Annotated in this window: 47 protein-coding genes and 1 pseudogene (2 of these 48 only partly in view); 20 read left to right on the forward strand and 28 right to left on the reverse strand. The window is 69.6% G+C overall.

Going from position 1 to position 57,186, the window contains the following annotated elements; all coding sequences use genetic code 11:
- The 3 genes in view from CJ301_RS02550 to CJ301_RS02560 are tightly spaced (each overlapping or abutting the next) and all read left to right on the forward strand, a layout consistent with a single transcriptional unit that may run on beyond the window.
- Positions 1–965, forward strand: partial view of a 3-deoxy-D-manno-octulosonic acid transferase gene (locus tag CJ301_RS02550; protein ID WP_099273868.1) — the 3' portion only. 322 nt of this gene lie to the left of the window's left edge; 965 of the gene's 1,287 nt are visible here — the last part of the coding sequence; its start codon lies off the left edge, out of view; its stop codon occupies positions 963–965.
- Positions 962–1,951 (forward strand): polysaccharide pyruvyl transferase family protein, encoded by a 990-nt coding sequence (locus CJ301_RS02555; protein WP_099273870.1) that lies wholly within the window; start codon positions 962–964, stop codon positions 1,949–1,951. Before CJ301_RS02550 ends, CJ301_RS02555 begins: the two co-directional genes overlap by 4 nt.
- Positions 1,948–2,562: a glycosyltransferase family 29 protein gene (locus CJ301_RS02560; RefSeq protein WP_099273872.1), complete on the forward strand. Its 615-nt coding sequence runs from the start codon at positions 1,948–1,950 to the stop codon at positions 2,560–2,562. The genes CJ301_RS02555 and CJ301_RS02560 overlap by 4 nt, the downstream gene beginning before the upstream one ends.
- A 2-nt stretch (positions 2,563–2,564) precedes the next feature.
- On the opposite strand, the gene CJ301_RS02565 is transcribed toward CJ301_RS02560, so the two are convergent.
- The 3 genes from CJ301_RS02565 to CJ301_RS02575 form a co-directional block, all read right to left on the reverse strand.
- Positions 2,565–3,728 carry a M20 aminoacylase family protein gene (locus tag CJ301_RS02565; protein WP_099273874.1) on the reverse strand — a complete coding sequence of 388 codons (1,164 nt, stop codon included), beginning with the start codon at positions 3,726–3,728 and terminating at the stop codon, positions 2,565–2,567.
- Positions 3,729–3,822: 94 nt separating this feature from the next.
- Positions 3,823–4,626, reverse strand: coding sequence for a glycosyl transferase (locus CJ301_RS02570; RefSeq protein WP_099273876.1), 804 nt, complete (start codon positions 4,624–4,626; stop codon positions 3,823–3,825).
- Positions 4,627–4,735: 109 nt separating this feature from the next.
- Complete coding sequence (locus CJ301_RS02575) at positions 4,736–6,007, reverse strand: DUF3422 family protein (RefSeq protein WP_099273878.1); 1,272 nt, start codon at positions 6,005–6,007, stop codon at positions 4,736–4,738.
- Positions 6,008–6,193: 186 nt separating this feature from the next.
- Here CJ301_RS02575 and CJ301_RS02580 point away from each other — a divergent pair, with 186 nt between their 5' ends.
- Positions 6,194–7,198: an LLM class flavin-dependent oxidoreductase gene (locus tag CJ301_RS02580; protein WP_099273880.1), complete on the forward strand. Its 1,005-nt coding sequence runs from the start codon at positions 6,194–6,196 to the stop codon at positions 7,196–7,198.
- Positions 7,199–7,251: 53 nt separating this feature from the next.
- On the opposite strand, the gene CJ301_RS02585 is transcribed toward CJ301_RS02580, so the two are convergent.
- A complete protein-coding gene (locus CJ301_RS02585) occupies positions 7,252–8,421 on the reverse strand; it encodes a type III PLP-dependent enzyme (RefSeq protein ID WP_162620394.1) in 1,170 nt (389 codons plus the stop codon).
- 287 nt (positions 8,422–8,708) lie between these two features.
- Here CJ301_RS02585 and CJ301_RS02590 point away from each other — a divergent pair, with 287 nt between their 5' ends.
- Complete coding sequence (locus CJ301_RS02590) at positions 8,709–9,257, forward strand: pseudouridine synthase (protein ID WP_099273884.1); 549 nt, start codon at positions 8,709–8,711, stop codon at positions 9,255–9,257.
- 283 nt (positions 9,258–9,540) lie between these two features.
- On the opposite strand, the gene CJ301_RS02595 is transcribed toward CJ301_RS02590, so the two are convergent.
- From CJ301_RS02595 to CJ301_RS02605, 3 genes are all read right to left on the reverse strand, one after another.
- Complete coding sequence (locus tag CJ301_RS02595) at positions 9,541–11,040, reverse strand: NAD(P)(+) transhydrogenase (Re/Si-specific) subunit beta (protein WP_099273886.1); 1,500 nt, start codon at positions 11,038–11,040, stop codon at positions 9,541–9,543.
- Positions 11,041–11,052: 12 nt separating this feature from the next.
- Positions 11,053–12,624, reverse strand: a complete 1,572-nt coding sequence (locus CJ301_RS02600) for a Re/Si-specific NAD(P)(+) transhydrogenase subunit alpha (protein ID WP_099273888.1) — start codon at positions 12,622–12,624, stop codon at positions 11,053–11,055.
- Between the two features lie 102 nt (positions 12,625–12,726).
- Complete coding sequence (locus CJ301_RS02605) at positions 12,727–13,173, reverse strand: methyltransferase family protein (protein WP_099273890.1); 447 nt, start codon at positions 13,171–13,173, stop codon at positions 12,727–12,729.
- A gap of 102 nt (positions 13,174–13,275) precedes the next feature.
- Here CJ301_RS02605 and kynU point away from each other — a divergent pair, with 102 nt between their 5' ends.
- Together kynU and CJ301_RS19055 are read left to right on the forward strand one after the other, a co-directional pair.
- The gene (gene kynU, locus CJ301_RS02610; RefSeq protein ID WP_099273892.1) at positions 13,276–14,469 is read left to right on the forward strand and encodes a kynureninase; all 1,194 of its coding nucleotides are present in this window, start codon (positions 13,276–13,278) and stop codon (positions 14,467–14,469) included.
- 149 nt (positions 14,470–14,618) lie between these two features.
- Positions 14,619–15,065, forward strand: a pseudogene (locus CJ301_RS19055) (Hint domain-containing protein); the annotation flags it as partial.
- Between the two features lie 71 nt (positions 15,066–15,136).
- On the opposite strand, the gene CJ301_RS02620 reads toward CJ301_RS19055, so the two are convergent.
- A complete protein-coding gene (locus CJ301_RS02620) occupies positions 15,137–16,462 on the reverse strand; it encodes a cytochrome-c peroxidase (protein WP_099273896.1) in 1,326 nt (441 codons plus the stop codon).
- Positions 16,463–16,646: 184 nt separating this feature from the next.
- On the opposite strand from CJ301_RS02620, the gene CJ301_RS02625 reads away from it, so the two are divergent.
- The 3 genes from CJ301_RS02625 (at position 16,647) to CJ301_RS02635 (ending at position 22,601) form a co-directional block, all read left to right on the forward strand.
- Positions 16,647–17,312 carry a hypothetical protein gene (locus CJ301_RS02625; RefSeq protein ID WP_216823238.1) on the forward strand — a complete coding sequence of 222 codons (666 nt, stop codon included), beginning with the start codon at positions 16,647–16,649 and terminating at the stop codon, positions 17,310–17,312.
- 147 nt (positions 17,313–17,459) lie between these two features.
- Positions 17,460–19,274 (forward strand): Y-family DNA polymerase, encoded by a 1,815-nt coding sequence (locus CJ301_RS02630; protein WP_099273898.1) that lies wholly within the window; start codon positions 17,460–17,462, stop codon positions 19,272–19,274.
- A gap of 3 nt (positions 19,275–19,277) precedes the next feature.
- A complete protein-coding gene (locus CJ301_RS02635; RefSeq protein ID WP_099273900.1) occupies positions 19,278–22,601 on the forward strand; it encodes an error-prone DNA polymerase in 3,324 nt (1,107 codons plus the stop codon).
- Between the two features lie 108 nt (positions 22,602–22,709).
- Here CJ301_RS02635 and CJ301_RS02640 read toward each other — a convergent pair whose 3' ends face one another.
- The 4 genes from CJ301_RS02640 to CJ301_RS02655 all read right to left on the reverse strand — a co-directional run bounded on the left by CJ301_RS02640 (position 22,710) and on the right by CJ301_RS02655 (position 26,630).
- The gene (locus CJ301_RS02640) at positions 22,710–23,492 is read right to left on the reverse strand and encodes a gamma-glutamyl-gamma-aminobutyrate hydrolase family protein (protein WP_099273902.1); all 783 of its coding nucleotides are present in this window, start codon (positions 23,490–23,492) and stop codon (positions 22,710–22,712) included.
- Between the two features lie 150 nt (positions 23,493–23,642).
- Positions 23,643–24,074: a GlcG/HbpS family heme-binding protein gene (locus tag CJ301_RS02645; RefSeq protein ID WP_099273904.1), complete on the reverse strand. Its 432-nt coding sequence runs from the start codon at positions 24,072–24,074 to the stop codon at positions 23,643–23,645.
- Entirely contained in the window at positions 24,071–26,233 is a 2,163-nt protein-coding gene (locus tag CJ301_RS02650; RefSeq protein WP_099273906.1) for a malate synthase G, read from the reverse strand. Before CJ301_RS02650 ends, CJ301_RS02645 begins: the two co-directional genes overlap by 4 nt.
- A 139-nt stretch (positions 26,234–26,372) precedes the next feature.
- Positions 26,373–26,630: a hypothetical protein gene (locus CJ301_RS02655; protein ID WP_216823239.1), complete on the reverse strand. Its 258-nt coding sequence runs from the start codon at positions 26,628–26,630 to the stop codon at positions 26,373–26,375.
- 123 nt (positions 26,631–26,753) lie between these two features.
- Here CJ301_RS02655 and pepN point away from each other — a divergent pair, with 123 nt between their 5' ends.
- From pepN to CJ301_RS02670, 3 genes are all read left to right on the forward strand, one after another.
- Entirely contained in the window at positions 26,754–29,306 is a 2,553-nt protein-coding gene (gene pepN / locus CJ301_RS02660) for an aminopeptidase N (protein ID WP_099273908.1), read from the forward strand.
- Positions 29,307–29,397: 91 nt separating this feature from the next.
- Positions 29,398–29,958 carry a type 1 glutamine amidotransferase domain-containing protein gene (locus tag CJ301_RS02665; protein ID WP_099273910.1) on the forward strand — a complete coding sequence of 187 codons (561 nt, stop codon included), beginning with the start codon at positions 29,398–29,400 and terminating at the stop codon, positions 29,956–29,958.
- Between the two features lie 126 nt (positions 29,959–30,084).
- Positions 30,085–30,948, forward strand: coding sequence for a lysophospholipid acyltransferase family protein (locus tag CJ301_RS02670; RefSeq protein ID WP_099273912.1), 864 nt, complete (start codon positions 30,085–30,087; stop codon positions 30,946–30,948).
- Between the two features lie 288 nt (positions 30,949–31,236).
- Here the strand turns inward: CJ301_RS02670 and CJ301_RS02675 are convergent, their stop codons facing one another.
- On the reverse strand, positions 31,237–31,893 hold the full coding sequence (locus tag CJ301_RS02675; protein WP_099273914.1) for a transglycosylase SLT domain-containing protein: 657 nt from the start codon (positions 31,891–31,893) through the stop codon (positions 31,237–31,239).
- A gap of 225 nt (positions 31,894–32,118) precedes the next feature.
- Here CJ301_RS02675 and gatB point away from each other — a divergent pair, with 225 nt between their 5' ends.
- The 3 genes from gatB (at position 32,119) to CJ301_RS02690 (ending at position 34,835) form a co-directional block, all read left to right on the forward strand.
- Positions 32,119–33,642 (forward strand): Asp-tRNA(Asn)/Glu-tRNA(Gln) amidotransferase subunit GatB, encoded by a 1,524-nt coding sequence (gene gatB / locus CJ301_RS02680; RefSeq protein ID WP_099273916.1) that lies wholly within the window; start codon positions 32,119–32,121, stop codon positions 33,640–33,642.
- A 22-nt stretch (positions 33,643–33,664) separates the two neighbouring features.
- On the forward strand, positions 33,665–34,075 hold the full coding sequence (locus tag CJ301_RS02685) for a DUF4177 domain-containing protein (protein ID WP_099273918.1): 411 nt from the start codon (positions 33,665–33,667) through the stop codon (positions 34,073–34,075).
- 109 nt (positions 34,076–34,184) lie between these two features.
- Complete coding sequence (locus CJ301_RS02690; RefSeq protein WP_099273920.1) at positions 34,185–34,835, forward strand: J domain-containing protein; 651 nt, start codon at positions 34,185–34,187, stop codon at positions 34,833–34,835.
- A gap of 100 nt (positions 34,836–34,935) precedes the next feature.
- On the opposite strand, the gene CJ301_RS02695 is transcribed toward CJ301_RS02690, so the two are convergent.
- Both CJ301_RS02695 and CJ301_RS02700 read right to left on the reverse strand, forming a co-directional pair.
- Complete coding sequence (locus CJ301_RS02695; RefSeq protein ID WP_162620395.1) at positions 34,936–35,628, reverse strand: anti-sigma factor; 693 nt, start codon at positions 35,626–35,628, stop codon at positions 34,936–34,938.
- Positions 35,625–36,179: a sigma-70 family RNA polymerase sigma factor gene (locus tag CJ301_RS02700; RefSeq protein ID WP_099273924.1), complete on the reverse strand. Its 555-nt coding sequence runs from the start codon at positions 36,177–36,179 to the stop codon at positions 35,625–35,627. The genes CJ301_RS02695 and CJ301_RS02700 overlap by 4 nt, the downstream gene beginning before the upstream one ends.
- Before the next feature lie 174 nt (positions 36,180–36,353).
- Between CJ301_RS02700 and cobS the strand changes: the two genes are divergently transcribed.
- The 4 genes from cobS to CJ301_RS02720 all read left to right on the forward strand — a co-directional run bounded on the left by cobS (position 36,354) and on the right by CJ301_RS02720 (position 41,502).
- On the forward strand, positions 36,354–37,340 hold the full coding sequence (gene cobS, locus CJ301_RS02705; protein ID WP_099274203.1) for a cobaltochelatase subunit CobS: 987 nt from the start codon (positions 36,354–36,356) through the stop codon (positions 37,338–37,340).
- A 102-nt stretch (positions 37,341–37,442) separates the two neighbouring features.
- Positions 37,443–39,314, forward strand: coding sequence for a cobaltochelatase subunit CobT (gene cobT, locus CJ301_RS02710; RefSeq protein WP_099273926.1), 1,872 nt, complete (start codon positions 37,443–37,445; stop codon positions 39,312–39,314).
- Positions 39,314–41,128 carry an aminopeptidase P family protein gene (locus CJ301_RS02715; protein ID WP_099273928.1) on the forward strand — a complete coding sequence of 605 codons (1,815 nt, stop codon included), beginning with the start codon at positions 39,314–39,316 and terminating at the stop codon, positions 41,126–41,128. Before cobT ends, CJ301_RS02715 begins: the two co-directional genes overlap by 1 nt.
- A 32-nt stretch (positions 41,129–41,160) precedes the next feature.
- Positions 41,161–41,502 carry a DUF427 domain-containing protein gene (locus tag CJ301_RS02720; protein ID WP_099273930.1) on the forward strand — a complete coding sequence of 114 codons (342 nt, stop codon included), beginning with the start codon at positions 41,161–41,163 and terminating at the stop codon, positions 41,500–41,502.
- A 22-nt stretch (positions 41,503–41,524) separates the two neighbouring features.
- Here the strand turns inward: CJ301_RS02720 and CJ301_RS02725 are convergent, their stop codons facing one another.
- The 13 genes from CJ301_RS02725 to CJ301_RS02785 all read right to left on the reverse strand — a co-directional run.
- On the reverse strand, positions 41,525–43,180 hold the full coding sequence (locus CJ301_RS02725; protein ID WP_099274205.1) for a chloride channel protein: 1,656 nt from the start codon (positions 43,178–43,180) through the stop codon (positions 41,525–41,527).
- A 424-nt stretch (positions 43,181–43,604) separates the two neighbouring features.
- The gene (gene recN / locus CJ301_RS02730) at positions 43,605–45,278 is read right to left on the reverse strand and encodes a DNA repair protein RecN (protein WP_099273932.1); all 1,674 of its coding nucleotides are present in this window, start codon (positions 45,276–45,278) and stop codon (positions 43,605–43,607) included.
- 40 nt (positions 45,279–45,318) lie between these two features.
- Positions 45,319–46,161, reverse strand: coding sequence for an outer membrane protein assembly factor BamD (locus CJ301_RS02735; RefSeq protein WP_099274207.1), 843 nt, complete (start codon positions 46,159–46,161; stop codon positions 45,319–45,321).
- A gap of 146 nt (positions 46,162–46,307) precedes the next feature.
- Positions 46,308–47,243, reverse strand: coding sequence for a UDP-3-O-acyl-N-acetylglucosamine deacetylase (gene lpxC / locus CJ301_RS02740; protein WP_099273934.1), 936 nt, complete (start codon positions 47,241–47,243; stop codon positions 46,308–46,310).
- Positions 47,244–47,438: 195 nt separating this feature from the next.
- Positions 47,439–49,172, reverse strand: coding sequence for a cell division protein FtsZ (gene ftsZ / locus CJ301_RS02745; RefSeq protein WP_099273936.1), 1,734 nt, complete (start codon positions 49,170–49,172; stop codon positions 47,439–47,441).
- Positions 49,173–49,350: 178 nt separating this feature from the next.
- Positions 49,351–50,679, reverse strand: coding sequence for a cell division protein FtsA (gene ftsA, locus CJ301_RS02750; protein ID WP_099273938.1), 1,329 nt, complete (start codon positions 50,677–50,679; stop codon positions 49,351–49,353).
- Positions 50,680–50,700: 21 nt separating this feature from the next.
- Positions 50,701–51,588, reverse strand: coding sequence for a cell division protein FtsQ/DivIB (locus CJ301_RS02755; RefSeq protein ID WP_099273940.1), 888 nt, complete (start codon positions 51,586–51,588; stop codon positions 50,701–50,703).
- Positions 51,576–52,490, reverse strand: a complete 915-nt coding sequence (locus CJ301_RS02760; protein WP_099273942.1) for a D-alanine--D-alanine ligase — start codon at positions 52,488–52,490, stop codon at positions 51,576–51,578. Before CJ301_RS02760 ends, CJ301_RS02755 begins: the two co-directional genes overlap by 13 nt.
- Before the next feature lie 97 nt (positions 52,491–52,587).
- On the reverse strand, positions 52,588–53,523 hold the full coding sequence (gene murB, locus CJ301_RS02765; RefSeq protein WP_099273944.1) for a UDP-N-acetylmuramate dehydrogenase: 936 nt from the start codon (positions 53,521–53,523) through the stop codon (positions 52,588–52,590).
- Entirely contained in the window at positions 53,520–53,777 is a 258-nt protein-coding gene (locus CJ301_RS02770; protein ID WP_099273946.1) for a DUF2484 family protein, read from the reverse strand. Before CJ301_RS02770 ends, murB begins: the two co-directional genes overlap by 4 nt.
- Positions 53,774–55,177, reverse strand: coding sequence for a UDP-N-acetylmuramate--L-alanine ligase (gene murC / locus CJ301_RS02775; protein WP_099273948.1), 1,404 nt, complete (start codon positions 55,175–55,177; stop codon positions 53,774–53,776). Before murC ends, CJ301_RS02770 begins: the two co-directional genes overlap by 4 nt.
- A 17-nt stretch (positions 55,178–55,194) precedes the next feature.
- Positions 55,195–56,301, reverse strand: coding sequence for a UDP-N-acetylglucosamine--N-acetylmuramyl-(pentapeptide) pyrophosphoryl-undecaprenol N-acetylglucosamine transferase (locus tag CJ301_RS02780; protein WP_099273950.1), 1,107 nt, complete (start codon positions 56,299–56,301; stop codon positions 55,195–55,197).
- On the reverse strand, positions 56,301–57,186 hold the 3' portion of the coding sequence (locus CJ301_RS02785; RefSeq protein ID WP_099273952.1) for a peptidoglycan glycosyltransferase FtsW. The gene runs 281 nt beyond the window's last position; the window shows 886 of its 1,167 coding nt (coding positions 282–1,167); its start codon lies off the right edge, out of view; its stop codon occupies positions 56,301–56,303. Before CJ301_RS02785 ends, CJ301_RS02780 begins: the two co-directional genes overlap by 1 nt.

A 57,186-nucleotide genomic window follows, 5' to 3' on the forward strand; every position in this document is an offset into this window, starting at 1 on the left:
ACCAGCCGCTCGACACCGCCCGCGCGACGCGGGCCTTCCTCGATCACTGGCGGCCCGACCTCGCCTGCTTCGTCGAGGGCGATCTCTGGCCCCGGCTGCTGGCGGAGACCGGCGCGCGGGATGTGCCGCTGGCGCTGCTCAACGCCCGGCCCTCGAAATCGCGCGCCCGCGCGCCCCGGCTCAATGCCGCGCTTCTGTCGCGCTTCGATCTCGTCACCGCGCAGTCGGAGGCGGTGCGCGCGGAAATCCTGTCGCTCGGGCTCGATCCCGCGCGCGTTCTGGCGCCCGGCGATCTCAAATCCGCGGCCAGCCCCCTGCCCGCCGATCCGGCGCGCCTCGCCCTGCTCGAAGCGGATCTCGCGGGCGCGCCGCTCTGGGCCGCCGTCTCGACCCATGCCGAGGACGAGCGCGAGGTGATCGCGGCGCATCTCGCCGCGCGCGCGGCGCAGCCGGGGCTGCGGCTGATCCTCGCCCCGCGCCACCCCGACCGCGCCCCGATGGTGGAGCATGCGCTGCGCGAGGCCGGGTTCGGCGTGGCGCGCGGCGAAAGGCCCGGCGATGCCGAGGTCTGGCTCGTCGACCGCATGGGCGAGACGGGGGCGATCTTTCGCCTCGCGCCGCTCGTCTTTCTCGGCGGCTCATTCGGCCCGCAGGGCGGGCACAACCCATGGGAGGCCGCCACGCTTGGCGCGGCGCTGCTGCACGGCCCGCGCGTCAGCAACGCCGCCGGGGCCTATGCCACGCTCGACGAAACGGGCGCCGCGCGCGAGGTCGCGGATGGGGCGGCGCTGGGCCATGCCATAGCCGCGCTGATCGGCACGCCAGAGATCGACGCGATGCGCGCGGCGGCGCGAAAGATCATGGCGGATCGCGGGCAGGCACGCCCCGCCACGCTGGAGGCGCTGCGCGCGCTCATGACCGCGCGGCTTGCACCCGGCCATACATCCTCTAAGGCGGCCCCATGACATTGCGCGCCGTGATCCTGAACGACACCTCCACCCGCTACCACCATGGCTGCGCCCGGGTGATGCGGCTTCTGGCCGAGGGGCTGGAGCGGCACGGGCTGAGCGTCACCGCCCGCAGCCCCGCCCGGCACGACTGGGCCGCCGATGAGGGGTTTCTCGACGCGATGCGCGCGGCGCAGGTCATCGTCGTCAATGGCGAGGGGACGCTGCATCACGGCCGTCCGGCGGGGGCGCGGCTGCTGGAGGTGGCCGGTCATCCCGCGCGCGGCGCCACGCCGCTCGCGCTCGTCAACGCGCTTTGGCAGGACAACCCCGAAAGCTGGTCCGCGCCGCTCTCGCGCTTCGATCTCATCGCCGCGCGTGACAGTGAAAGCGCGCGCGCCATGGCCGGGGCGGCAGGCAGGGACGCGCGCTGGCTGCCCGATCTTTCGCTCTCGGCCCCGGCGCATGTCGCGCCCCTGCCCCGTCACGGCGTGATCGTCGGCGACAGCGTGAAGCCCGGCCCGCGCCGGGTGCTGGGCCGCGCCGCCACCCGGCTCGACGCGGCCACGCTCGTCCCGACCAAGACCCTGAATGGCGGGCCGTGGCGCTTTGCCCCCGCCCGCGCGGCGCTGGCGGCGGCGTGGTATGGCGGGCTGGGCCTGCCTGCGCTCGAAATGCCCGCGACCGAGGCCGCCTATCTCGACCGCATCGCCCGCGCGCGGCTGCACCTCACTGGGCGGTTTCACGCGGTCTGCCTGTCGATGCTGACCGAAACGCCCTTTCTGGCGCTCGGCTCCAACGCCTCCAAGATCGAGCGGCTGCTGGCGGATGCGGGTCTCGGCCCGTCGCGGCTGCTGCCACCCGAGGCGCTGGCAGAGCCGCCGGGCGAAGCGCCCTTTACCGAGGACGAAGTGCAGGCGATCCGGCGGTTTCGCGAAATGGCGCAGGACCGCGCCGAGGCGCTCTTCGCCGATATCGCGGCATTGGCGCGGAGGAACGCATGAACCGGATTCTCTTCGAGATCGCCAAGCGCCGCGGCGACGAGGCACGGCTGGCGCGGCTCGGCCTTCCCGAAAAGGCGCTTTCGGACCGCCTTCGGGGGCGAAGCGTCGCGCTTGTCGGCAATGCACGCTCGCTGTCGGAAAAGGCGCAGGGGGCAGAGATCGACGCCGCCGATATCGTGATCCGGCTCAACGCCGCGCCGATGCCCTCGTCGGCCTCGCATGGCACGCGCACCGACTGGCTCGCCATCTCGACGCCCGTGCCCGCCGAGACGATCGCGGAGCGGGCGCCGGAGCTGATCCTGTGGATGACGCCCAAGCGCCGCCGCCTGTCCTGGCGCATCGCGCGCGCGCCCGGCTTCGTGCTCTGGCCCGCCGCGCGCAACGCGGCGCTGGCCGAGCGGCTGGGCTCACGGCCCACCACCGGGGCGATGGCGATCGACCTGCTGGCGCGGTCGGACGCCGCGCGGATCCGGCTGCACGGCTTCGATTTCTTCCATTCGCTGTCGTTGTCGGGCGGGCGCGGTGCGGCGGATGTGCCGCATGACTTCGCCGCCGAGCGCGACTGGGTCGCCGGCCTCGTCGCCGCCGACCCGCGCCTCACCCTCGCCTGAGATCAGGCCGCCGGCATCCGCCGCTCGACGATGCCCGCCCACCACGAGCAGCCCGTCGGGATCGCCTCGTCGGAAAAGTCGTATTCGGGGTGATGCACCGAGGCCGTGTCGCCATTGCCCACGAGGATATAGGCGCCGGGCCGCTCTTCGAGCATGTAGGCGAAATCCTCGCCGCCCATGATCAGCGGCGCCTCGGCGCAATCGCCCGAGATCTCACGCGCCACCTCGGCCGCGAACTCGGTCTCGGCCCCGTGGTTGATCATCACCGGGTAGCCCTTGATGTAGTTGACCTTCGCCTCGGCCCCGTAGGCTTGCGCCGTCGTCTCGGCGATCGCGGTGAGCCGCTCCTGACCGAGCTTGCGCAGCTCGGGCGACATGGTGCGCACCGTGCCCTTCATGTGGACCCGCTGGGCGATCACGTTGAACGCCTTGGACGAGGTCTCGAAGGAGGTGACGGAGACCACGATCTGCTCGGTCGGGTCGGCGTTGCGGCTGGCGATGCTCTGCAGCGCCAGCACGACATGGCTCGCGACAAGCGTCGAATCGACCGTCTCATGCGGCTTGGCGGCATGGCCGCCGCGGCCCTCGATGGTGATCTCGAACTGGTCGGTCGAGGCGAAGAAGGCACCGGGCCGGATCGCGAACTGTCCCAGCGGGATGCCGGGCCAGTTGTGCATGCCATAGACCTCCTGGATGCCGAAGCGCTCCATCAGCCCGTCCTCGCACATCTCGCACCCGCCGCCGCCGCCCTCCTCGGCGGGCTGGAAGATGACGACCACCGTGCCGTCGAAATTGCGCGTCTCGGAGAGGTATTTCGCCGCCCCCAGGAGCATCGCGGTATGGCCGTCATGGCCGCAGGCATGCATCGCGCCGCTCGTCCTGGAGGCATAGGGCTTGCCGGTCTGCTCGTGGATCGGCAGCGCGTCCATGTCGGCCCTGAGCCCGATCACCTTGCCCGAACCGGTCTCCTTGCCGCGGATCACGCCGACCACGCCGGTCCGGCCCAGCCCCTCGACCACCTCGTCGCAGCCGAAGGCGCGCAGCTTCTCGGCCACCAGCGCCGAGGTGCGATGCGTCTCGTAGAGGATTTCGGGGTTCTCGTGCAGGTCGCGCCGCCACTCGGTGATCTCGGGGAGAAGCTCGGCGAAGCGGTTCTTGATCGGCATGACGGGTCCTTCGAAAGGCAGAATGTCGGGTGCGGGCGGGAGAGTGCGCCCAAGCGGGCGCGGGTGCAAGCCGGCAGGGCGGCTTGCCGCGTCGTCAGGGACGCCAGTGTTCGGCCACCCAAGGGGTCGGCTTGATGTAGTGGCGCAGGTAGCGCAGGGGCCGGTCCTGCCGGGTTTTCGACATCAGCCCGCGCAGATGCGCCCCCGCGCTTTCGGGCGCATAGGGCGGATAATGCCCCTCGATGGCATGGGTGGGATGCAGCCCGCCGGGAAAGATCACGATGCGCGCCTCCGAAGGCAGCTTGGGCGCGGCGAGGTAATTGAGCGGGAACGGCCTGCGGCAATGCATGCGGAAATGCCGGACCCATGCCTTGGGAAACAGCTTCGCCCCGCCCGGCGCGTTGCGCGTCACGAAGCGCTGCTCGAAGCGGAACTCGTCGGCGATGCCCTGCGGGTCGGCGCGGAACCGCTCCTGCAGCGGCACCAGCTTGCCCACCGGAAAGCGGAACACGGAGGTCTGGCCGAGCTTTTCCAGGGGCGTGTTGGGGTTGCGCGACAGGATCACGTCTTCGGGGTCGCCATGGGTGAAGAAATCGTCGAGCGATCCGGTCACGACGAGATCGAGATCCATGAACAGGACCGGCCCGGTGAGGGAGCCGAGCTTCGGCCCCCAGAGCCGCGACTTGGGCCAGATGCCCTTGGAGTTCTTCGGCATCTCCACGTCGATCGGCGGCAGATCCTCGCACTGGACCTCTGGCCGGATGCCCTCGCGGGTGTCGGTGAAGCAGGTGAAGCTGAAGGGCGGCGTGATGTTGCGCGCGACCATGCCATAGAGCCGGTTGATGAAGGGCGCGCCGTATTTCGTGCCCCAATTGATGCAGATCACCTGCTTGATCATCACGCGCCTCCTCGGTTGCGGCCCCTTTCCCTAACGCGCCATGCGCGGCGCGGCCAGACAGCAGGGCCGGACGGCAGGGTAGACGGCAGGGTAGACGGTGCGGGGGAGCTCAGTGCAGCCGCTTGCGGATGCGCCGCAGCATCAGCCAGACCAGCGCCACCACCGGCAGCACCAGCGCCGCCGTCAGCGCCGTCTTGTCGAGCCCCAAGGGATAGGCGGCGGGGCCGAGCAGATAGGCCGCGAGGCTCACGGCATAATAGCTGATCGCCACGACGCTGAGCCCCTCGACCGTGTGCTGCAGCCGAAGCTGCGCATCGGCGCGGCGGTCCATCGAGGCGAGCAGCTCCTGATTCTGGGCCGAGCGTTCCACATCGACCCGCGTGCGCAGAAGATCGCCCGCCCGCGCCGCGCGCTCGGACATGGCGGCAAGGCGGCGATCGGTCGATTCGACCGTGCGCATCGCCGGATCGAAGCGGCGCATCATGAATTCGGCAAAGCTCTGACGTCCGCCGAAGCGGGTTTCGCGCAGCACGCCGATGCGCTGGTGGACCAGCGTCTCGTAGGCCCGTGTCGCGCCCGAGCGAAAGCCCGATTGCGCGCGCAGCTTCTCAAGCTCGGCCGAGACCTCCAGGAGCACCGCCAGCGTCGCCGCCGGATCGCCGGGGCCCGCCGCCATTTCCGCCACGAGATCCGACAGCCGCTCCTCCAGCACGCCGATGCGCGGCCCCATGGCGCGCGCCTGCGCCAGCCCCAGCATCGCCATGGTCTTGTAGGTCTCGATCTCGCACAGCCGCTGCACCACCCGGCCGATCCGCCGCTCGCCCGTGCCGGGCCGCGCAAAGACGGCAAAGCGCATGTGTCCCGCCGGATCGATGCGGAAATCCCCCGCCACGATCAGCTGGTCGTCGAGCACACGGCTCACCGCCATGCTCTCGGCCACGAACCACGCCTCCGCCCGCCGCGCGATCTCCTCCTCGCCCGCCGCCAGCTCCACCCGGATGAGCGCCGATGTGAGCCTGCGGCCCGGGGCCGCGTCGAGCCAGTCGGCCGGAAACCCCGCGAGCCCTTCGCGAAAGGGCGGCTCGGAAGCGCCGTCGCTCAGGATCATGTAGGTCGAGAACTCGGTGTGGCTTTCCCATTTCAACCGGTGCCGCCCGATCTGCCCCGACCAATGCGTGGCACCGGGCTGCGGATGCGCCGCGCCGAACCAGTCGAGCAGCGCCAGAAGATGCGCCCGCTCGGCCTCCATGTCGCGCGGGCTGCCCTCCGCCGGGCCGATGGCGAGGAACGCCGCCTGCCCCGGCGCGCCGAGGCTCGGAAAGGGGCGCGCATGCAGCTCGTTGGCCAGCTCTTGGCGCAGGGGATGATCGGTAAGGGTCATGGCGGCTCCGAAGGGCTGACGTGGCGTGAGGATGACCGCCGCGCGCACCGCTGTAAACCGCCGAAAACTGCGCATGCTCAGCATGTTGGCGCATGCGTTCGCATACCGCGTCGGGGCTGTGCGGCTCTTGAGGTTTCGCTCAGACCGCCCCGGCCCCATATCGGGGGTCGAACGCCAGGAGCCGACATGCAGAAGTTTTCCCTACTCGATCTCGCCCCCGTCACCGAAGACGAAACCCCGGCGCAGGCGCTGGCCCATGCCGCCGATCTCGCCCGCCACGCCGAGGCCCTGGGCTATCACCGCTATTGGCTGGCCGAGCATCACAACATGCCCGGCATCGCCTCCGCCGCCACGGCGGTGGCGATCGGCCATGTCGCGCAGGCGACATCGACCATCCGCGTCGGCGCGGGCGGCATCATGCTGCCCAACCACGCGCCGCTGATCGTGGCCGAGCAGTTCGGCACGCTCGACGCGCTGCACCCCGGCCGGGTCGATCTCGGGCTGGGGCGCGCGCCCGGCACCGACGGCGCCACCGCGCAGGCGCTGCGCCGCTACAACCAGTCCGCCGACGCCTTCCCGCAGGACGTGGTCGAGCTGATCTCCTATCTCGACGATGACGAGGGCCGCGGCCCGGTGCGGGCGATGCCGGGCATGGGCTCGCATCTGCCGGTCTGGATCCTCGGCTCATCGACCTTCGGCGCGCAGCTCGCCGCCTATCTCGGCCTGCCCTACGCCTTTGCCAGCCATTTCGCGCCGCAGATGCTCGAGCCCGCGATCAAGGCCTACCGCGAGGGGTTCCGCCCCTCCGAGCGGCTGTCGGAGCCCTATTTCATGATGGCCGCCGGGCTGCACGCCGCCGACACGGACGAGGAGGCGCGCTATCACCGCTCCTCGCAGATCCTGTCCTTCGCGCGGCTGCGCACCGGCACGCCGGGCCGCCTGTCGCGCCCGGTCGAAAACGTGGCCGATCACGTGCCCGCCAGCGCCATCGCGGGCGCCGAGGCGGCGCTGTCGGTCTCGGCCACGGGCGGCCCCGACACGGTGCGCCGCCAGCTCGGCGCGCTGATCGAGCGCTACCGGCCCGACGAGTTGATGCTGACCGGCATGATGTTCGACCCAGAGGCGCGCAAGCGCAGCTTCGAGATCGGCGCAGAGGCCCTGTCGGACATGAAAACGCCCGCCATGACCTGAGCCGGGGCGGGCGCGAAATCGCGATGCGGGCGGCGCGAGCCGCCCGTTTCCGTTCAGATCACCACCACGTCCAGCGGCGGAAAGCCGTTGAAGCAGACCGAGGAATAGGTCGAGGTATAGGCCCCGGTGTTGCGGATGAGTACCCGGTCGCCCGATTTGAGGCTCAAGGGCAGGTTCATGGGCCGCTTTTCGTAAAGCACGTCGGCGCTGTCGCAGGACGGACCGGCAAGGATGCAAGGCCCCGTCGTCTCGCCGTCATGCGGGGTGACGAACTGGTAGCGGATCGCCTCGCCCTCGGTCTCGGCCAGCCCCGAGAAACGGCCGATCGAGAGATAGACCCAGCGATGCATGTCGCGCTCGGACTTGCGCGAGGTGAGCATCACCTCGCAGGCGATCACGCCGGCTTCGGCGACCATGCCGCGGCCCGGCTCGGCCATGATGCGGCGCGCGCCCGGGAAACGGTCCTCGACAAGCGCCATCACGGCGGCGGCGTAATCGGTCGGCGCCTGGATCTCCTCGCCGTAGAAGGCCGGGAAACCGCCGCCGATGTTGAGAAGCTCCAGATCGTGGCCCGCCTCGCGCGCCGCCGCCCAGATGGTCGACAGCTCGTCGAGCACCGGCGCCCACATCTCGGCATGGCGCGTCTGCGAGCCCACGTGGAACGAGAAGCCCAGCGGCTCCAGCCCCAGCTCGATCGCGCGGTCCAGAAGCTTCAGCGCGGTGTCGCGGTCGCAGCCGAACTTGCGGGTGAGCGGCCAGTCGGCGGTCGAGGTCTCGACGATCAGGCGCACATAGACCTGCGCGCCCGGCGCGTGCTCGGCGATCTTCTCAAGCTCCTCCTCGGCATCGACGGCGAACATGCGGATGCCCGCGTGATGCGCGAAGGCGATGTCGGAGACGCGCTTGATGGTATTGCCGAAGGAGACATGCTCGGGCCGCGCGCCCTGGGACAGGCACAGCTCGATCTCGGCGCGCGAGGCGGCGTCGAAATGCGAGCCGAGGGCCACGAGCCGCTCGATGATCGCGGGATGCGGGTTGGCCTTCACCGCGTAATGGATGTCGGCGCGGCCCAGACCGGCGCGCAGCGCCTCGAACTGGGTCTCCACCCGGTCCACGTCGATGACCAGCGTCGGCCGGTCGAACTCGGTGGTGGCCGCATAGGCCTCCAGGCGGGAATCGACGGCGAAAGAGGGGGCGCTGGCGCCCGCGTAATATGCAGTCATGTGCATCTCCGATAGACAGACGGGGGCCCGGAGGGGGCCGGCGGTTCCAAGGGAGACGTTACCGTCGCTGCATAAACGCGTGCTGGTCTGTGCGTAGGCCCCCCGAGGGAGACATGCGTCCAGGCGTGGCCAGAGGCGCGTGCGTTGGCGTCTTGAGCGGGCATTTGGGGCAAACACCGAGTCGGATCAAGGGGAAATCCCGGGAAAAACGAGATTTTTTTTCACGGCGGTTTTGCACCCCGATCCCCCTTGCCCTATAGGGGTTCACCGCAGTCCCGGAGGGCCCCATGCCGCGCCTTGTCCTGTTCAACAAGCCGATGAACGTGCTGTCGCAGTTCACCGATGCGCGTAGCCCCTCGCCGCGTGCCACCCTGTCGGATTTCATCGACCGCCCCGGCGTCTACCCCGCGGGCCGGCTCGATCGCGACAGCGAGGGGCTGATGCTGCTGACCAATGACGGGCGGCTGCAGGCGCGCATCTCCGACCCGAAGCACAAGATGGAAAAGACCTATCTCGCGCAGGTCGAGGGCGCGCCGGACGAGGCCGATCTGGAGCCGCTGCGCCGGGGGCTGACGCTCAAGGACGGGCCGACGAAGCCCGCCCGCGCCCGGCTGATCGAGCCGCCGGATCTGTGGGAGCGCGACCCGCCGGTGCGGTTTCGCAAATCGGTGCCCGACGCCTGGATCGAGATCGCGATCCGCGAGGGGCGCAACCGGCAGGTCCGCCGCATGACCGCCGCCATTGGCCTTCCGACGCTGCGGCTGGTGCGCTGGCGCATCGGTGACTGGACGCTCGACGGGCTGGCCCCGGGGGACTGGCGCGAAATCGACGCCTGAGCCGAGGGGCGGCCATGTCGGATTTGCGTATTTGAAGAAAGATGAAGGGGATCAGCGCACCGCCAGGCCCGGCTGCCATGCGGCAAACGTCGCCAGAAGCGCGGCCCCACCTCGCGCGTGACTGCCGTCGACATCGCGGTGATGAGACAGGCAACCAAGAGCCGCGGGCCGGTGCCGCCCCGGGAAAGAAATCTCCGTCATGGCGCAACTCCTGCCCATGGGGACATGCCCCACAACGCGAAAGGCCCCGCGCATGGCGGGGCCTTTCCGTGACCAGCGCCGATCAGGCGATCTTGGTCAGCAGCTCGTCGAGCGACTTCTTGGCGTCGCCATAGAACATGCGGGTGTTGTCCTTGAAGAAGAGCGGGTTCTCGATGCCGGAGTATCCGGTGCCCTGGCCGCGCTTGGACACGAAGACCTGTTTCGCCTTCCAGACCTCGAGCACCGGCATCCCGGCGATGGGCGAATTCGGATCGTCCTGCGCGGCCGGGTTCACGATGTCGTTCGAGCCGATGACGATGGCGACATCCGTCTCGGGGAAGTCGTCGTTGATCTCGTCCATCTCCATGACGATGTCGTAGGGCACACGCGCCTCGGCCAGAAGCACGTTCATGTGGCCGGGCAGACGGCCCGCGACCGGGTGGATCGCGAAGCGGACCTCCTTGCCCTGCGCCCGCAGGCGGCGGGTCAGCTCGGAGACCGATTGCTGCGCCTGCGCCACCGCCATGCCGTAGCCCGGCACGATCACCACGCTCTCGGCCTCGTCGAGCGCCTGCGCCACGCCGTCGGCATCGATCGCCACCTGCTCGCCCTCGACCTCCATCGCGGGCCCCGCCGAGCCGCCGAAGCCGCCGAGGATCACCGAGACGAACTTGCGGTTCATCGCCTTGCACATGATGTAGGACAGGATCGCGCCCGAGGAGCCGACCAGGGCGCCGGTGACGATCAACAGGTCGTTGCCCAGCGTGAAGCCGATCGCCGCGGCGGCCCAGCCCGAGTAGCTGTTCAGCATCGAGACGACGACAGGCATGTCGGCGCCGCCGATGCCCATGATCAGGTGCCAGCCGATGAAGCCCGCGATCAGCGTCACCAGAACCATGGTCCAGATGCCCGATCCGGTGAGGTAGAGCAGACCAAGCGCGAGGCACAGCGCCAGCGCCGCGGCGTTCAGCATGTGGCCGCCGGGCAGCTTTTTGGGCTTGCCGTCGACCTTTCCGGCAAGCTTGCCGAAGGCCACCACCGAGCCGGTGAAGGTCACCGCGCCGATGAAGATGCCCAAGAACACCTCCGTCTTCAGGATGCCGATCTCGGTCGCGTCCTTCAGCGCCAGCTTCTTGCCGAAGCCGGTGAGATCACCGAAGAAGCCGCCGCCCGCTTCCAGAAGCTCGGTCGGATCGAGCAGCGCCAGCGCCGCGCGGTCGAGCCCGTGGGTGGCCAGCAGCGCGTTGATGTCGTGCAGCATGATGTCGGCGTTGAGCCCGATGAACACCGCCGCGAGGCCGACGAAGCTGTGCAGCGCCGCGACCAGCTGCGGCATTTCGGTCATCTGCACCCGGCCCGCGACGATCCAGCCCGCAAAGCCGCCCGCCGCGATGGCGACGAGGATGAGAAAGAGGTTGTGCACGCCGGGGCCGAACACGGTGACGAAGACCGCCACCGCCATGCCGGCAATGCCGTACCAGACCGCGCGCTTGGCGCTCTCCTGGTTCGACAGGCCGCCCAGCGACAGGATGAAGAGAATGGCCGCGACGATATAGGCGGCGGAAACGATGCCGATGCTCATGATCCGGCCCCCTTACGACTTGCGGAACATGGCGAGCATCCGGCGCGTGACCAGAAAGCCGCCGACGATGTTGATCGAGGCGATCAGCACCGAGACGAAGGACAAGATCACCACCAGCCAGTTGCCCGAACCGATCTGCAACAGCGCGCCGAGAATGACGATGCCCGAAATCGCGTTGGTCACCGCCATCAGGGGCGTGTGCAGGCTGTGGCTGACGCCCCAGATCACCTGGAAGCCGACGAAGCAGGCCAGCGCAAAGACGATGAAATGGCTCATGAAGCTCTCGGGCGCGACCGCGCCGATCAGCAGCATCACCAGAGCGCCGGCAGCCAGAAGACCGACCTGGTCGCGGGTCTGCTTGCGGAAGGCCGCGACCTCCTGCCCGCGCTTTTCCTCCGCGGTCAGCTCGCGCGGCTTGTCCTTCTTGGGCACCGCGGCGATGGCGGCGGTCTTGGGCTTGGGCGGCGGATAGGTGATCTCGCCTTCATGCGTCGCGGTGGCGCCGCGGATCACGTCGTCCTCCATGTCGTGCACCACCACGCCGTCCTTGGCCGGCGTGAGATCCGTCAGCATGTGGCGGATGTTGGTGGCGTAGAGCGTCGAGGATTGCGTCGCCATGCGGCTCGGAAAATCGGTGTAGCCGATGATGGTGACGCCGTTGTCGCTCACCACCTTCTCGTCGGCCACCGTCAGCTCGCAATTGCCGCCGCGCTCGGCGGCGAGATCGACGATCACCGAGCCGGGCTTCATCGCCTCGACCATGTCGGCGGTCCACAGGACCGGCGCGTCGCGGCCCGGGATGAGCGCGGTCGAGATGACGATGTCGATGTCGGGCGCAAGCTCGCGGAACTTCGCCAGCTGCTTTTCGCGGAACTCAGGGGATGAGGGCGCGGCATAGCCGCCGGTGGCGGAGCTGTCCTGGCTGTCCTCGAAATCGAGATAGACGAACTCCGCGCCCATGCTCTCGATCTGCTCGGCCACCTCGGGGCGCACGTCGAAGGCCAGCGTCACCGCACCGAGCGAGGTGGCGGTGCCGATCGCGGCGAGCCCGGCCACGCCCGCGCCGATCACCAGCACGCGGGCGGGCGGCACCTTGCCCGCGGCGGTCACCTGGCCGGTGAAGAAGCGGCCGAAGCTGCCCCCCGCCTCGATCACCGCGCGGTAGCCCGCGATATTGGCCATCGAGCTGAGCGCGTCCATCTTCTGCGCGCGGGAAATGCGCGGCACCATGTCCATCGCGATGACGGTGGCGCCCGCATCCTTCGCGCGGCCCAGGCTTTCGGCGTTCTGGCCGGGATAGAAGAAGGAGATCAGCGTCTGCCCCTCGCGCAACCGCCCGAGCTCTTCGTCCAGCGGCGGACGCACCTTGGTGACGATCTCGGCTTCGGCCCACAGCGTCTCGGCATCCGGCACGATTGTGACACCGGCGGCCTCGTAGGCCGCATCGGTGAAGCCCGCGGCCACACCGGCCCCCGTCTCGATCAGGCAGTCATGCCCCAGCTTCTGCAGATCCCTGGCCGAGGCAGGGGTCATCGCCACCCGCGCCTCGCCATCATGGATTTCCTTCGGTGCCCCGATCCTCACGCGTCTTCCCCTCCGGTCATTCTGCGGTTGCGGGAGGAGTAGCGGGGGAAAGAATGTTGCACAAGGGCAGCGGCAGACTTTGCTGCCGTGGCGTCATAGCCCCTAAAACCAGCGCCGCGTGCGCCCGGCCCAGCCCTCGAACGCCGCGCCGAAGCGCGCGCGCAGCATTGCCTCCTCGGGCCGGATGAAGCGGGCCCGCAGGATCGCGGCCAGCAGCGGCACCAGCCCGAGCGCCAGCGGCGCGTCGAAGACGAGCGCCGCCCCCGCAAGCAGCAGGAGGTCGCCCAGATAGATCGGGTTGCGGGAAAGGCGGAACGGCCCCTCGGTGACCAGCGCCGCCGCTTCGCGGCCCGGCAGGACTTCGGTTTTCCGGCGCAGCATCGTGACGCTCGCCCAGAGCATCAGCCCCAGCCCGAGCGCGATGACGGCCCCGCCCAGCGCCGCGTGATATGGCCCGAAGCCGAGCCAGCCCGGCTCGATGCGCGACAGGCCCCATGCGGCGAGCGCGCCATAGGCGGTCCAGGCGGGCGGAAAATCGATCCAGTACACGCCCCCATCCTTGCCCTGCCGTCGGGGCGCTGTCACGCGCAGTTGCGCAAGAGCGGCCCTGCTGCCACAACTTCGCGGGCTGACGCGAGGAGGAGCGCCGAGATGACCGATTTCCAAGCCACCAAGGCAATGTTCGACCTGCCGGATGGCGTCACCTATCTCGACGGCAATTCGCTCGGCCCCCTGCCCAAGGCGGCCCCGGGCCGCATGGCGCGCGCGATGACGGGCGAATGGGGCGAGATGCTGATCACCGGCTGGAACAAGGCGGGATGGATGGATCAGCCCGCCAGCCTCGGCGACCGGATCGGGCGGCTGATCGGCGCGCCCCAGGGGTCCACCGTGCTCGGCGACACGCTGTCGATCAAGGTGCATCAGGCGCTCGCCGCCGCTCTCGCGCTGCGCCCCGAGCGCCGCGTGATCCTGAGCGACAGCGGCAATTTCCCCTCCGATCTCTACATGGCGCAGGGGCTGATCGAACAGCTCGGCCGCGGCCATGAGCTGCGCGTCATGGCGCCCGAGGAGGTCGAGGCGGCGATCGACGAGGATGTCGCGGTGATGATGATCACCGAGGTCGATTACCGCACCGGGCGCCGCCACGACATGCCCGCGCTCATCGCCCGCGCCCATGCGGCGGGCGCGCTGGCGATCTGGGATCTCGCCCATTCGGCGGGGGCCGTGGATGTCGACGTGGCGGGCGCGGATACCGATTTCGCGGTGGGCTGCACCTACAAGTTCCTCAATGGCGGCCCCGGCGCGCCGGCCTTCATCCATGTCGCCCCGCGGCTGATCGATCAGGTGCAGCCCGCGCTGTCGGGCTGGCTCGGCCATGCCGAGCCCTTCGCCTTCGAGCCGGGCTACCGCCCCGGTGCCGCGATCGCGCGGATGCGCGTCGGCACGCCCCCCGTGCTCGCCATGGCGGCGCTGGAGAGCGCGCTCGACATCTGGGACGGGGTCGACATGACCGATCTGCGCGCCGCCTCGCTGCGGCTGGGCGATCGTTTCATCGCGGGCGTCGAGGCAGCCTGCCCCGAGCTGGAACTCGCCACCCCGCGCGAGCATGCGCTGCGCGGCAGCCAGGTCTCGTTCCGCCATCCGCAGGGCTACGCGGTGATGCAGGCGCTGATCGCCGATGGCGTGATCGGCGATTTCCGCGCGCCCGACATCCTGCGCTTCGGCATCACGCCGCTCTATCTCGACGAGGGCGACATCGACCGCGCGGTCGAGGTGCTGGCGCGGATCCTGCGCGACGGCACGTGGGACCGCCCCGAATTCCACGCCCGCGCCGCCGTGACCTGACGTCGCCCTCCGCGACGCCGCGTCGGCCATGCCACGGCCATGTTTTTGGCACCCCGCCGCCCGGATGCGCGCCCAGCGCTGAAGGCTACACCCGATCTTGACGGATTGTCCCCAAGCTCGGGCGGAACACGGGGGGGGAGTGGCCGGGCATGATCGGGAACAGCAGGAAAACGAGCGCGCATGCCGAGACCGGCAGGACCGGGCTCTTGGCGGGCACCCGCATCGCCACCCCTTCGGGCGCGCGCGCGGTCGAGACGCTGCGCCCCGGTGACCTCGTGCTGACGCGCGATCACGGCCTTCAGCCGGTGCTGCGGCTGGAAGCCGGGCCTTCGGACGCGGCCGATGCGCCGCTGCGGCTCCTGCCCGCCGCGCTGCCCGGGCTGGAGCGCGCGCTGCGCCTGCCGCCGCGCCAGCGCGTGCTGCTGCGCGGGGCGCGGATCGCGCGGCTTTTCGGGGAAAGCGAGGTGCTGGTCGAGGCCGCGCATCTCGCCCCGCAAGACGACATCCGGCGCGGGGGCCCGACCCGGATCGTGGGCTTCGGGCTGGTGCTGCCGCGCGCCGAGCTGATCTGGGCCGAGGGGGCGGCCTTGGAAAGCCATGCGCCGCAGGACAGCGCCCCGGCACGGCGCTGTCTCGGCTGGCACGAGGCGGCGCGGCTGCGCGCCGATCAGGGGTTCGGGACGGTCAGGCCGCTGGGCACCGCATCCGGCACGCCCAGCCGCCCGGCCGCCGCCACCGGGTCGCTCAGCGCCTCCAGAAACGCCACCAGCGCGTCGATCTCGCCTTCCCTCAGCACCACCGGCGGCGCGGTCACCGAAGCGCCGATCGCGCCTGCCTCCTCCGCATCGTCGAGAATGCGCCAATCCGCCGCCTCCATGCGCGGCAGGACCGCCTGCGCCCGGTCGTAGCGGGCCAAGGCCGCCACCGGATCGAGATGATCCGCGACGAAGCCGCGCAGCGTGGCATGGCTGCCCGCATGGCCATAGGGCGCGGTCAGGGCGACGTTGCGCAGCGACGGCGTGCGAAAGGCATGCCGGTCCTCCGCCCGCCCGGTGACGCGAAACCGCCCCTCGTCGCGCGCATGGCTTTCGAAGCGCGCGGCCTTGCCCGGCCCGATCTGCGGCGCGCCCATGGCGTGAAAGCCGTGATCGGTCAGGAACGGGCCGGAATGGCAGTCCGAACACCCCGCCGGGCCGTAGAACAGCCCGAGCCCCGCCTCGGCCTCGGGCGGCAGCGGCGTGCCCTCGCGCAGCCGCGCGTCGAAGGGGCTGGTGTCGGAGCGGAATTCGAAGGTGATGAAGGCGGCGATGGCGTTGGAGATGTCGGTAAAGCCGATCCCGTCGGGCGCGAGGCCATAGACCGCCTCGAACCGCCGGGCGTAACCGGGAAGCGCGGCGACGCGCCGCGCGATCAGCTCCCACGCCCCGCCCGGCCCGGTGAGCCGCCCCTGCCGCACCGCCTGCGCCACCTCGTTCTCGCTGTAATGCCCGGCCATCTCGTCGGGGCTGAGCACCGGGAACATGGTCTGCGCCGACAGCATCGAGGCAAAGCCCGCCACCATGTCGGCATCGAGCGGCGTGCGCAGGCCCCCGGGCGCCTCCGGGTCGCGCTCCACCCGCCCGTCATGGAACATCGACACATATTCATGCGCGCCGACATTCCACAGCGCCTGGCTGTTGCGCGGCACGCGCTGCTCGGGCGGGTTCTCGGGGTCGACCGCGCGGGCGGGGCCGAGGCCCCGGCCCCCGTCGCCCAGGGGCAATGACAGCCCGTCCGAGGTGCCGAAGGCGGGGTGATGGCAGGTGGCGCAGGCGACCTCGCGGTTGCCCGACAGGATCGGGTCGTAGAACAGCAGCCGACCCAGCGCCGCCTCCGCTGCGTCCACGGCGGGCCATGCCGCGTCGTCGAGCGGCGCGGGCAGGCTTTCGGCAAGGGCCGCGCCCGGCCAGCACAGCACCACCCATGCGGCGATGCGGATCGTCACCTGTCTCATCCGGCCTCCCTCTCCCGTAAAGGAAGGTGCCGCAGCTTGGAGGGCGGCGCAATGAGGGCCATGCGCCATGCGTGGCGTAACGAAGCCCATGCGCCCTGCGCGGCGCAATGCCGCAGACAGCATTTGACGCAGCCCGGGCTCCGCACTAGAACAAAGCAAGAACATTGATTTGCAGAGAGAACCCGTGACGTGGCCGCCCCCCGCTTCATGCCCCGCCCCACCGAACACGCCGCGCCGTTTCGCCGCGCTGCGTCAGCCCACCCTGTCGGAGATCTTTCCCGAGACGGCCCCCGATGCCGCCGCCCCCGCCTTTGCGCTGGCACATCTCGATGCCGCCAAGGGGCCGGTGCTGTGGATACAGGACCGGCTGTCGCTGCGCGAGACGGGGCACCCTTTTCCCCCGGGGCTGGGGGGGCGCGAGGTGCTGCATCTTCAGGTCTCGCGCGCCATCGACGTGCTCTGGGCCATGGAACAGGGGCTGGGCTGCCCCGCCCTGGGCGGGGTGATCGGCGAGGTCTGGGGCACGGCCCCCGCGCTCGACTTCACCGCGACCAAGCGCCTGGCGTTGCGCTCGGAGGCGCATGGCGTGCCCGCATGGCTCATCCGCCGCGCCGCCCCGCCGGAGCTGAGCGCCGCGCGCGAAAGATGGCGGCTGGGCGCCCTGCCCGCCCGGCCCGTGCCGGACGACCCGCGCGCGCCCGGCGCGCCGCTGTGGAACGCCGAGCTGTTTCGCGCCCGCTGGCGCGCGCCGGGGCGCTGGGTGGCCGGGCATGAGCCCCAAAGCGGAGAACTCCACTTCGATCACGCGGTCGGAATGGAGGCGGCGGAGGCGGCGCGCGCCATGGCCTGAGCCGCGCGCATGGCGGCCAATGCCGGACCATGCGTATTTGAAGAAAGATGAACCAGGGGGCGCGCGCATGGCCCCGGCGGTTCCCTGGGGGGAACCAGGCGGGGCCGGATGGGGCATGGCCACGCCCGAACAGGGCGGGCGACGACGATGAGCGGCGGGGACAAGCTGCCCGTCCTCGCCTTTCCCGCGCCTTCTCCCTCCCGGCCCCGCGCCGCCGATCCGCGCCAGCTTGCGCGGGCGGCCGAGGCGTTGCGGCGGGCCACCGAAGGCAAGGCGACGCTCGGGCGGCCCGATGAAGGGCCACCCGCGCCCGGCGCGCCCATGCCCGAAGACAGCTTCACCCCCGTGGGCATTCCCCGGGGGCGGGCAGGACCGCGCGAGAGCGGGCGGGAGGGCCTGTCCGAGATCTCGCGCATCGCCGCACCCAAGGACGCCGCCGCGCGGCGCATCCTGTCGCTGCACCTGCCGCATTTCGCCATCGAGCGCTGGCAGCGGCAGGCCGCGCGCGGCGGCGAAGCGCCGCCCGAGGGCACGCCGCTGGCACTGGCGCTCGAAGGGCCGCACGGGCCGGTGATCCACGCGGTGAACGGCGCCGCGCGCGCCATGGGCCTCGGCCCCGGCGCGCGGGTGGTCGACATGCGCGCGATCTGTCCCGAGCTGCGGACCGCCTTCGCCGATCCGCGCGCCGACGCCGCCGCCCTGCAGCGGCTCATGCTCTGGGCCCGGCGCTGGTGCCCGTGGACGGCGGTGGACGGGGTGGATGCGCTGGTCATGGACATCACCGGCGCGGATCATCTGTGGGGCGGCGAAGCGATGATGCTCGAAGAGATCGGGACGCGCCTTGCCGGTCTTGGCCTCACCGCCCGCGCCGCCATCGCGCCGACGCGCGGCGCGGCCTGGGCGCTGGCGCGGTTCGGCGCGGCGCGCGCGATCTGCGGCGCGGAGGATCTCGTGATGCGCACCGATCCCCTGCCCGCCACGGCCCTCAGGCTCGATGCCGCGACGGTGCAGCTGCTCGACCGTCTGGGCCTTTCGACCATCGGCGCGCTGCGCGCCGTGCCGCGCCCGTCGCTGGCGCGGCGGTTTCGCGCGGGCCCGCCGGAGGCCGACCCGCTCCTGCGTCTCGACCAGCTCTCGGGCCGCACGGCCGAGCCGGTCGACAGCCCCGACGATCCGCCGCGCTTCGCCGTGCAGGCGCGCCTGCCCGAGCCGGTGATCGATCCGGTGCCGCATCTGCCCGCGCTGGCCGACGAGCTTTGCGCCGCTCTGGTGGCGGCAGGCTTCGGCGCGCGCCGCCTCGCGCTGGCGCTCTACCGCACCGATGGCGAAGTGGCGCAGGCGCAGGCCGCGACCTCGCGGCCCTCGCATGACGCGGCCCATATGGTGCGGCTGTTCGAGGGGCGGCTGGACGGGCTCGATCCGGGCTTCGGCTTCGACCTGATCACGCTGGCCGCGCTGGTGGCCGAGGCGCTGCCCCCCCGCCAGCGCCGCCTCGACGGCGAAGCGGAGAGCGCGGAGGATCTCGCCCGGCTGATCGACCGGCTCTCGGCCCGTTTCGGGGCGCGCGCGCTGACCCGGCCCCGCCCCGCGCCGAGCCACATCCCCGAACGCCAGACGCTCTGGCTTCCGGCGCTGCACCTGCCGCCGCAGCGCTTCGCGCCGCGCGCCGACCGGCCCTTGCGGCTGTTCGAGCCGCCGGAGGAGCTGCGCGTGCTCTACGCCGTGCCCGAAGGCCCGCCCGCGCAATTCGTCTGGCGCAGGCAGCGGCTGCGCGTGGCGCGCTTCGCGGGGCCCGAGCGGATCGCGCCCGAATGGTGGCGCGACAGGCCCGGCACCCGCCTGCGCGACTATTTCCGCATCGAGGATCATACCGGGCGGCGCTTCTGGCTCTACCGCGAGGGGCTGTTGGGCGACGGGCGCGGGGCCGAGCCGCGCTGGTTCCTGCATGGCGCCTTTGCCTGAGCCATGCCCGAGAGCGAAGCCCATCCGCGCCGCGACGTGCCAAGGGAGGCGGAGTTTCCGCCGAACCCGCCCGGCGCCTATGTCGAGCTGGGCCTCGCCTCGTGCTTTTCCTTTCTGCGCGGCGCTTCCGACGCGGTGGAGCTTGCGGTGCAGGGCTGGAGCCAGGGTTACGACGCGCTGGGCATCGCCGATCTCAACACGCTGGCGGGCGTGGTGCGGATGCATGTCGCGGCGAAACGCGTGAATGTCAGGCCGGTGATCGGCGCGCGGCTCGCGCTGGTCACGGGCGAGACCTTTCTCGCCTATCCCGAAACCCGCGCCGCCTATGGCCGGCTGTCGGTGCTGCTCTCCAAAGGCAAGATGCGCGATCCCGAGGGGCGCTGGCAGAAGAAGGGCGTCTGCGACATCACGCTGGAGGATCTGGCCGATCACGCCGGGGGGCTGCGGCTGATCCTCGTGCCGCCCAAGGATCCGGCCGCGCTCGAACCCGCCCTGCCGCGCCTGCAACGCCGGCTGCCCGGCCTCACCCATATCGCCGCCGCGCATCTTTATCGCGGCGACGACCGCGCCCGGATCAACGCGCTCGACCGGATCGCCCGCGCCGCAGGGCTGGGGCTGATGGCCACCAACGACGTGCTCTACCACGCGCCCGAACGCCGCCCGCTGCAGGACGTGATGGCCTGCATCCGCGAAGGCGTGACGCTGGCCGAGGCCGGGGCGCGGCTTTTGCCCAATGCCGAGCGGCATTTGAAATCGCCCGAAACGATGGCGCGCCTCTTCGCCGAATGGCCGCATGCGATCCGCGCCACGCGAGAGGTCGCCGATGCCTGCCGCTTCGATCTCGAAGAGCTGGCCTATGAATATCCGCGCGAGGTCGTGCCCGAGGGGCGCAGCCCGCAGGCGCAGCTCGAAGGACTGACATGGGCGGGGGCGCGGGCGCGCTGGCCCGAGGGCATCCCGCCCGCCACTTGCGCGGTGCTGAAAAAGGAGCTGGCGATGATCGCCAAGCTCGACATCGCGCGCTACTTCCTCACCATCCACGACATCATCCGTTTCGCGCGCGAAACGGCACAGCCGCCGATCCTGTGCCAGGGGCGCGGCTCGGCGGCGAACTCGGCCGTGTGCTTCGTGCTGGGCATCACCGCCGTGGATCCCTCCCAGCACCAGCTCCTGTTCGAGCGCTTCGTCTCCGAGGAGCGAAAGGAGCCGCCCGACATAGACGTCGATTTCGAGCATGAGCGGCGCGAGGAGGTGATCCAGCACATCTATGCCAAGTATGGCCGCGAGCGCGCCGGGCTCTGCGCCACGGTGATCCATTACCGCCCGCGAAGCGCTATCCGCGAGGTGGGCAAGGTGATGGGGCTGTCGGAGGACGTGACCGGCGCGCTGGCCAGGACGGTCTGGGGCCAATGGGGCAGCGGCATCGCCGAAGAGAACGTCCGCGAGGCCGGGCTCGACCCGAACGACCCGCTGTTGCGAAAGGCGCTGCTGATCGCGGGCCAGATGGTCGGCATGCCGCGCCATCTGAGCCAGCATGTCGGCGGCTTCATCCTGACCGAGAAGCCGCTGACCGAGACCGTGCCGATCGGCAACGGCGCCATGGCCGACCGCAGCTTCATCGAATGGGACAAGGACGACATCGACGCGCTGGGCATCCTCAAGGTCGACATCCTCGCGCTGGGCATGCTGACCTGCATCCGCAAATGCCTCGACCTCGTGGCCGCGCATTGGGGGCGGCGCGAGGATCTCGCCTCGATCCCACGCGAGGATCCGCGCGTCTTCGACATGCTGTGCCGCGCCGACAGCCTCGGCGTGTTCCAGGTGGAGAGCCGGGCGCAGATGAACATGCTGCCGCGGCTGCGCCCGCGCAGCTTCTACGATCTGGTGATCCAGGTCGCCATCGTCCGCCCCGGCCCGATCCAGGGCGACATGGTGCATCCCTATCTGCGCCGCCGGGCGGGCGAGGAGGCGGTGGAATATCCCAGCCCCGGCGCGCCGCATGATCCTTCGGAGCTGAAATCCATCCTTGGCCGGACGCTGGGCGTGCCGATCTTTCAGGAGCAGGCGATGAAGATCGCCATCGACGCCGCGCGCTTCTCTCCCGCCGAGGCGAACGAGCTGCGCAAAGCCATGGCCACCTTCCGCTCGCGCGGCACGATCGCGCTCTTGCAGGAGAAGATGGTGGGCCGGATGGTGGCGCGCGGCTATGAGGAGGCGTTCGCGGCGCGCTGTTTCGAGCAGATCAAGGGCTTTGGCGAATACGGCTTTCCCGAGAGCCACGCCGCGAGCTTCGCGCATCTGGTCTATGTCTCGTCATGGCTGAAATGCCATTTCCCCGGCGCCTTCGGCGCGGCGCTGCTGAACTCCCAGCCGATGGGCTTCTACGCGCCTGCGCAGATCCTGCGCGACATGCGTGAGCATGGCGTCGAGGCGCGGCCCGTCGACGTGAACCTGTCGGAGTGGGACTGCACGCTGGAGCCGGTCTCGACCGGCGGCTTCGCGGTGCGGCTGGGGCTGCGCATGGTGGGCGGGCTGGCGGCAGAGGCGGCGGCGCGGATCGTGGCGGCGCGCGACGCGCCCTTCGAGACGCCCGAGGACCTGAAAACCCGCGCCGGGATCGGCGCGGCGGTGGTGCGGCGGCTGGCGGCGGCGGATGCGATGCGCTCGATGTTCCTCGACCGGCGGCAGGCGCTGTGGGAGGCGCGCGGCCTGCGCGACGCGCCCGACCTGCCGCTGTTTCGCGAGCACCGCGACGAGGGCGCGGAGGTGCCGGTGCCGCTTCCGGCCATGCCGGTCTGCGAGCAGGTGGTGGCCGATTACCAGACGCTGCGCCTGTCGCTCAAGGCGCATCCCATGGCCTTCATGCGCCGCAGCCTGACCGCGCAGGGCTATGCCAGCGCCGCCGATCTGGCCCGCGCCGGTCAGGGCCAGCGGCTCAAGCTCGCCGGTCTGGTGCTGATCCGCCAGAAGCCCGGCAGCGCCAGGGGGGTGTGCTTCGTCACGCTGGAGGACGAGACCGGGGTGATGAACCTCGTGGTCTGGCCCAGGGTGATGGCGCAATTCCGCCGCACGGTGATGCAGGCGCGGCTTCTGGTGGCCGAGGGTTACGTGCAGCGCGACGTGGAGATCGTGCATTTCGTGGCGCAGCGGCTGGAGGACCGCTCGGATGCGCTCACCCGGCTCGCGCCGGGCGGCTTCACCCCGCCGCTGAGCCATGCGGATGCGGTCAAGTCTCCGGTGCAGGGCTCGGCCCGCGGCACCGGCGCCCCCGCGAACGGCCATCCCCGCAACGCCCGCATCCTGCCGAAAAGCCGCGATTTCCACTGAGATGCCGCGCCATGCGTATTTGAGGAAAGATGAACCAGGAGGGCGCGCCCCTTCGTTCATCTTTCTCCAAATACGCAAATCCCCCGGCCCTTGCCGGGCGGCACCGCTTCAGGCGCTGCGCCGCGTCTCCGCCAGGGGCTGCTTGCGCGCGGCCCAGTCGCGCGCGGCCGCGCCGAAGGCTTCGAACAGCGGACGCGAGACCGGGTCGGCCCCGGCGTTCCATTCGGGATGCCATTGCACCGACAGGGTGAAACCCGGCGCGCCCTCGACATAGAGCGCCTCGGGCGTGCCGTCGGGCGCGTGGCCGTCGATGACGATGCGGCGGCCCGGCGTCTTGACCCCCTGCCCGTGCAGCGTGTTGGTCATCACCTCGCGCGCGCCGAACAGGCGGTGAAACGGGCCGCCCTCCGTGAGCGTCACGACATGGCGCAGCGCGAATTTCTCCTCCAGCGTGCCCTCGGGCGGCATGCGGTGGTTGCTCCGGCCCGGCAGGTCGCGGATCTCCGGGTAGAGCGCGCCGCCCATCGCGACATTGACCTCCTGAAAGCCGCGGCAGATGCCCATGAAGGGTTGGCCGCGCTCGACGCAGGCGCGCACCAGAGGCAGGGTGATCGCATCGCGCGAGCGGTCGAAGCTGCCATGGGCGGGGGTCTCTTCCTCGCCGTATTCGTCGGGATGCACGTTGGGTCGCCCGCCGGTGAGCAGGAAGCCGTCGCAGGTTTCCAAAAGCTCCTCGACCGAGACGAGCTTGGGGTCGGCGGGGATCACCAGGGGCAGGCCCCGGGCGACCTGCGCCACGGCGGACGAGTTCATCGCGCCGCCGCCATGGGTGACGTAATGGCCGTCGATGACGTGGTTGTTGCCGATGATGCCGATGACAGGACGGGTCATGATCGCTCCGGTTGCTGCCCCTTACAGATATACAGGCGCGTCCCGTCTGAAAAGCGTCGCGCGGCCCGGAAGACCCGGACCGCGCGCACATCTGCCCTCAATCGAGGCACATCCCCGAAGGCCGCGAGCGGCCCCCGGGCGCAAGAAGGATCAGGCTTCGCCCTTGAGCCCCGCCGCCGCGATCCCGGCGAGCGCCGCCTCGGCGTCGTTGTCGGAGGTGTCGCCGGTGACGCCGACGCCGCCGATGATCTCGCCTTCGTCACCGCGCAGGATGACCCCGCCCGGCACCGGCACGACCTTGCCGCCGAAGGCGCCGTTGGCCGCCGTCATGAAGTAGTGCTGCGCCTCGGCGCGGGCCATCTGCGCCGAGCCGGGCATGCCCAGCATCACCGCGCCGTAAGCCTTGCCCTCGGCGATGACGTAGCGGCCCGGCGCCGCGCCGTCCTCGCGCTCGAAGGCGAGCGGGTGGCCGCCCGCGTCGAGCACGATCACCGAGAGGGGCTTGAGCCCCATCTCGTGCCCCTTGGCGAGGGTTTCGCGGATGATGGTGCGGGCGGCGTCGATGGTGAGCTTGGGCATCATGCGGTCTCCATGTTCTTGAGTTCGAGGCGGCGGCGGTGCAGCACCGGCTCGGTGTAGCCCGAGGGCTGCTTGCGGCCTTCGAAGACGAGGTCGCAGGCGGCCTGGAAGGCGAGGCTGTCGAAATCGGGCGCCATCGGCTTGTAGGAGGGATCGTTCTCGTTCTGACGATCCACCACCTCGGCCATCTTCTTCATCGCCGCCATCACCTGGTCCTGCGTGACGACGCCGTGATGCAGCCAGTTGGCCAGCGCCTGGCTGGAGATCCGGCAGGTCGCGCGGTCCTCCATCAGGCCGACATCATTGATGTCGGGCACCTTGGAGCACCCCACCCCCTGGTCGATCCAGCGCACGACATAGCCGAGGATGCCCTGCGCGTTGTTCTCGACCTCGCGCTGTACTTCGGCATCGTCGAAGTTGCGGCCCGTCGCCAGCGGGATGGTCAGCAGGTCGTCGAGCGTGCCGCGCGCGCCGCCCCTGGCGATCTCGTCCTGCCGCGCCATCACGTCGACATGGTGGTAATGCGTCGCGTGCAGCGTCGCGGCGGTCGGCGACGGGACCCAGGCGCAGGTGGCGCCGGCCTTGGGGTGGCCGATCTTCTGGTCGAGCATGTCGGCCATGCGGTCGGGCATGGCCCACATGCCCTTGCCGATCTGGGCCTTGCCCTTGAGACCGCAGGCAAGGCCGATATCGACGTTGCGATCCTCGTAGGACTGGATCCAGGCCGAGGATTTCATCTCGCCCTTGGGGATCATCGGCCCGGCTTCCATCGAGGTGTGGATCTCGTCGCCGGTGCGGTCGAGGAAGCCGGTATTGATGAAGGCCACCCGGTTCCTGGCGGCGCGGATGCATTCCTTGAGGTTGGCCGAGGTGCGGCGCTCCTCGTCCATGATGCCGAGCTTGACGGTGTATTGCGGCAGGCCGAGCATCTTCTCGACGGCCGAGAACATCTCGTCGGAGAGCTTCACCTCCTCGGGGCCGTGCATCTTGGGCTTCACGACATAGACCGAACCGGTGGTCGAGTTGCGCGGGCCTTCGTCCTTTTGCAGGTCGTGCATGGCGATCAGCACGGTGATCGCCGCATCCATCAGCCCTTCGGAGATCTCCTCCTCGCCGTCGAGGATCGCCGGGTTGGTCATCAGGTGGCCGACATTGCGCACCAGCATCAGCGAGCGGCCCTTGACGATCTTCTCCGAGCCGTCGGGCGCGGTGAAGACGCGGTCGCCCTCCATGCGGCGGGTCATCTCCTCGCCGCCCTTCTGGAAGCTCGCCTGCAGCGAGCCCTGCATCAGGCCGAGCCAGTTGCGATAGGCCAGCACCTTGTCCTCGGCATCGACGGCAGCGACCGAATCCTCGCAGTCCATGATGGTCGAGACGGCGCTTTCGAGCCGGATGTCGGAGATGCCGGCGCGGTCGGAGCCGCCGATCTGGCTCGACGGATCGACCACGATCTCGATCAGCAGGCCGTTCTTTTCCAGGAGCACCTGCAGGTCGGCGCGGCCGTCGGTCTTGGAGCCGGCGAACTGTTCGGGCGCCTTCAGCCCATGCTCTGCATCGCCCTTGCAGCCCACCAGCGTGCCGCCCTTGACCTCGATCCGGTCGATATCGGCCCAGGAGATGCCGTCGAGCGGCGCGACCTCGTCGAGATGCTTGCGGCCCCAGGCGATCACCTCGGCGCCGCGCGCCTTATCATAGCCCTGGCCCTGCGGCAGGCTGCCCAGCGCGTCGGTGCCGTAGAGCGCGTCGTAAAGGCTGCCCCAGCGGGCATTGGCGGCGTTGAGCGCGAAGCGGGCATTGGTGATCGGCACGACGAGCTGCGGGCCGGGCGTGGTGGCGATCTCGGGGTCGGTGTTCTCGGTGCCGATCTCGAAATCGTCGCCTTCGGGCACGAGATAGCCGATGCCCTCCAGCATCTCCCGATACGCCTCGGCGTCGATCTGCTGGCCCTTGCGGCTCAGATGCCACGCGTCGATCTTGGCCTGCATGTCCGAGCGGGTGCCCAGCGCGTCGCGGATGCGCGGGCCGAATTCCTGCACCAGACCGGCAAAGCCCGTCCAGAAGGCATCGGCCTCGATCCCCGTGCCCGAAAGCGCTTCCTTCTCGATGAAGGCGGCCAGTTCCGGCGCCACCTTCAGCCCATGCTTGTCGATCCTCTCGGCCATCTGCCGTCTCCTCCACATATGTCTCGTGCGACTGGCTAATCCATCCCGGAGAAAGCGGCAACTCGTTCCGCTTTGACACGGGAAAGGGGCGCGGACAACGCGGCCCGCGCCCCTCGGATGCATGTCCTATGGCGTCGGCTTATTGTTGCTCGGCGGTGCCGACGCTGTCGTTGATCTGCTCGGGCGCGCCGACGAGCTCGTCATCCTCGGTCACGACCTCGTCGCTGCCGACGGCCTCGATGGTGCTTTCGGCCTCGGGCTCGTTGCCCATGCCGAAGCCCATGAAGACGAGGAGCAATATGAGGAGCACGCCGAAAACGGCGACGATGGCCATGCCGGTCAACGGACCCTTGTGGCGTTTTTCCTGTTTCTCGACATCGGTATGGGGGGCTGACATGGTCTTCTCCTCGCAAGCTTGCCGCGCCGGCAATCGGTTCGCGGCCGGGGGCGCGCTTGAAGGCCCCCTCTTGCCGCCCTAACGTTCGGCGCGCCCCGAAGGTTCAGCGAAAGGTCCTCCGACATGTCACAGCACGACCCCCGCACCGTCTATCTGAAGGACTACACGCCCCCCGCCTATCTCGTGGACGAGGTGCGGCTGACCTTCCGCCTTGCCCCCCATGCGACCCGCGTGCTGTCCGAGATCCGGTTTCGGCCCAACCCCGAAGCCACGAACCGCGACTTCTTCTTGCATGGCGAAGGGCTCAAGCTGATCTCGGCGCAGCTCGATGGCGCGCAGGTGGAGCCGGAGCTGGTCGAGGGCGGGCTGAGGCTCGATGCGCCCGACGCGCCCTTCACCTTCGCCGCCGAAGTCGAGATCGACCCCGAGAACAACACCGCGCTCGAAGGGCTCTACCGCTCGAGCGGCATGTATTGCACGCAATGCGAGGCCGAGGGCTTTCGCAAGATCACCTACTACCCCGACCGGCCCGACGTGATGGCGCCGTTTCACGTGCGCATCGAGAGCGACCAGCCGGTGCTCCTGTCGAACGGCAATCCGGTCGCCTCGGGCGAGGGTTTCGCCGAATGGCACGACCCCTGGCCCAAACCGGCCTATCTCTTTGCCCTCGTCGCGGGCGATCTGGTCGCGCACAGCGACAGCTTCACCACCATGTCGGGCCGCGAGGTCGCGCTGAAGCTGTGGGTGCGCGAGGCCGATATCGGCAAATGCGCCTTCGGCATGGAGGCGCTGAAGAAGTCGATGACATGGGACGAGGAGACCTATGGCCGCGAATACGATCTCGACGTGTTCAACATCGTCGCGGTCGATGATTTCAACATGGGCGCGATGGAGAACAAGGGGCTGAACATCTTCAACTCCTCCGCCGTGCTCGCCTCGCCCGAGACGGCGACCGATGCCGATTTCGAGCGGATCGAGGCGATCATCGCGCATGAATACTTCCACAACTGGACCGGCAACCGCGTCACCTGCCGCGACTGGTTCCAGCTGTGCCTGAAGGAAGGCCTCACGGTGTTCCGCGACCAGCAGTTCACCGGCGACATGCGCTCTCACGCGGTCAAGCGGATCGATGACGCGATGCTGCTGCGTGCGGCGCAGTTCCGCGAGGATAACGGCCCGCTGGCGCACCCGGTGCGGCCCGAAAGCTTCGTCGAGATCAACAACTTCTATACCGTCACCGTCTATGAGAAGGGCGCCGAGATCGTCGGCATGCTGAAACGGCTGGTGGGCGACGAGGGCTACCGGAAGGCGCTCGACCTCTATTTCGAGCGGCATGACGGTCAGGCCGTGACGATCGAGGATTGGCTCAAGGTGTTCGAGGAGGCGACCGGGCGCGACCTGTCGCAGTTCGCCCGCTGGTACCACCAGGCCGGCACGCCGCGCGTCCACGTGGCCGAGGACTGGTCGGAGGGGCGCTATACGCTGACGCTCCGGCAGGAGACGCCGCCGACGCCGGGCCAGTCGGACAAGCAGCCCATGGTGATCCCGGTGGCCGTGGGGCTCTTGAACCCCAATGGCGACGAGGTGGTGCCGACACGGGTGCTGGAGCTGACCGAGGAAGAGCAGAGCTTCGCCTTCGAGGGGCTCGCCGCGCGGCCCGTGCCGTCGATCCTGCGCGGCTTTTCCGCGCCGGTGATCCTGCGGCAGGTGCAGACCGACGAGACCCGCGCCTTCCTGCTCGCCCATGACACCGACCCGTTCAACAAATGGGAGGCGGGGCGCGATCTCGCCCGGGCCGGGCTTCTGGCGATGATCGAGGAGGGCGACGGGCCGGATGCGGGCTATATCGACGCGCTGGACCGCGCCGTGGCCGATGAAAGCCTCGACCCCGCCTTCCGCGCGCGGCTTCTGGCGCTGCCGGGCGAGGACGAGCTGGCGCAGGCGATCTTCGAGGCGGGCCAGACCCCCGACCCGACCGCGATCTTCGAGGCGCGCGAGGCGCTGCGCCATGCCATCGCCGACCGTCTGGGCGACGTGCTGGCGCGGCTTTACGACACGCATCAGGTCACCGGCCCCTACAGCCCCGAAGCCGGGGATGCGGGCCGCCGGGCGCTCACCAACGCAGCTCTGTCGCTCCTGTCGCTCACCCAGGGCGGCGACCGGGCGCGGGCGCAGTACCGCGAGGCCGACAACATGACCCAGCAGATCGCCGCGCTGGGCGTGCTGGTGAAGCTCGGCGAGGGCGCGGCCGAGCTGAAGGCCTTCGAGGATCAATGGCGCCACGAGCGGCTGGTGATGAACAAGTGGTTCGGCCTGCAGGTCGGCGCGGCCAAACCGGAAGCCGCCGCCGGCATCGCCGAAGAGCTGACCCGGCACCCCGATTTCGACTGGAAGAACCCCAACCGCTTCCGCGCCGTCTTCGGCGCGCTGGCGGGCAACACGGCGGGCTTCCACGATCCTTCGGGCGCGGGCTACCGGCTGCTCGCCAACTGGCTGCTGAAGCTCGACCCGCTCAACCCGCAGACCACCGCGCGGATGACGCAGGCCTTCTCGACCTGGAAGCGCTATGACGAGGGCCGCAAGCGCCTGATCCGGGCCGAGCTGGAGCGGATCTTCGAAACCGATGGGCTGAGCCGCGACACCTCCGAGATGGTCGGGCGGATGCTGGCCGACTGACGGCCCTGTGAGGGGGCGGCACGGAACGCCCCCTCCCCCCTTTCGGTTCGGGCCATGAGAGATCCGAGCACAGAACCGCAAGGAGACGAACATGACCGACATCACCGACGCCAAGATTCTCATCATCTCCGCCGACGGCTTCGAGAAGGTCGAACTGGAAGTGCCGCGCGACAAGCTGCGCGAGGCGGGCGCCACCGTCCACGTGGCCAGCCCCGACGGTGCGGCGATCACCAGCTGGGACCAGACCGACTGGGGCCCCAAGGCCGATGCCGATCTCGGCATCTCGGACGCCAGGGTCGAGGATTACCACGCCATCGTGGTGCCCGGCGGCCAGATCAACCCCGACATCCTGCGCACCAAGCCCGAGGCGGTGCAGCTGGTGAAGGACTTCACCGCCGCCGGAAAGATCGTCGCCGCGATCTGCCACGGGCCGTGGGTGCTCATCGAGGCGGGCGTGGTCGAGGGCCGCGAGATGACCTCCTACCCCTCGCTGCGCACCGATCTGAAGAACGCGGGCGCCCATGTCGTCGACAAGGAGGTGGCGACCGATCAGGGCATCGTCACCAGCCGCAACCCCGACGATCTCGACGCCTTCGTGAAGAAGATCATCGAGGAGGTGCGCGAGGGCAAGCACGACCGTCAGGCGGCCTGATCCGCCTGCCAAAGGTGCGGCGGGACACCGCCGCACCGCCCCATCTGGGGCTCCGGCCATTGCCAAATGCGCGCCGATCCCGCAAATGTCACGGAACTGCCGCGTGGGAATGGTTATTAAAGCTTCATGAAAGACCGCATTGACCCGCTGATTGCCGAACGTGCCCCGTGGATGTTCCGGCAATCGCCCCTGATCAAGCCGTTGCGCGGTCTTTTGCACCTTGCCCTGTCCTATGATCGCACCGTCTCCATCGGCACGCGGCTGCGCGACGAGCCGACGGCGCGGATCATGGGCGAGATGGGCGACATGCTCGCCCGGCATCTCACCGTCACCGGGCTCGACAACGTGCCGCGCCACGGCCCGGCGATGATCGTGGCCAACCATCCCACCGGCATCGCCGACGGGATCATGCTCTACCACGTGCTCAAGACGGTGCGGCCCGATCTCTTCATCTACGCCAATGGCGACATCCTGCGCGTGCTGCCACAGATGGAGGACCTGATCCTGCCGGTCGAATGGCGCAAGGACAAGCGCAGCCACGCCAAGACCAAGGTGACGATGGATCTCACCCGGCAGGCGGTGAAGGACGGGCGGCTCGGGGTGATCTTTCCCTCCGGGCGGCTGGCCAAGCGGCGCGGGTTGCAGCTGCATGAGCGGCCATGGATGCCTTCGGCGGCAATGCTGGCGCGCAAGTTCGACCTGCCGGTGATCCCGGTCAACATCCGGGCGCGCAACTCGGCGCTGTTCTACCTCTTCGACATGCTGCACCCGACCTTGCGCGACATCACCCTGTTCCACGAGATGCTCAACAAGGACCGCCAGCCCTATGTCATCACCGTGGGCGAGGAGATCTCGCCCGCCTCGCTGCCGGTCAAGGCCGAGGGCGGGATCGAGATGCTGCGCCGGGCGACGCTGGATCTCGGCGGGCGCGACGCGCCGACGGTGAGCCTCGTGCGGGCGACCCGCTCCCTTCTGCGCACCAGGGCCTGACCAAAGACCCCGCTGCGCATTGGCCCTCGGGGCGCGGCGCGCCGGTTCGGGCAGTCGGCGCATGGGACGTTTTCGTATAGAGACGTGTTTCTGCCGGGTCCAACGGCTCGGCATGGACCGTCGAACCCGGCGCCACGGCCATCGATCCCCCCAGGAACGTCAGAGCCACGAGCATGGGGGATGATTGCACCGCCCACGCGACACGATGCAACGCGAAATCGCCCGAATACCGCGAGCTTGGCCCTCGTGGCACTGCCGCTGTGTCGCCATGGCGACAGCCACCGAAGCTCAGCCCGCCGAGCGGGCCGAGGCGACGCGCACCGTCTGGCTGGGCTGGCAATAGCTCTGGCTGCGGGTCCAGTTCACCATCTCCGCCCGCTTGCGCGCGGAATGGAACGGCCCCCAATCGGCTGCGAGGCCGCGCATCCCGGCAGAGACGACGCCATCGCGCCGCACCGTGCGGGCCGCGATCCGCACCGCGCAGGACAGGTTCGAGACACCGTCCTTCAGCGCCGAGCCGCTGCCCGCCGCGCAGCCATAGCCGCGCGCGGTGGCGGGCGCGATCTGCACGAGGCCGAACCATTTGCCGCCACCGCCGACGGCGGCCGGGTTCCAGGTGCTTTCATGCTTGGCCAAGGCCGACAGCATCCCGGCCCAGAAGGCGGCGCGGCCATCCGCATCGGCCGTGACATAGCCCGGGCACCAGGTGTCGATGTCGGCGGGCACCTGGCTCAGCAGCGGCGCGCCATGCGATTTCAGCGCCGCCAGCGTGGCATCGGTCCATTGCGCGCTTTCGGGCCGATGATCCCAGGCCATGGCCGGCAGCGCGGGCGGCGCGGCGACGGGAGGTTCGGGCTCGGGCAGCGGCGCGCAGGCGACACCGAGACCGAGCAGAGCGACCGATGCGAGGCGGCGCAGGGGCGCGCCGGGAAGGCTTGGGAACATGTCGGGTCTTGATCCGTTGTGGCAGCAACTGTGCCCCAATTGCCCCCCATAGGGGCCGCCTGTCGAGCCTGCCCTTCGCCGGGCGCGCATTTGGGCGGGTTGCCGCGCAGTCAGCCCGTGCGGGCCACCATCGCCCCACCCCACCCTCACCCTTGAAGAGCGGCCCGTTCGCGCCTAATCAGGCCCGCGATGATCGTGCCGACAAACCTGCAAGGAGAGGCTCCCATGCTGGACCTGACATACGAGGCCCCCGCCCCCAAGGTGATCGCGGGTGCCAGGGGCGACTGGGAGCTGGTGATCGGCCTCGAGGTGCACGCGCAGGTCGCCACCCGCGCCAAGCTGTTTTCCGGCGCCTCGACCGAATTCGGCGCCGAGCCCAATTCCAACGTCTCCTTCATCGATGCGGGCATGCCCGGCATGCTGCCGGTGATCAACGAGGGCTGCGTGGCGCAGGCGGTGCGCACCGGTCTGGGGCTCAAGGCCGAGATCAACCTGCGCTCGGCCTTCGACCGCAAGAACTACTTCTATCCCGACCTGCCGCAGGGCTACCAGATCAGCCAGCTCTACCACCCGATCGTCGGCGAGGGCGAGGTGCTGGTGGAGATGGGCAACGGTCAGGCCCGGCTGGTGCGGATCGAGCGCATCCATCTCGAACAGGACGCGGGCAAGTCGATCCACGACATGGACCCCAACATGTCCTTCGTGGACCTGAACCGCACCGGCGTGGCGCTGATGGAGATCGTCAGCCGCCCCGACATCCGCGGGCCCGAGGAAGCGGCGGCTTACGTGGGCAAGCTGCGCCAGATCCTGCGCTATCTCGGGACCTGCGATGGCAACATGCAGAACGGCAATCTGCGCGCCGACGTCAACGTCTCGGTCTGCCGTCCGGGCGATTACGAGAAATATCAGGAAAGCCAGGATTTCTCGCATCTCGGCACGCGCTGCGAGATCAAGAACATGAACTCCATGCGCTTCATCCAGGCCGCGATCGACTTCGAGGCGCGCCGCCAGATCGCCATTCTCGAAGATGGCGGCGAGGTGGTGCAGGAGACCCGGCTCTACGATCCCGACCGCAACGAGACCCGCTCCATGCGTTCCAAGGAAGAGGCGCATGACTACCGCTACTTCCCCGATCCCGACCTGCTGCCGCTCGAGATCGAGCAGGCCTGGGTCGACGACATCAAGGCGCATCTGCCCGAGCTGCCCGACGCCAAGAAGGCCCGCTTCATGGGCGATTTCGGCCTGTCGGATTACGACGCGGGCGTGCTGACGGCCGAGCTGGCCAACGCCGTCTATTTCGAGGCGGTTGTGAACCATCTCGACAGCGCCAAGGATGGCAAGCTTGCCGCGAACTGGGTGATCAACGAGCTGTTCGGACGGCTCAAGAAGGCCGATCTGGGCATCGAGCAGAGCCCGGTCAGCCCCGCCCAGCTCGGCGACATCGTCGCGCTGATCGCCAAGGGCGACATTTCGGGCAAGATCGCCAAGGATCTGTTCGAGATCGTCTATACCGAGGGCGGGGAGCCGGCGCAGATCGTCGAGGAGCGCGGCATGAAGCAGGTCACCGACACCGGCGCCATCGAGGCGGCAGTCGACGAGATCATCGCCGCCAATCCCGCGCAGGTCGAGAAGGCCAAGCAGAACCCCAAGCTCGCGGGCTGGTTCGTCGGCCAGGTGATGAAATCCACCGGCGGCAAGGCCAACCCCGCCGCCGTCAACCAGATCGTCACCGCCAAGCTCGGGCTCTGAGCCCGGCCCACAGGAGAGCGCCATGACCGCCTTCGAATACCGCGTCGTTCCCGCCCCGAGACGGGGCCAGAAGGAACGCGGCCTCAAGACCGCCGAGGACCGCTACGCCCGCGCGCTGCAAGGCACGATCAACGAGCTTGGTGCCAAGGGCTGGGAATACCTGCGCGCCGAGACCCTGCCTTGCGAGGAGCGCCAGGGCTTGGGCGGTCGCAAGACGGTCTATCATTCGGTGCTGGTGTTCCGCCGCGCTGCCGCGCAGGCCGCTCCTGCGACCCCCGTGGCCGCCGAGCCGATGGCGCAGCCGGCCCAGCCCGGGCTGAGCGCCAGCCGCGGCGAGGCGCCCGCCGCGCCGCGCGCCATGCCCAGCGCCCGCGAGGCGCAGGACATCCCCGACCGTCCCGCCCCCGAGGTCACCACCAAGAGCGGCGACTGATCCCGGCGGACCCGCGCCGAAGGGCGGGAGGGAAAATGCCCCCCGCCCCTTCAATCTCCGGCGCTTTGGACTAAACTGCCGCGTCCGACTCGAAAGGATGAGGCAGAGCATGGCAAAGAACGACCCCTTCGGTTTCGATATGTCGGTATCGGCATCGAAGAAGAAAAACCCGCGCGGCAGACGCGGGATGTCCGGCGCCTTCGAGACCTCGACACGGGTCTGCGACCACGCGGGGTGCGAAGAGGCAGGCAAGTATCGCGCCCCGAAATCGCCCGATATTCTCGATGACTACTTCTGGTTCTGCAAGGAACACGTGCGCGAGTACAACCTTAAGTGGAACTTCTTCGACGGCTCGACCGAGGCGGAATTTTCCGAGCAGGTCGACAATGACCGGGTCTGGGGCCGCTCGACCAAGCCCTTCGGCAAGCGCAGCGAGGAGCAGCGCGCCTGGGCCCGGCTCGGCGTCGACGACCCGCACCAGGTGCTGGGCGAAAACGCCACCCGCAACCCCGGCCGCAACGCCGCCCAGCAGGGCGGCCACACCCGCCGCCTGCCCGCGACCGAACGCCGCGCGCTCGAGGTGCTCGACGCCAAGGACAGCTGGTCCAAGGCGCAGATCCGCAAATCCTACAAGGCGCTGATCAAGGTGCTGCACCCGGACATGAACGGCGGCGACCGCAGCCAGGAGGAGCAGCTCTCCGAAGTGGTCTGGGCCTGGGACCAGATCAAGGACAGCAAGTCCTTCCGCGACAAGGACTGAAGGGGCGCGAGATTTCCCGGGGGCCGCGCGTGGTGGGAATCGGGGGATTTTGCGTATTTGGGGAAAGATGAACGGGGGTGGCGCGCTCCGAACGGGCCGGTCAGAGGGTCGTGACCGGTCCTGCCGCCACCACCGGGCCGGTCGGCCCCGCGGCGGGCGAGCCGCCCTCGGGCTCGTCGGAGACGGCGAGCACCGCCTGCGGCAGCAGCGGGCGCAGATCCTCGGGCAACGTCACGCGGCCCTCCCGGTCCTCGGGCAGCAGGCCGAGCGAGACGGGCGCCGCCTCTCCCGCGATGAGCCACAGCTCCAGCGAGCGGCCCGGCATGGCCTCGCCGCTCGGGCGCAGGATGCGCAAGGCCTCCGGCTCGGCGGGGTCATAGGCCACCTGCACCACGAGGCTGCGATCCTCGGCCGCGATCTCGGCGCGCAGCCCCGGCCCCACCGGTTCCGGGCGCAGAAGGTCGAGCCCGGTCACCATGGCATAGGTGCCCGCCGCCAGCGCCGCGGCGCCCAGCGCGGGCCAGAGGCCGAGACGGCGCAACAGGCTCTTGCGCTCGGCGCCGAACAGCCGCGCCTCGACCGCGCGCCTGATCCGCGCGGGCGGCGCGACGGGGGTGATCTCGTCGGTAAGCCCGGCGAAATCCTCGGCCCACATGGCATGGAGCGCGCGGTAATCGGCATCCGTTTCGAGCCGGCGCTCGGCCTGCGCCAGCTCCTCGCCCTCCAGAAGCCCCAGCACGTGCTCGGCGGCACGGGCGGTGTCGTCCTCGTGGTGATCTCCGGCCCCGGTCATCGCGTCAGGCACTCCTTGAGCCGCATCAGGCTGCGCCGCAGCCATGTCCGCATCGTGTTGAGCGGCACGCCGTAGCGCTCGGCCAGTTCGGCATAGCTCTCCCCCGCGAGATAGGCGCCGCGCACCGCACCGGCCCTGTCGCTGTCGAGCTCGGTCAGGCAGCCCTCGATCCGCGCGCTTTCCGAGGCGGCGACGGCCTGCGCCTCGGGCCCCGGTGCGGCATCGGCCAGCCGCGCCACCGCCTCCATGTCGCCGCCATGCTGGCTTTCGGTCCTGCGGCGGCTGCGCAGCCGGTCGATGGCATGGTTGCGCGAGATGGTGATGAGCCATGTCATCGGGCTCAGACCGTTCACCTCGTAGCGCCCCGCATTGTGCCACACCTTCACGTAGATTTCCTGCAGCGCGTCCTCGGCCTCGGCCCTGTTGTCCAACACACGCAGGCAGATCCCGAAGAGTTTCGCCGAGGTGGCGTCGTAGAGCGCGCCAAAGGCGGCGCGGTCGCCCAGCGCGCAGCGCGCGATCAGCCCCTCGATCTCGGTCAGGCGCGACATGATGTTGCGGATCCCCCCACTGGTCCGGCTTCTGACAATGGCCTTGCGCCCCGAAAAGGCAAGCGGCGGCCGGCCGATGGTCGTGGCCCGCGGCCCTTGAACCCCGCCGCGCGATGCTCCATCACTTGCGCGACCGCAAATGAGGGCCCCTTGCCCGCACGCGAAAGGATCATCATGGCCGACGCCCAGACCGACCCCAATGCCCGCCCGACCGAAGAGATCGACATCCGTGAGACCTTCGGCTTCGACAGCGCCATGAAGGTCAAGGGCTTCGCCGAGCGCTCGGACCGGGTGCCCGACATCGACCCGACCTACAAGTTCGACCCCGACACCACCCGCGCCATCCTTGCCGGTTTCTCGGCCAATCGCCGGGTCATGGTGCAGGGCTATCACGGCACCGGCAAATCGACCCATATCGAGCAGGTCGCCGCCCGGCTCAACTGGCCCTGCGTGCGCGTCAACCTCGACAGCCACATCTCGCGCATCGACCTGATCGGCAAGGACGCGATCAAGCTCAAGGATGGCAAGCAGGTCACCGAGTTCGCCGAAGGCATCCTGCCCTGGGCGCTGCGCCACCCCTGCGCCATCGTGTTCGACGAATACGATGCGGGCCGCGCCGACGTGATGTTCGTGATCCAGCGGGTGCTGGAGACCGACGGCAAGCTGACGCTGATGGACCAGAACCAGGTGCTGACGCCGAACCCCTATTTCCGGCTCTTCGCCACGGCCAACACCGTGGGCTTGGGCGACACGACCGGGCTCTATCACGGCACTCAGCAGATCAACCAGGCGCAGATGGACCGCTGGTCCCTCGTGGCGACGCTGAACTATCTCAGCCACGACGCCGAGGCCGCGATCGTGCTGTCGAAGGCGCCGCATTACAACACCGCCGAGGGCCGCCAGCAGGTCAGCCAGATGGTGACCGTCGCCGATCTCACCCGCACCGCTTTCATGAACGGCGATCTGTCGACGGTGATGAGCCCGCGCACGGTGATCAACTGGGCCCAGAACGCCGAGATCTTCCGCGATATCGGCTATGCCTTCCGGCTCTCCTTCCTCAACAAGTGCGACGAGCTGGAGCGCCAGACCGTGGCCGAGTTCTACCAGCGCTGCTTCGACGAGGAACTGCCCGAAAGCGCGGTGAGCACCGCCGGGCGCTGAGCCTTTCAACGAAACGCCAAGGGCCCGGATCGAAAGAGCCGGGCCTTTCGTTATCACCCGAGCGCCCTTGCCGCCCCCTGCCGCCAGTGGGATAGTTTCGCCATGAGCCCCAACTCCGACAACCCCGCCGATCCGTTCAAGAAGGCCCTGACCGAGGCCACCAAGGTCATGGCCGACGATCGCGAGCTCAATGTCAGCTTCTCGGTCGATCCGCCGGGGCTGAGCCATGACAGCGTGCGCCTGCCGCAGGTCAGCCGCCGCATGACCCGCGACGAGGTGCTGCTCGCGCGCGGCACCGCCGATGCGCTGGCGCTGCGGCACCGCTACCACGATGCGGGCGTCAATTCGCGCTACCAGCCGCAATCGGGGATCGCGCGCGATCTCTACGACGCGATGGAGGGCGCGCGCGTCGAGGCGGTGGGCGCGAAACACATGCCCGGCACCGCCGGCAACATCGACGCGCGCATCGGCGCGGAGGCGCGGCGCAAGGGCTACGACCAGATCCGCGACAAGGCCGACGCGCCGCTCGCGGTGGCCGCGGGCTACCTGATCCGCCACCTCGCCACCGGGCGCGCCTTACCGCAGGGCGCGGACAACGTCATGGATCTGTGGCGCGGCTTCATCGAGGAGATGGGCGGCGAGCGGCTCGAAGGCCTGACGGAAGCGCTGCACGACCAGAAGAGCTTTGCCCGCTTCGCCCGCGAACTGATCCGCGATCTGGGCTATGGCGACCAGCTCGGCGACGACCCGGACATGGAAGACCCCGAGCAGGAGGACGAGGCCGCCGAGGAAGAGGACGACCAAGAGCCGGATTCGACCGGCGAGGACGAGGAGCGCGACGACGAGGACGACACCTCGCCCGAGCAGAGCCAGGACCAGCAGCAGGACCAGAGCGAGGCGCAGGTCTCGATGGACGAGCAGGCCGAGGCCGAGGACGCCGAGGAACAGGAAATGCCCGAGGGCGAGGCGCCGCAGGACCCCCCGCCGCCCGCCGCCTCCGACGCCGACCCGAACTACCTCGTCTTCGAAACGAAGCACGACGAGGAGATCGGCGCCGAGGACCTCGCCGAGGCGGCAGAGCTGGAGCGGCTGCGCGCCTATCTCGACCAGCAACTCGACCCGCTGAAGGGTGCGGTCTCGCGCCTCGCCAACAAGCTTCAGCGCCGGCTTCAGGCGCAGCAGAACCGGTCCTGGGAGTTCGACCGCGAGGAGGGCATCCTCGACGCAGGGAGACTGGCCCGCGTCGTCGCCAACCCGACCACGCCGCTCAGCTTCAAGGTCGAGAAGGACACCGAGTTCCGCGACACCGTGGTGACGCTGCTGATCGACAATTCCGGCTCGATGCGCGGGCGGCCCATTTCCATCGCCGCGATCTGCGCCGATGTGCTGGCGCGGACCCTGGAGCGTTGCTCGGTCAAGGTCGAGATTCTCGGCTTCACCACCCGCGCCTGGAAGGGCGGGCAGAGCCGCGAAGACTGGCTCGCCGCCGGGCGGCCCGCCTCCCCCGGCCGTCTCAACGATCTGCGCCACATCATCTACAAGCGCGCCGACGCGCCCTGGCGCCGCACGCGCGACAATCTCGGGCTGATGATGAAGGAAGGGCTGCTGAAGGAGAACATCGACGGCGAGGCGCTCGAATGGGCGCATCGCAGGCTTCTGGCGCGGCGCGAGGCGCGAAAGGTGCTGATGGTGATCTCGGACGGCGCGCCGGTCGATGACAGCACGCTGTCGGTGAACCCGGCCAACTACCTTGAAAAGCACCTGCGCGACGTCATCGCCATGGTCGAGAAGCGCAAGGCTGTCGAGCTTGCCGCGATCGGCATCGGCCATGACGTGACGCGCTATTACGACCGCGCGGTGACGATCACCGACGTGGACCAGCTCGCCGGGGCGATGACCGAACAGCTCGCCTCGCTCTTCGACGCCGACCCGCGCAAGCGGGCCCGCGTCCTCGGAATGAACAGGGTCGCCTGATGTATCAGAACTTCGCCACCACCGCCCGCCCCGAACAGGGGCCGCCCCGGCTTGCCGCGCTGCGCGAGCGCATGAAGGCCGCGGGGCTCGACGGCTGGATCGTGCCGCGTGGCGACACGTGGCGCGGCGAGAACGTGCGCGCCCGCGACGAACGGCTCGCCTGGCTCACCGGCTTCACCGGATCGGCGGGCTTCGCCGCGATCCTGCACGACAAGGCGGGCGTCTTCATCGACGGGCGCTACAAGATCCAGATCAAGAGCCAGGTCGCGCCCGACTTCACCGCCGTGGACTGGCCCGCGACCAAGCTTGCCGACTGGCTCATCGCCGAGCTGCCCGAGGGCGGCACGGTGGGCTACGACGCCTGGCTGCACACGCCGCACGAGATCGGCGAGCTGCGCGAGAAGCTCCAGCCCAAGGGCATCGGCCTCGAGCCGCAGGACAACCTCGTCGACATGATCTGGGAGGACCGCCCCGCCGCCCCCGACGCGCCCTTCATCGCCTGGCCCGAGGAATATGCGGGCAAGAGCCATGCCGAGAAGCGGGCCGAGATCGCGGCGCTGTTGCGCGAGGCCGGGCAGAAATGCGCCGTCATCACCCTGCCCGATTCCATCGCATGGCTTCTGAACATCCGCGGCGACGATGTGCCCTCGACCCCGGTGCCGCTGAGCTTCGCGATCCTCGACGACACCGGGCGCTGCGAGCTGTTCTGCCCGAAGGGCAAGGCCGATGACCTGCGCGATCATCTGGGCGAGGATGTCGACGTGCTCGACATCGACGCCTTCCTCGGCGCGCTGGGCCAGCTTTCGGGCCCCGTGCGCGTCGATCCGAAATCCGCGCCCTCCATCGTCGAGACGACGCTCAAGGGCTGGGAGACGAAGATCAGCGAGGACGAAGACCCCTGCATCCTGCCCAAGGCCCGCAAGAACGCCGCCGAGATCGAGGGCGCGCGGGCCGCGCATCTGCGCGACGGCGCGGCGGTCTGCCGCTTCCTGCACTGGCTCGACGGCGAGGCGGAGAAGCTCGGGCAAGGCGATCACCGGCTCACCGAGATCGGCGTCGTCACCGCGCTCGAAGGCTTCCGCCGCGAGACGGGCGAGCTGCGCGGCATCAGCTTCGAGACCATCGCCGGCGCGGGCGAGCATGGCGCGATCACCCATTACCGCGTCACCGAAGACACCGACCGCGAGGTCAGGCCGGGCGAGCTGCTGCTCGTCGATTCGGGCGGCCAGTATCTCGACGGCACGACCGACATCACCCGCACCATCGCGATCGGCCAGCCGCCCGAGGACGCGGCCCAGTGCTACACCCGCGTGCTGCAGGGCATGATCGCGCTGAGCCGCGCGCGTTTCCCCAAGGGGCTCGCGGGCCGCGATCTCGACGCGCTGGCCCGTTTCCCGCTCTGGACCGCCGGGCTTGATTACGATCACGGCACCGGCCACGGCGTCGGGGCCTATCTCTCGGTGCATGAGGGGCCGCAGCGGATCTCCAAGGGGGCGATGACTGTGATCGAGCCGGGCATGATCCTGTCGAACGAGCCGGGCTATTACCGCGAGGGGCATTTCGGCATCAGGATCGAGAACCTGATCGTCACCCGCGAGGCGCCTCAGATCCCCGGCGCCGACGACCGCGAGATGTATGATTTCGAGACGCTGACCTACGTGCCGCTGGAGCGGCGGCTGATCGTCGCGGAGATGCTGTCGGCGGTGGAGCGGGACTGGATCGACGCCTATCACGCGACTACACTCGAAAAGATCGCCCCGCGTCTCGACGGCGCGGCGCGGGATTGGCTGACCGCCGCCTGCGCGCCGCTTTGACGACGGGGCCCACTCACAGGGAGCAGAACTGAATGAGCGATCACATCACGATCCGCCCCGCCGAGGGCACCTGGGTGGTGCGCGCCGGCGGTGCGGTCCTTGGCGAAAGCAGCCGCGCGCTGGAGCTGGTCGAGGGCGATTACCCGCCCGTGATCTATTTCCCGCGCGAGGACATCGCCACGGCCTTCCTCGAACCATCGAAGACCCGCTCTCACTGCCCCTGGAAGGGCGACGCGCATTACTTCAACATCATCGCCAAGAGCGGCGCGATCGAGGATGCGGTCTGGTCCTACGAGGAGCCCAAGGAGGGCATGGAGCAGATCAAGGACTGCCTCGCCTTCTACAAGAACAAGGTCGCGGTCGAGCAGGTCTGATCCGCCCCCCTTTCGTGGCGGCCTAGGAGTGCTCCTCGGCCGCCATACGCGTCAGCGCCCGGTTCACGGCCCGCAGCGCATCGACCTGGAACAACGCCCCCCACAATTCCGGCGCCTCGTCCTCGGGGCCGAAACGGACCACCGGCACGAAGGGGCGCTGCACCGTCTCGAACAAGGGCATCGCCTGTTCCAGCGTCGCGCCCGACTGCACGAAGACCCCTTCGGCGATCATCTCGTGGCAGGCCTCCTCGGGGGCCGCGCGCGGCGCGCCGGTGGCGCGCATCACCGTCTCGACCCGGATCGTGCCCAGCAGCCAGGCCTGCGGTCCGGCAGCGAGATGCACGCCGCGCCGCGCCAGCTGCGTCAGGAAGAAGGAGCGCTGCACCAGCCGCGACGCCACCGCCGAGGCGAGCGAAACCGAAACCATCACCGCAAGGCCGGTCTGCCAGTCCCCCGTCAGCTCGAACACGATCAGCGTGGTCGAGATCGGCGCGCCGAGCACGGCCGCGGCCACGGCGCCCATCCCCGCCAGCGCATAGAGCGTGCCCTCGCCCGAGAATTCGGGCGCGATGGCGGTCGCCACGGTGCCGAAGGCCAGCCCCGTCAGCGCGCCGATCATCAGCGAGGGCGAAAAGATGCCGCCGCCCATCCGGCCGGCCATGGTGATCGCCACCGCCGCCACCTTGACCACCACGAAGATCACCGCGAGATCGAGCGCGAGGCTGCCCTGCAGCGCCGCCGAGGTCGTCTCGTAGCCGACGCCGATGATATGCGGAAAGAAGATCGCGATCAGCCCGAGGATCAGCCCCGTCGTCATCGGGCGCATCCAGCGCGGCGGCGACAGCCGCGCCTGCACCGCATTGGCCAGATCGTCGGCCCAGAAGATCGCCCGCATCAGCACCACCGCGACGAGGCCGCACATCAGCCCCAGAAGCATGAAGGCGGGCAGCTCGACATAGAAGGCCAGCGCGTTCTTGTCGGGCAGGGTGAACTCGGTCACGTCGCCCCAGACGAGCCGGCCCAGCACCGTGCCCGCGACGCTGGCGATGGCGATGGGGGCAAAGGCATGCACCGCGAAATGCCGCAGCACCACCTCGAGCGCGAAGAGCGCGCCCGCAATGGGCGCGTTGAAGCTCGCCGAGACGGCGGCGGCGACGGCGCAGCCCAGTAGATCGCGCCCGGTGATGCCGTCGGCGCGGATCCAGCTCGACACATAGGTGGCGAAGACCGAAGCCAGATGCACCACCGGCCCCTCTCGGCCCGTGGAGCCGCCCGTCGACAGCGTGATCATCGAGGCCAGCGCCGAGACCAGCCCGCGCTTGCGCTCGACCCGCCCCTCGCGCAGCGCGGCACCCTCGATCACCTCGGCGACGGAGCGCACCCGCGCATCCTCGGTGAAGCGGTCGAGCAGCAGGCCGACGGCGAGCCCGCCCATGACCGGCAGGATCAGCAGCCAGTACCACGGCAGAGAGGCCGCGAAGCTGTGCAGCATCGCCACGTCGTCGGTGCCGTAGAGCCAGGCCTGCAGCACCTCGATCGCGGCGCGAAACCCGATCGCCGCCAGCCCCGCGACGCTGCCCAGTGCCAGCGCGATGAACCAGAACTGCACCTGGCTCGGCCCGTGGCTGCGGATCATCGACCAGACCTCGCGCCAGCTCGCGCCGACGCGGGTGATCATGCGCTCCGGCCGTCCCGCCGCCTCGTTCGAACTCTTGCTCATCGCTGCGCGCCGCCTTTCCTCGCGCCGTTCTAGGATGGAACGCGAAGCGGTTGAAGGTGCAGCGGGGGCTTCGATGATGCCGCGATGCGCGGCGGCATCTCGTTTGCGCCGAACCTATGCCTAAGGATGGATAGCCTTCGGCGGCTTTATCGCGGATACTCGATATATTGCACAGAGATATTTGACCGCCTTTCGATCTTGTGAGGGTCGAGCAGCGGAGGTGAATGTTAAGCCGACGACGGAGGTGAGTGGCCGTTCGAGGTATGTGATTTTTTACCCTACGGCGGGGTCAGGCCGGACTATGCGGTGTGAGCATCGGGGCCAATTGGGCCCGGAAGTTCGCACCGCTTTTTTTTGGCGCGGAACGCAGCCGGTCGCGCCATCAGGCGGCGTCGGCATCCTCGAGCAGCACCCGCGCCGCGCCGCGCGCGGCCTCGGTCACCGTATCGCCCGCCAGCATCCGCGCGATCTCGTCGATCCGGTCGGGATGATCGAGCGGCACCACGCGCGAGGTGGTGATCTCGCCCGACGCGCCGAGGCTGACCGATTTCTCGACCCGCCAGTGATGCGCGCCCAAGGCCGCGACCTGCGGCGAATGGGTGACGACCAGCACCTGCGCTCCATCGGCAAGCCGGGCCAGGCGGCGGCCGACGGCATTCGCCGTGGCGCCGCCGAGGCCGCGGTCGATCTCGTCGAAGATCAGCGTCTTGCCGGCATTGTCGCCGGTCAGGCAGACCTTGAGCGCCAGCAAAAAGCGCGACAGCTCGCCGCCCGAGGCGATGCGCGACAAGGGGCCCGAGGGCGCGCCGGGATTGGTGGCGACGCGGAAGGTCACCTCGTCGCGCCCGTCGGGGCCGGGATCGGCGGGCGCGAGATCGACCTCGAACACCGCGCGGTCGAGCTTGAGCGGTGCAAGCTCCGCCGCCATGGCGCGCGACAGCCGCGTCCCGGCCTCGCCGCGCCGCGCCGTGAGCGCCGCGGCGGCCGCGTCATAGGCGGCATCGGCCGCGCGCACCGCCGCTTCCAGATCGGCCATGTCGCCCTCGGAGGCGTCGAGCGCCTGCAAGCGCTTTCGCAGCCCCTCCGCGAACTCCGCCAGCTCGTCGACCATCACGTCGTGCTTGCGCGCGAGGCCGCGCAGCGCAAAGAGCCGCTCCTCGGCGGCTTCGAGCGCGCGCGGGTCGAATTCCAGCGCATCGAGCACGTCGCGCACGCCGGTCTCGGCCTCGCCCAGCGCGTCGAGCGCGCGGGCCAGCGCCTCCATCACCGGGTCGAGCCGCCCCTCGGCGGCCTCGACCGCGCCGTCGAGCCAGCGCATCGCATCCGAGACCAGACCCTCGGCCCCGTCGCCCGAGATCACCTGATGGGCGCGCGCCACGTCGCCGCGCACCCGTTCGGCGCCCTGCATCCGGCGGCGGACGGCGTCGAGCTCGGCCTCCTCGCCCGGCTGCGGGTCGAGCCCGTCGAGCTCGGCCACGGCGTGGCGCAGATATTCCTCTTCGGCCCGAAGCTCCGCCACCTGCTCATGCGCCACCGCGAGCGCGCGGCGCGCCTCGCGGCGCGCGGCCCATGCGGCGCGGGTCGCGGCGATGTCGGCGGCGGCATCGGCGAAATCGTCGAGCATCGCCCTATGGCCGCGCGGATCGAGCAGGCCGCGATCATCGTGCTGGCCATGCAGTTCGAGAAGCTCGTCGGAGAGCGCGCGCAGCACCTCTCCCGAAACGCGCCGGTCATTGACCCAGGCCGTCTTGCGGCCGCTTTCGGTGTTGACCCGGCGCAGGATCAGCTCGTCGCCCGCCTCGATGCCGGTCTCGGCCAGCACCCGGCGCGCCGGATGGTCGGGCGCGAGGTCGAACACCGCCGTCACCTCGCCCTGCGCCGCGCCCTTGCGCACCAGCTCGGCGCGGCCGCGCCAGCCCAGCACGAAGCCCAGGCTGTCGAGCAGGATCGACTTGCCCGCCCCGGTCTCGCCGGTCAGGACGTTCAGGCCCGGCTGGAATTCCAGCTCGAGCCTGTCGATGATCAGCATGTCCCGGATGTCGAGCGCGCGCAGCATATCGATTATCTCCCCGGGTCGGAACGTCGGTCCGACCCGATCAGATCCATTCGCCCCGCACAAGCTGACGATAGATCGCCGAAAGCCAGTTGTCGCCGCTGGCCTCCATCGAGAGCCCCTGCCCGGTCAGCAGGCGGTAGCTGTCCTCGTACCAATCGGTGCCGCGGTAGTTGTAGCCCAGGATCGCGCCGGCGGTCTGCGCCTCCTCGACGAGGCCGAGCGAGAGGTAGGTCTCGACCAGGCGGTGCAGCGCCTCGGCGGTGTGGCTCGTGGTCTGGAATTCCTCGACCACGACGCGGAAGCGGCGCGCGGCGGCGGCGTAGTGATCGCGCTTGAGGTAGTAGCGCCCGATCTCCATCTCCTTGCCGGCGAGATGGTCGAAGGCGAGGTCGAACTTGAGCTTGGCCTCGGCGGCGTAGCTGCTGTCGGGATATTGCTCGATCACCGCGCGCAGCGCCTGCAGCGCCTGGAAGGTCAGCCCCTGGTCGCGGCCGATGTCGTCGATCTGATCGTAATAGCTCAGCGCCAGAAGATACTGCGCATAGGCCGCATCCTCGGAGGTCGGGTAGAAATCGAGATAGCGCTGGGCGCTGGCGCGGCTGTCGTCATAGGCGCCGTCCTTGTGCAGCGCGAAGGCCTGCATGATCAGGCCGCGCTTGGCCCATTCCGAATAGGGGTAGAGCCGCTCGATCTCGCCGAAATAGAAGGCCGCGTCCTCGGCCGCGCCGCTTTCGAGGCTGGCCTCGCCCTGCTGGTAGATCTGCACCGCGTCGAGCTGTTCGAGCGCCGCCGGATCGAGACGCTCGGACGGGCTGCCGCAACCGGCCAGAAGCCCCAAGGCCAATATCAGGCCCAAGCTGGCCCGTGTTCCGCTGCCTGCCATCCGCGCGTCCTGCATCCTGTCGGTCATCTGCCCATCCCGGGGTCGACGCCCCGTTCACGCCCCGCCTCGGGGCCGCTCGACCCCGGGTCTAGCATGAAAAAATCGGGGGCAAAATGGCTTTTCCCGCCACGACCGCCGCCACGCGATCAGGCGACGGCGGCGAGGTCGGCGGGCTTCAGGCGGCTGCCCGGCAGGTGGTCTTCGAGGGCCGCGTCGCAGGTCACGAGGCGCCAGGATTCGGGCCGCTCGAAGAGCGCGCGCAGCAGCCGGTTGGTCATGGCATGACCGGCGCGCAGCCCCTCATAGACGCCGAGGATCGGCAGGCCGGCGGTCGCCAGATCGCCCAAGGCGTCGAGCATCTTGTGGCGCACCGCCTCGTCGGGATGGCGCAGCCCGCCGGGGCTGAGCACCTTTGCGCCATCGACCACCACCGCGTTTTCGAAGGTGCCGCCGAGGGCGAGGCCCTGCGCCTGCATCGCCTCGACATCCGACAGGCGGCAGAAGGTCCGGCTGTCGCAAAGCTCGCGCAGGAAGGCGCCATTGGCCATGTCGAGCACGCGGCCCTGATGACCGATGGCCGGGTCGGCGAAGTCGATCTCGAAATCGATGACGAGGCCGCGCGGCGCGTCGCCCTGATGCGGCCGCAGCCGCGCCATCGCCGGTCCGTGCCGGACCTCGACCGTCCGAAGGATCTCGATCGCCTGCAGCGGCGCCTCCTGGCGGACCAGACCCGCGGCGAGGATCGCGCGCGCGAAGCCCGCGGCGCTGCCGTCGAGTATGGGAACCTCGGGGCCGTCGATCTCGACGAGCGCATTGTGCACGCCGCAGCCCGAGAGCGCCGCCATCAGATGCTCGATCGTCGAGACAGACACACCGGCGGCGTTGACGATGCGGGTGTTGAGCGGCGAGATCTCCACCAGATCCCAGCGCGCCGGCACCAGCCGGTCGAGCCCGACCACGTCCATCCGCCGGAACACGATGCCATGCCCCGCCGGGGCGGGACGCAGGACGAGCCGGACCGGACGGCCCGAATGGAGCCCGGTGCCGGTGAATCCGACATGTCTGGTCAAGGTGGTCTGCACGTGTTTTCGTCCGATTGAGTCTGGAACTTTTTTACAGGGCTGACCTAAGCGCTTGCCCGGCAGGCCACAATTCACTCTTTGCGACAGCATGAAACATGTGGTCCTGAGCACGCAGTCGGGGCGCGAAGCACCTTGCAAAACAACAAGGGCCGCCCGAAGGCGGCCCTTTATGCACAAGGTTTGTGCGGTTTTGCGTCAGTTCGCCTGGCGCCGCAAGAAGGCCGGGATCTCGATCCGCTCCTGCTCGGGATCGGTCTCGCCGTCATCCTGCCAGTTCGGCGCCTGGCGCGGCTGGGCGGGCTGCTGCTGCTGTTGCGGCTGCGGCCGCTGCGCCTGCGGCTGCTGGCGCGCGGGCTGCGCGCTGCCGCCGGGCTGCTCGGCCTGGCCGGTCATGCGGTTGATCAGCGAATTGATACCGAAGCGCGGCTGACGGTCGGCCTCCCCGCCCCGGGCGGGGGCGGCGGGGCTGCGCGGCTCGGCGCGGGGCATCTCGGCCCGCTCGGGCTGCTGCTGCTGGCGCGGCTGGTTCTGCGAGGCGGCGCGCAGGCGGGCCATCGTGTCGGGCGAGGCGCTGCCACCGGCGCGCGGCGCGGGGGCGACGAAGCTCTCGGGCGCGGGCTCGGCCTGCTGCTGCGGCGCTTCGCGGCGCGGCTCGTAGGCCGGGGCGGGCAGATCATCCTCGACCTGCGGCTGGAAGCGCTGCTGCGGCTCTTCGCGCGGGGCCGGGCGCCGGGTGTCGAAGCCCTCGGCATATTCGTCGTCATAGCTCGGCTCGGGCTCGCGGCGGGCCTGCGGCTGGGCCTCGCGGCGCGGCGCGGGGGCCTGGGCGCGCGGGGCGGTCTGCGGCTGGGCGTCGCGGCGCGGCGGCACCGGGGCGGCGGGGACCTCTTCCTCGGCGGTGACGCGCTCGCGCAGCGGCTCGCTCATCTTGCGGCGCGGCACCGGCACGTCCTCGGGCTTGGCGAGCGCATCGATGCCGGTGGCGACGACCGAAACGCGCATCCGGCCTTCCATGCCGGTGTCGAGCGTCGAGCCGACGATGATGTTGGCCTCGGGATCGACCTTCTCGCGGATCTTGTTGGCCGCCTCGTCGAGCTCGAACAGGGTGAGATCGTAGCCGCCGGTGATGTTGATGAGCACGCCGCGCGCGCCCTCGAGGCTGATCTCGTCCAGCAGCGGGTTCGCTATAGCCTTCTCGGCCGCCTGCACCGCGCGGTCCTCGCCATCGGCCTCGCCGGTGCCCATCATCGCCTTGCCCATCTCGTCCATCACCGCGCGCACGTCGGCGAAGTCGAGGTTGATCAGGCCCGGGCGCACCATCAGGTCGGTCACGCCCTTGACGCCCTGATAGAGCACGTCGTCGGCCAGCGCGAAGGCCTCGGTGAAGGTGGTGTTCTCGTTGGCCAGCCGGAACAGGTTCTGGTTGGGGATGATGATCAGCGTGTCGACCACCTTCTGCAGCGCCTCGACGCCGGCCTCGGCCTGCTTCATGCGCTTGCCGCCCTCGAACTGGAACGGCTTGGTGACGACACCGACGGTCAGCACGCCGAGCTCGCGCGCGGCCTGGGCGATGATCGGCGCGGCGCCGGTGCCGGTGCCGCCGCCCATGCCGGCGGTGATGAAGCACATATGCGCGCCCGCGAGATGATCGACGATCTCCTCGATCGATTCCTCGGCCGCGGCGGCGCCGACGGTGGCGCGCGCGCCTGCGCCCAGACCTTCGGTGACCTTCACGCCCATCTGGATCTTGGCTTCGGCGCGCGACTGCTGCAGCGCCTGCGCGTCGGTGTTGGCGACCACGAACTCGACACCGTCGAGTTCCTTCTCGATCATGTTGTTGACCGCGTTGCCACCAGCGCCGCCCACGCCGAAGACGGTGATCCGGGGCTTGAGATCTTCCTGCCCCGGCAGAGAGAGGTTGAGTGCCATCGCTGTCTGCCTGTCCTGAATCTGGCCCGTCCCGCCGGGCGTATTTGCCATTATCTGGCCAAACTTACCCGCGCGCGCTCATATCGTCACGGGGAAACTCGGGCATTCTTACTGATTTCTTGTGATTTCCGCAGCGGCGAATATCGCCCCGCCGGGGCGATAAGCGACATCTTGCGTATCACCAGTTGTCCTTGAACCATTTGAAGGCCCGCTTGAAGGACCGCGCCGAATGGCGTTCGGCGGGCACTTCGAAGTCCCACCACTCGTCCTGCGGATGCGCGGCAAAGAGGCACAATCCAACCGAACCGGCGAAGGCCGGGCCGGTCGCCGCCTGTGGCAGGCCCTGCACCCGCAAGGGGCGGCCCAGCCGGACCTGCTGGCCGAGGATGCGCGTCGCCAGACCGTCGAGGCCGGGGATCTGGCTGCCGCCGCCGGTGAGCACGATCTGTTGGGAGGGCAGATGCTCGAAGCCCGCCGCGTCGAGCCGCTGGCGCACCTCCTCGAGGATCTCCTCGACCCGCGGGCGCATGATGCCGATCAGCTCGGCCCGGCTGACGGTGCGGCGGTCATGCTCCCAATCGCCGGTATCGCCGCCGATCTCGATCATCTCGCGGTCATCCATGCCGGTGGCGACCACGCCGCCATAGAAGGTCTTGATCCGCTCGGCGGTGGCCATCGGCACCTGCAGCCCCATCGAAATGTCGGAGGTGACGTGATCGCCGCCCATGCGCACCGAATCCGCGTAGATCATGTGCTTGCGGATGAAGACCGAGATGCCGGTCGAGCCGCCGCCCATGTCGATGCAGGCCGCGCCCAGCTCCTGCTCGTCCTCGACGAGGCTGGAGACGCCCGAGACATAGGCCGATGAGGCCAGCCCCGCGACCTCGAGATCGCAGCGCTTGATGCAGTAGAGCAGGTTCTCGATCGCGGTGGCATCCACCGTGAGCAGGTGCATGTCGGTGGTCAGCCGCTGGCCGATCTGGCCGCGCGGGTCGGCGAGGCCCGAGCGGTGGTCGAGCGCGAAGTTCACGGGCTGGGCGTGCAGCACCTCGCGGCCATCGCCGTAATCGGGCATCTCGCAGGCGGCGAGCACGCGGCCGATATCGCTGCCGGTGACCTGCCCGCCCTCGACCTCGACCTCGCCGTCGAGCCCGTAGCTGCGCGGGCGGGCGCCAGACAGCGTGGCGATGACGTGATCGACCCGGACCCCGGCCATCTTCTGCGCCGCCTGCACGGCGGTGCGGATCGCGCGCTCGGTCTCGGCCATGGCCGCGACCTCGCCGAAGGAGACCCCGCGCGAGCGGGTGGTGGCGGCGCCGATGATGCGGAAGTTGGACTGCCCGGCCATCGAGCCCACGCCGTCGAGCGCGGGCGCGTCACCGTCGAAGCGCAGCACCAGGCAGGCGATCTTGGAGGTGCCGACGTCGAGAATGGCGATCACGCCCCTCTGCATCGCCGCCTTGCGCATGTGCCGCATCGCCCGCTGCGTCTGGTAGAGCTGCCCCATCGTTTCGTCCCTGCCCTATAGCTAATTGTTTTCGCTGACGCGCCGAAGCCGCACCAACGCCTGCTCGGTCAGCCTTATGGTCGGCCGATCCTCGTTTCTTATGTCCACCGCCGCGATGTCGCGCGCGAGCATGTCCGCGGCCTCGTCGAAGGCCATGACCCGCTCCAGCGCCGGCACCGCCCCGCGCGCCGGCAGAAGGATGCGCTGGCCGCGGTCGAGCACGAGATCCCAGCGCCGCTCGCCCATCCGCACCAGCCCGCGCACCCGCGGCGCCACGGGAGCCGCGGCGGCGAACAGCGCCAGCGCCTCGTCGATCTTCTCGATCGCGCCATCCCCCGCGATCAGCGGCAGGTCGGCGCGGTCCGAGCGCGCGGCGATCATGCCGGTCATCACGCCCTCGGCATCGACCAGCCGCAGCCCGTCGACATAGCGCCAGACGGCGACCGGCACGCGTTGCGTCACCTCGATCCGCAGTGTGCCACCCGGCTGCACCCGGACGGTGGCGTCGGCCACCGCCGTCAGCTCGCGGATGCGGCCGCGGATCTCGGGCAGGTCGAGATCGAAGGAGGAGATCGGCATGGTCTTTGGCAGGAAGCTCTGGATCGCGGCGGCGAGTGCAGGTTCCGCCCCCTCGATCTCGACCGTGCCGACCATGAATTCGGGGCGCTGCTGCACCGTGGCCTTCAGCCGGTCGATCTGGGCGGCAAAGGCAGCGCGGTTGTCGGCCTGACCGAACCAGACGCCGCCAATGAGCGCGACGAGGAGCACAGGCAAACCGAAGCGCATGCCGATCCGGAAGGCGGGCGTCAGCATCAGCCGCTGGTAGCGGTAGCCCCAGCGCGTCGGCGCCGGATCGCGGCGCATGCCGTATTGCGGCTCGCGCCGCAAGAGCGCCTTCAGCGATCGCACGAGGCATCCTCCACCAGAAAGCGGCAGAGATCGGCAAAGGAGATGCCGACCTTCTCGGCCTGCTCGGGCGTGAGCGAGGTCGGCGTCATGCCGGGCTGGGTGTTGGTCTCGAGGATGGCGAGCCCGTCGAGGCCCCGCGTCTCGTCCCAGCGGAAATCGGTGCGCGACAGCCCGCGGCAGCCCAGCGCGCGGTGCGCGCGGCGGGCGTGATCGAGACAGGCCTCGAAGATCTCGCCGGGCAGATCGGCGGGCACCACGTGCCGCGAGCCGCCGGTCTTGTACTTGGCGTCGTAATCATACCAGCCATCGGTGACGATGTCGGTCACGGTGAGCGCCCGCTCGCCCAGCACCGTGACGGTCAGCTCGCGCCCCGGAAGGAAGGCCTCGACCATCACCGTCTCGGGCATGTCGTCCGAGAGCTGCGGCGGGGCCGCGGCGTCCTCGGCCACGATGTAGACGCCGACGCTGGAGCCTTCGTTATAGGGCTTCACCACGTAAGGCGGCGGCAGGACGTGGCCCGCCATGACCTCGGCCTTGCCGGCGAGCCGGCTTTCGGCCACGGGCAGCCCCTCGGCCCGGAAGACGGCCTTGGTCGCTTCCTTGTCCATCGCCAGGGCCGAGGCCATCACGCCCGAATGGGTATAGGGGATGCGCTGCCATTCCAGCAGGCCCTGGACGCAGCCATCCTCGCCCCAGCGGCCATGCAAGGCGTTGAAGACGACATCGGGGGCGTGCTTGCGCAGTTGGTCGATCAGGTCGAGGCCCGCATCGACCTCGATCACCTCGTAACCTGCCTGCCGCAAGGCCGCCGCGCATTCGCGCCCCGTGGAAAGAGAGACCTCGCGCTCGGCCGAGGGTCCGCCCATCACCACGGCAACCTTGGGATGTGTCCCGCTCGACATTCCCGCACTGCCCCATTCGCGCACCGCTGAACGGCGCGTCATTGTTGTGGCCCGCCCCGGGCCCGCCCCGCTTTGCGGGGTTCGAATTATGCGCTTGTCACGCGCCCGGCTCCCCGACCCGCATGATTTCCCATTCTAGCGTCAGGCCCGAATGTTCGTAAACCCTTTTCCGGACCTTCTCGCCAAGGGCTTCGAGCTCGGCCGCCGTGGCTTCGCCCGCATTGGTGAGAAAGTTCGGGTGCTTTTCGTTCATCACCGCGCCGCCGAGCCGCGCGCCGCGCAGCCCCGCCGCCTCGATCACCTTCCAGGCCTTCAACTCGTGGCTGTCATCGGCCCGTCCGGTGGAGGAGAACCCGGCGGGGTTGCGGAAGGTGGAGCCCGCGGTGCGGTCCTTGGTGGGCTGGCTGGCGTCGCGCTTCTCGATCTGCTCGGCCATGCGCGCCTCGAGCGTCTCGGGGTCGCCTTCGGGCGCGTCGAACACCGCCTCGACGATCACCGCGCCCTCGGGCAGGCGGCTGGAGCGATAGGCCAAGTCGAGCTCGGGGGCGGGCAGCACCTCGATCGCGCCGTCGCGGCGGATCACCGTCACCTCGCGCAGCGCGTCGGCGACATAAGCGCCGTAGCAGCCCGCATTCATCCGCACCGCGCCGCCGATGGCGCCGGGGATGGTGCGCAGGAAGGTCAGGTCGCGCCCCGCCTGCGCCGCCTTGCGCGCCACATGCGCATCGAGCGCCGCCGCCCCCGCCCGCACCGTGCCGTCATCGCCGATCTCGATACCATTGAAGCCGCGGCCGAGCCGGATCACCACGCCGCGCACGCCGCCGTCGCGCACGATCAGGTTCGAGCCGACCCCCATCGGGAAGACCGGGACCGAAGCGTCGAGGCTTCGCAGGAAATCCGAAAGATCCTCGCGGTCGGCGGGCTGGAACAGCCACTGCGCCGGGCCACCGACGCGCAGCCATGTCAGATCCGACAGCGGGCGATCCGGCGTCAGCCGCCCCCGCACGGCGGGAAGATCGGCCGCCGCGCTCATTGCGCCAACCGGCGCAGCCGCCCCAGCGCCGCCTTCAGCGGCCAGCGCAGCATGGAGGCGCCCGCCGCCATCAGCACCACCCCCGCATTCGGCCCCAGCGCATAGGTCGCCCAGCCCAGAAGCGGCACGCCGACCAGCACGAGCGCCGCGGCACAGCTGCGGTGATCGTCGCGCGAGGGCAGCATCGCGGCGAGATTCGCCGCGATCAGCCACAGGCAGGCGGCCAGGAGCGGCAGGGCCTGCGCCCCGCTCACCTGCCCTGCTCCAGCCGCGCGGGCAGCGCCGCGGCCCAGCTGCTGATCGTGCCCGCGCCGAGACAGACCACGATATCGCCGGGCTTGGCCTCCTTGCGCACCAGTTCGGCCAGCGCCTCTTCGGACTCCACCGCATGGGCGTGGCGGTGGCCGTGGCGGATCAGCCCCGCGACCAGATCGTCGCGCCCGGCCCCCTCGATCGGCTCTTCGCCGGCGGCGTAGACATCCGAGATGCCGACCACATCCGCGTCGTTGAAGCAGGTGCAGAAATCCTCGAACAGGGAGGCGAGCCGGGTGAAGCGATGCGGCTGGTGCACGGCGATCACCCGGCCTTCGCTCGCCTGCCGCGCGGCGCGCAGCACGGCGGCGATCTCCACGGGGTGATGGCCGTAATCGTCGATCACCGCGACGTCGTTCCATTCGCCGACCTTGGTGAAGCGCCGGTTGACGCCGCCGAAGGCGGCGAGCGCGGCGCGGATCTCCTCGCGCTTCATGCCCAGATGCCGGGCCACGGCGACGGCGGCCAGCGCGTTCGAGACGTTGTGATCGCCCGGCATCGGCAGGGTGCAGCCCTCGATCACCTCACCCTCGGCCCGAAGCGCGATGTCGAAATACGCGACACCGCCCTTGTAGGTCAGATTCTGCGCGCGCACATCGGCCTGCGCGTTGAAGCCGAAGGTCACGACCCGCCGGTCGGTGATCCGGCCCACCAGCGCCTGCACCTCGGGGTGGTCGGTGCAGCACACGGCGAGACCGTAGAAGGGGATGTTCGACACGAAATCGAGAAAGCCCTTTCTCAGCCCCTCGATCGAGCCCCAGTGATCCATGTGCTCGGGGTCGATATTGGTGACGATGGCGATGGTGGCGGGCAGCCGGTTGAAGGTGCCGTCGCTCTCGTCGGCCTCGACCACCATCCACTCGCCCTGCCCCATCCGGGCGTTCGAGCCATAGGCATGGATGATGCCGCCATTGATCACGGTGGGATCGAAGCGCCCCGCATCGAGCAGCGTCGCCACCATCGTCGTGGTCGTCGTCTTGCCATGCGTGCCGCCCACCGCGACGTTGGACCTGAGCCGCATCAGCTCGGCCAGCATCTCCGCGCGGCGCACCACCGGCAGGCCGCGCCTGCGCGCCTCGTCGAGCTCGGGATTGCCCGGCTTGATCGCCGAGGAGATGACCACCACCTCGGCGCCGTCGAGATTCTCGCCCGACTGGCCGATGAAGACCCGCGCGCCCAGCGATTCGAGACGCTCGGTGATCCTGGAGCCCTTCAGGTCCGAGCCCTGCACGCTGTAGCCCTGGTTCAGCAGCACCTCGGCGATGCCGGACATGCCGATCCCGCCGATCCCGACGAAATGGATCGGGCCGATATCGAGCGGCAGTTTCGTGGCGGCGTTCATGCTGTTTGTCCCGTCCATCAAGAATCGGTGCCCTTCTGTCCATCCGCGAGGCGTTCGACAACCCCCGCAAGCCGCTCCGCTGCGTCGGGAACGCCCGCATCGCGCGCCGCATGCGCCATGCGCATCGCGCCTTCGCTGTTGCCCAGCACCAGCGCGATCTGCTCACTGAGCGCCTCGACGTGGAATTTCTTCTCCGGAAACAGGATCGCGGCCCCGACCTGCGTCAGCCCGCGGGCATTGGCGGTCTGGTGATCGGCGGCGGCGGCGGCGAAGGGGACGAGCACGGCGGGGCGGCCGATGACGCTCAGATCCGCGATGGTCGAGGCGCCGGAGCGGCAGATCACCAGCTGCGCCTCGCTCATCCGGGTCGGCACATCGGCAAAGAAGGTCTGCACGTCGGCGTCGATCCCCTCATCCGCGTAATAGGTCGAGACCCGCTGCACATCCTCTTCGCGCGCCTGGTGGCTGACCCGCACCCGGCGGCGCAGCTCGGCCGGCAGCCCCGCGATGGCGGGCGGCACCACGTCCGACAGGATGCGCGCGCCCTGGCTGCCGCCGATCACCAGCACCGACATCGGGTAGTCGCCCGGCGGAATATAGGCGGCCCCCGCCCGGTCGAGCACGGCGCGGCGCACCGGGTTGCCGGTATGGACCGCCTCGACGCCCTCGGGCAGCGCGGTCGGCCATGTGCCGCAGGCCACCGCATGGACGCGGCGCGCGAAGAGCGCGTTGACCCGGCCCAGCACGCCGTTCTGCTCGTGGATCATGCGCGGCAGCTTGAGGATCGTCGCCGCCGCCAGCGCCGGGATCGAGGGGTAGCCGCCAAAGCCCACCACCACCGAAGGCCGGTCACGCATCATCCGGCTCACAGCCGCCGCGACGCCGCCGCCGATGCGGAAGGGCGCGATCGCCTTGGCCGAAAGCCCGCCGCGCGCGAAGGTGGCGGCGCCGACCTGCTCGATCTCGACCTCGCGGGGGAAGTTCTGCGTGTAGCGCGCGCCGCGCGCATCGGTGGAGAGCTTCACCCGCCAGCCGCGGGTGAGCATCAGCTCGGCCAGCGCCTGCGCGGGGAACATGTGCCCGCCGGTGCCACCGGCGGCGATGACGAGAAGCGGTGCCGACATCAGCGCCCCCGCCGCAGCAGGATGTCACCGATGCCGCCCTGCGGCCGGGTGCGGGTGAAGGCCAGAAGCATGCCCAAGGCGATGCCGCTCGCGATCACCGAGGAGCCGCCGTAGCTGACGAAGGGCAGCGTCATGCCCTTGGCCGGCAGGAGCCGCACCGCCACGCCCATGTTGATCATCGCCTGCACGCCGAAGGCGCAGGCGAGGCCGGTGCCGGCAAGCCGGATGAAGGTGTCGCGCTCCTTCATCAACCGCAGCAGCGAGCGCACGACGATGGTGCCGTAGAGCGCGATGATGACCATGACGCAGATCAGCCCGTATTCCTCGGCCGCCACGGCGATGATGAAATCGGTATGCGCGTCGGGCAGAGACCATTTCACCTGCCCCTCGCCCACGCCGACCCCGAAGAAGCCGCCCTCGCGGATCGCGTTGGTGGCATAGCCCAGCTGGGTGTTGGGGGCGACCTCGGCGGAGAGGAAGCCGTCGATCCGCCGGGCGAAATGCTCGGAGTTGTTGTAGGCGAAGGTGCCGCCCAGAACGACCGCGCCGGCGAGCCCCGCCAGAAGCAGCATCGGCGCGCCGCCGACGAAATACATCACGCCCCAGGAAAACAGCACCAGCGCCGCCTGGCCGAAATCGGGCTGCAGCGCGAGGAACATCACGATGGTGATGGCGAGCGCGAAGGACCACATCCGCCCCGGAGGGCCGGAGGGCTCCATCCCCGCGGCCATGAACCACGCCGCCACCACGACGAAGCCGGGCTTGAGGAACTCCGAGGGCTGCACGGAGGCGAAGCCGAAGGAATACCAGCGCACCGCACCCTTGCCGAAATCGGTGCCGAAGATCGGCAGCAGCGCCAGCGCCAGAAAGGCCCCCGCAAAGCCC

It is taken from the genome of Limimaricola cinnabarinus (assembly GCF_002723615.1).
Classification (GTDB): domain Bacteria; phylum Pseudomonadota; class Alphaproteobacteria; order Rhodobacterales; family Rhodobacteraceae; genus Limimaricola; species Limimaricola cinnabarinus_B.

Excerpts from the sequence above, each read along its gene's own strand:
- ftsA (WP_099273938.1), bottom strand. The coding sequence starts at position 50,679 with ATGGGGCAGCTCTACCAGACGCAGCGGGCGATGCGGCACATGCGCAAG.
- CJ301_RS02650 (WP_099273906.1), bottom strand. The coding sequence starts at position 26,233 with ATGGCCGAGAGGATCGACAAGCATGGGCTGAAGGTGGCGCCGGAACTG.
- CJ301_RS02685 (WP_099273918.1), top strand. The coding sequence starts at position 33,665 with ATGACCGCCTTCGAATACCGCGTCGTTCCCGCCCCGAGACGGGGCCAG.
- CJ301_RS02670 (WP_099273912.1), top strand. The coding sequence starts at position 30,085 with ATGAAAGACCGCATTGACCCGCTGATTGCCGAACGTGCCCCGTGGATG.
- recN (WP_099273932.1), bottom strand. The coding sequence starts at position 45,278 with ATGCTGCGCGCGCTCGACATCCGGGACATGCTGATCATCGACAGGCTC.
- ftsZ (WP_099273936.1), bottom strand. The coding sequence starts at position 49,172 with ATGGCACTCAACCTCTCTCTGCCGGGGCAGGAAGATCTCAAGCCCCGG.
- CJ301_RS02645 (WP_099273904.1), bottom strand. The coding sequence starts at position 24,074 with ATGATGCCCAAGCTCACCATCGACGCCGCCCGCACCATCATCCGCGAA.
- CJ301_RS02760 (WP_099273942.1), bottom strand. The coding sequence starts at position 52,490 with ATGTCGAGCGGGACACATCCCAAGGTTGCCGTGGTGATGGGCGGACCC.
- CJ301_RS02565 (WP_099273874.1), bottom strand. The coding sequence starts at position 3,728 with ATGCCGATCAAGAACCGCTTCGCCGAGCTTCTCCCCGAGATCACCGAG.
- CJ301_RS02700 (WP_099273924.1), bottom strand. The coding sequence starts at position 36,179 with ATGTCGCGCCTGACCGAGATCGAGGGGCTGATCGCGCGCTGCGCGCTG.
- CJ301_RS02735 (WP_099274207.1), bottom strand. The coding sequence starts at position 46,161 with ATGGCAGGCAGCGGAACACGGGCCAGCTTGGGCCTGATATTGGCCTTG.
- murC (WP_099273948.1), bottom strand. The coding sequence starts at position 55,177 with ATGAACGCCGCCACGAAACTGCCGCTCGATATCGGCCCGATCCATTTC.
- CJ301_RS02640 (WP_099273902.1), bottom strand. The coding sequence starts at position 23,492 with ATGACCCGTCCTGTCATCGGCATCATCGGCAACAACCACGTCATCGAC.
- CJ301_RS02720 (WP_099273930.1), top strand. The coding sequence starts at position 41,161 with ATGAGCGATCACATCACGATCCGCCCCGCCGAGGGCACCTGGGTGGTG.
- cobS (WP_099274203.1), top strand. The coding sequence starts at position 36,354 with ATGGCCGACGCCCAGACCGACCCCAATGCCCGCCCGACCGAAGAGATC.
- kynU (WP_099273892.1), top strand. The coding sequence starts at position 13,276 with ATGACCGATTTCCAAGCCACCAAGGCAATGTTCGACCTGCCGGATGGC.
- murB (WP_099273944.1), bottom strand. The coding sequence starts at position 53,523 with ATGAGCGCGGCGGCCGATCTTCCCGCCGTGCGGGGGCGGCTGACGCCG.
- CJ301_RS02580 (WP_099273880.1), top strand. The coding sequence starts at position 6,194 with ATGCAGAAGTTTTCCCTACTCGATCTCGCCCCCGTCACCGAAGACGAA.
- CJ301_RS02715 (WP_099273928.1), top strand. The coding sequence starts at position 39,314 with ATGTATCAGAACTTCGCCACCACCGCCCGCCCCGAACAGGGGCCGCCC.
- CJ301_RS02635 (WP_099273900.1), top strand. The coding sequence starts at position 19,278 with ATGCCCGAGAGCGAAGCCCATCCGCGCCGCGACGTGCCAAGGGAGGCG.
- CJ301_RS02675 (WP_099273914.1), bottom strand. The coding sequence starts at position 31,893 with ATGTTCCCAAGCCTTCCCGGCGCGCCCCTGCGCCGCCTCGCATCGGTC.
- CJ301_RS02575 (WP_099273878.1), bottom strand. The coding sequence starts at position 6,007 with ATGACCCTTACCGATCATCCCCTGCGCCAAGAGCTGGCCAACGAGCTG.
- cobT (WP_099273926.1), top strand. The coding sequence starts at position 37,443 with ATGAGCCCCAACTCCGACAACCCCGCCGATCCGTTCAAGAAGGCCCTG.
- CJ301_RS02725 (WP_099274205.1), bottom strand. The coding sequence starts at position 43,180 with ATGATCACCCGCGTCGGCGCGAGCTGGCGCGAGGTCTGGTCGATGATC.
- CJ301_RS02780 (WP_099273950.1), bottom strand. The coding sequence starts at position 56,301 with ATGTCGGCACCGCTTCTCGTCATCGCCGCCGGTGGCACCGGCGGGCAC.
- CJ301_RS02620 (WP_099273896.1), bottom strand. The coding sequence starts at position 16,462 with ATGAGACAGGTGACGATCCGCATCGCCGCATGGGTGGTGCTGTGCTGG.
- gatB (WP_099273916.1), top strand. The coding sequence starts at position 32,119 with ATGCTGGACCTGACATACGAGGCCCCCGCCCCCAAGGTGATCGCGGGT.
- CJ301_RS02630 (WP_099273898.1), top strand. The coding sequence starts at position 17,460 with ATGAGCGGCGGGGACAAGCTGCCCGTCCTCGCCTTTCCCGCGCCTTCT.
- CJ301_RS02590 (WP_099273884.1), top strand. The coding sequence starts at position 8,709 with ATGCCGCGCCTTGTCCTGTTCAACAAGCCGATGAACGTGCTGTCGCAG.
- CJ301_RS02690 (WP_099273920.1), top strand. The coding sequence starts at position 34,185 with ATGGCAAAGAACGACCCCTTCGGTTTCGATATGTCGGTATCGGCATCG.
- CJ301_RS02555 (WP_099273870.1), top strand. The coding sequence starts at position 962 with ATGACATTGCGCGCCGTGATCCTGAACGACACCTCCACCCGCTACCAC.
- CJ301_RS02560 (WP_099273872.1), top strand. The coding sequence starts at position 1,948 with ATGAACCGGATTCTCTTCGAGATCGCCAAGCGCCGCGGCGACGAGGCA.
- CJ301_RS02595 (WP_099273886.1), bottom strand. The coding sequence starts at position 11,040 with ATGAGCATCGGCATCGTTTCCGCCGCCTATATCGTCGCGGCCATTCTC.
- CJ301_RS02655 (WP_216823239.1), bottom strand. The coding sequence starts at position 26,630 with ATGTCAGCCCCCCATACCGATGTCGAGAAACAGGAAAAACGCCACAAG.
- pepN (WP_099273908.1), top strand. The coding sequence starts at position 26,754 with ATGTCACAGCACGACCCCCGCACCGTCTATCTGAAGGACTACACGCCC.
- CJ301_RS02665 (WP_099273910.1), top strand. The coding sequence starts at position 29,398 with ATGACCGACATCACCGACGCCAAGATTCTCATCATCTCCGCCGACGGC.
- CJ301_RS02570 (WP_099273876.1), bottom strand. The coding sequence starts at position 4,626 with ATGATCAAGCAGGTGATCTGCATCAATTGGGGCACGAAATACGGCGCG.
- CJ301_RS02695 (WP_162620395.1), bottom strand. The coding sequence starts at position 35,628 with ATGACCGGGGCCGGAGATCACCACGAGGACGACACCGCCCGTGCCGCC.
- CJ301_RS02585 (WP_162620394.1), bottom strand. The coding sequence starts at position 8,421 with ATGACTGCATATTACGCGGGCGCCAGCGCCCCCTCTTTCGCCGTCGAT.